Consider the following 55,402-nt stretch of genomic DNA (forward strand, 5'->3'; position numbering starts at 1 on the left):
CTATGAGCCGGGCGATTCGCTGGAGATCTTCCCCGAGAACGACCCGCTTCTGGTGGACGAGATCCTCAACGCTTCGGGGCTCTCGGGCGACGAGGCCCTGCGCCGGGCGCTGCTCGCCGAGCGGGACATCACCACGCTCTCGGCCGCCACGATCGAGCGGTTCGTGAAGGCCACCGGCCATACGGACGCCCAGACGCTCATCGACAGCGGCGAGGCCAAGGCCTGGATCGAGGGCCGGCACCTGATCGACCTGCTCGAGACCTTCCCGGCCAAGCTGACGGCCGAGCATATCGGCACGATCACCCGGCCGCTGCCACCCCGGGCCTACTCGATCGCCTCCTCGCGCAAGGAGGTGGGCGACGAGGTCCACCTCGCCATCGCGGCGGTGCGCTACGAGACCCACGGCCGCGCCCGCTCAGGGGTCGCCTCGGTCCACGTGGCCGACCGGATCCGCGACGGCGCCAAGCTGCGGGTGCGGCTGAAGCCGAACCGGCATTTCCGCCTGCCGCAGGATCCGGCCACCGACATCATCATGGTCGGGCCGGGCACCGGCGTCGCGCCGTTCCGCGCCTTCGTGCAGGAGCGCCGGGCGATCGAGGCGCCCGGACGGTCGTGGCTGTTCTTCGGCGACCGTCACTTCACCCACGACTTCCTGTACCAGCTCGAATGGCAGGAGGCCCTGGAGGACCGGTCGCTCACGCAGATCGATGTGGCCTTCTCGCGGGACCAGCCGGAGAAGATCTACGTCCAGGACCGGATCACCCATCACGCGCGGGAGGTGGTCTCCTGGCTGGACGGGGGCGCGTATTTCTACGTCTGCGGCGATGCCAAGAACATGGCCAAGGACGTGCGCAGCGCCCTGGTGAAGGCCTACGAGACCACCAAGGATCTGAGCGCCGTCGACGCCGAGGCGCAGGTCGCGGCGCTGGAGCGCAGCCACCGCTACCAGCAGGACGTTTACTGAGACACACGAACCCTCCCCCCTCCGCGGGGGAGGGTGCCTGCGGAGCAGGCGGGAGAGGGGAGCGCGACGGTTCAGGATGAATCGCCCGTCGCGACATCTCCGGTCCCGTCGCTCCCCTCTCCCGACCCTCGCTCACGCGCGGGCCACCCTCCCCCGCAGAGGGGGGCGGGAGGTCCAGCGGCAAGCGGTTTGATCATTCGAAGACGAACGGCCATGACTGACACCAAGCGCGTCTACGAGACCCCGCCGACCGAGCGGCCGATCACCGACGCCGAGGCCGCCCGCGCGGCCCAGCTCGCGGCGAACGAGCACATCAAGATCGCCAGCGGCTATCTCCGCGGCACCCTGGCGGACGGGCTCCTGAAGCACGCCACCGGGGCGATCTCGGAGGATGACGGGCAGCTCGTGAAGTTCCACGGGATGTACCTGCAGGACGACCGCGACCTGCGCCCCGAGCGGACCAAGAAGAAGCTCGACAAGGCCTACAGCTTCATGATCCGCCTGCGCATCGCGGGGGGCGTGATCAGCCCGAAGCAGTGGATGGCCCTCGACCACATCGCGGTCACCTATGCGGGCAGCGCCCTGCGCGCCACGACGCGCCAGACCTTCCAGTATCACGGCGTCATCAAGTCGAACCTGAAGCGTACGATGGCGGCCATCGACGCCACGCTGCTCGACACGATCGCGGCCTGCGGCGACGTCAACCGCAACGTCATGGCGGCGACGAACCCCGCCCAGGTCGGCGCCCACAGGGCCGCCTACCAGCTCGCCAAGGACATCTCCGATTCGCTGCTGCCCAAGACCAGCGCGTGGCGCGAGATCTGGCTCGACGGCGAGCGCGTGGCCGGCGGCGAGGAGGAGGCCGAGATCGAGCCGGTCTACGGCCGGACCTACCTGCCGCGGAAGTTCAAGACCGTGGTGGCGGTGCCGCCGTCCAACGAGGTCGACATCTTCGCCCACGACCTCGGCTTCATCGCGATCCTCGACAAGAAGAACCGGGTCACCGGCTGGAACGTCACGGTGGGCGGCGGCATGGGCATGACCCACGGCGAGCCCGACACCTTCCCGCGCACCGCCGACGTGATGGGCTTCGTGGAGCCTGAGGACGCCATCAAGGTCGCCGAGGCCGTGATGACGGTCCAGCGCGACTGGGGCAACCGGAAGAACCGCAAGAACGCCCGGCTCAAGTACACGATCGAGCGCTACGGGCTCGACGCGTTCCGGGCCGAGGTGGAGACGCGGATCGGCAAGACGCTCGGCGCGCCCAAGCCCTTCGCATTCACCGGCAACGGCGACCGCTTCGGCTGGACCGAGGGCGACGACGGCCGCCACCATCTCACGCTCTACGTCCCCTCCGGGCGGATCAAGGACATCGAGGGCGGCGCGCAGTTCCTCACCGGCCTGCGCCGGATCGCCGAGGTGCACCAGGGCGATTTCCGCCTGACCGCCAATCAGAACGTGATCATCGCCAACGTGCCGGCGGAGCAGCGCGCGGCGATCGAGGCGCTGGTCGACGAACACGGGCTCACCAAGGGCGCAGGCGCGCTCCGGCGCAATTCCATCGCCTGCGTGGCCCTGCCGACCTGCGGCCTCGCGCTCGCCGAGAGCGAGCGCTACCTGCCGGACCTGATGACCGAGCTGGAGCAGAGCCTCGCGTCCCATGGCCTCGCCGAGGAGGAGATCACGATCCGCTCCACCGGCTGCCCGAACGGCTGCGCCCGGCCGTTCATCGCCGAGATCGGCCTCGTGGGCCGCGGTCCCGAGCGCTACCACCTCTATCTCGGCGCCGCCTTCGACGGCTCACGGCTGAGCAAGCTCTACCGGGAGGACGTGGCGGCCTCCGAGATCCGCGACACCCTCGACCCGCTGTTTGCCGACTACGCGAAGGGCCGGCAGCCGGGCGAGCATTTCGGCGACTACCTGATCCGGGCCGGGCACGTGGCCCGCACCACCAACGGCCCGGACTTCCATGAGCGGACCGGGGCGCTCAAGCCGGCGGTACAGGGCTGATTCGCGCGGCGCGGGCGGCACGCGGCGCCGCCCGCTGACCGGGTCTTCGACCCCCTTGCACGTTTTGGGTGCAGATCCGGCGCATTCGTACGATTCCGGGCGGCCCCGATCTCAAAATTCTTAGTTATTCCAATGTGATAATGTGGCTGCCCCGCCACGTTCGGGAAGTTCTACCCGAAATCGCACGTCGCCTGACGCGCCCGCATTGAAAAACCAGCCCCGCTCGCCTCAAGGAACCGTGTGCCCGTACGGCTCACGTTTTCTTGAGAGTGATTATAAACAATGTCCTGGGACAGCGGCCGCACACGGCGCAGCATTTCGAACGATCGCAAGACCAGATTATCGCTCCGTACTGCACTGACGACGTCCCTGATTTTGGGATCGACGACTTTAACAAACGCGCAAATTACTGACTCATCCGATGAGGTGACTCTCTCGGAACTGAGCGTCACCGGCACCGGTCCTGCGGTGGAACGGGCCGGCGGTCCGGTGGTCGGCTACCGGGCCACCCGCTCGGCCACGGCGACCCGCACCGACACGCCCCTGCGCGACACGCCGCAATCGGTCCAGGTCGTGCCGCGGGACGTGCTGGTCGACCAGCAGGACATCCGCCTGAGCGACGCGCTGCAGAACGTCAGCAGCGTCCAGCCGGGGGGAACGATCCAGGGCCGCAGCGACACCTTCATCATCCGCGGTTTCAGGACCCAGACCTACGCCATCGACGGCGTGCTCCTGAATCAGGCCGGCACCTTCTCGACGGTCACCCGGGATCTCGCCGACGTGGAGCGGATCGAGGTGCTGAAAGGTCCGGCCTCGGTGCTGTACGGGCGCGGCGATCCTGGCGGCCTGATCAACATCGTCACGCGTCAGCCGACACTTGTCCCCTCCGGCGACATCAACCTGCAGGGCGGCAGCTTCGGCTTCCGGCGGGTTCAGGGCTCGGTGTCGAGTGCGATCGAGGGGGTGGACGGCTTGGCCGCGCGCCTCAGCTTCGCCGGCCAGTCGGACCCGACATTCCGCAACTTCTACGGCCGGGACAATTCCCGGACCTTCGTGGCTCCGGCCTTCACGTGGAACCCGAGCCCGGACACGCGGGTGACGTTCCTCGGCGAGTTCACCCGGCTGGATTCGCAGTATGACGAGGGGCTGGTCGCCCGGAACGGCGGCGTCCCGCTCGACAATATTTCGCGCTACTATGGCGAGCCGTTCTCCCGCTACAACGGCACGGCGAATTTCGGCCTGCTGAAAGTCGAGCACGACCTCACCGAGAACATCACGCTCCGCGAAGTCCTCAACGCCCAGTGGGGCGGCTTCAACTTCCTGGCGACACGCGCGACCGGACTCGCCAGCCGCAACACGCTGGTGAGCCGGCGCGAGACCGCGGGCTACTCGACCTACGCCTCCGTCGACAGCCAGACCGAGATCGTGGCGAAGTTCGACCTGCTGGGCTTGCGGCACACCGTGCTGGCCGGCGTCGAATACAGCAACGGCTACCGGCATTCCTACACGACGCAGAGCACCAACTACCCGTCGGTCAGCTTCCTGAACCCGGTTCCCGGATCCGCCATCGTCGGCCTGCAATTCCAATCGGATCTCAAGCAGAAGAACGAGCTGAACGGCCTCTACGTGCAGGATCAGATCGATCTCGGCCTCGGCCTGCAACTACTGGTCGGCGTCCGTTACGATACCGGCACGCAGTATTATTTCAGCCGCATCCCGACCTCGCGTACGATCCCACCCGATCAGCAGCTGTCCGGCACCTCGCCGCGCGTCGGCCTCGTCTATCGGCCGGTGGAGCCGCTGACGCTCTATGCGAGCTACACGACCTCGTTCAAGCCGCAGACCGACAACGTCTACGGAGCCGTCAATCCGCACCCTGAGACCGGCGAACAATACGAGATCGGCAGCCGGCTCGACCTCAACCCCGATCTGACCCTGTCCACGGCGGCGTTCCGCATCACCCGCAACAACGTCTCGGCCCCTGACCCGGTCAACACCGGCTTCTCGGTGATCACCGGTCAGCAGCGCTCCGAGGGCGTCGAGGCCGATCTCGCCGGACAGATCCTGCCGGGCTGGAAGGTCATCGGCGCGGTCAGCTTCCTCGATGCGCGGATCACGCGGGACACGACCTACGCGGTCGGCAACCGCCTGGTGGGAGCTCCGTCCTTCAGCGGCAGCCTCTGGTCGACCTACGCGTTCCAGGAGGGCTTCCTGCGCGGCTGGAACGTCGGCGCCGGGATCACCTATGTCGGACGGCGCACCGGCGATCTCAACAACAGCTACACGGTGGGCGGCTACGCCCGGCTCGACGCAGCCGTGTTCTACGACTTCAACGAGCACGCCCGGTTCTCGATCAACCTGCGCAACCTGACCGATCGGCGCTACATCGAGCAGCCGTTCAACCAGTTCAACAACCTCCCCGGCGCGCCGTTCTCGGTGCTGGCGACGATCACGGCGCGGCTGTGAGCCGGTCGTGGATCCGCAGCCTGCTCGGCGGAGCCGTCCTGGCAGCACTGACGCTGCCTGCTCCCGCGGCCGGGCGGCCCCGAACGGTGCTGATCGTGGTCAAGCCGGACAACCCGCGGATCGCCACCGACCGGGCGGTCGCGGCCCACCTCGAAGGCCGCGGATACCGGGTCACCCTCGGCAGCCAGTACGATCCGGTGGCCCGGGGCTACGACCTCGTGATCCTGTCCTCGAACATCCGCAGCCGCGACCTGCTCGGAGCCTATCGCGACGTTCCCGTGCCGGTTCTGACCTGGGAGAGCGACCTGCTCGACGACCTGGGCATGGCCGGCAAGAAGCACGACCGCGACTTCGGCAAGGCGCCGGCCGAGCACTTCGTCTGGCTGGTCAACGCCCCCCACACGCTGGCGGCGGGCCTCGCCGCGGGGATCCACGCGGTCTACGCGAAGGATGCGCCGATGAACTGGGGCAAGCCCGGCCTCGGCGCCGCGATCATCGCCACCGTGCCGGGGGAGCCGGACCACGCCGTCATCTTCGGCTACGAGAAGGGCGCGACGATGGATTACGAGGCGATCGCCCCGGCCCGGCGGACCATGTTCCTGCTCGACAACGAGACCTTCGGCAACCTGACGGGTTCGGGGCTCGCCCTGTTCGACGCCGCCGTCGACTGGACTGCCGGGGCGCCACGCCCGCCCGACTAGGACCCGTCCGGTCGCCGGTTCAGGGATTGGCCTCGCGTAGGGTCGCCGGCACGGCCTCCGGCCGGCGCCGGGCGGCCGCGCGGCGGCGCAGGACGTAGAGGGTCAGGCCGGTCGCCGCGAAGCCCGGCAGGGCGAGCGCCGCGAGGCAGAACAGCAGGGCGAACAGGTCGCCGAAGAAGCGGCCGCGATGGACCTCCAGGATGTTGTCCATGAGGCGCTTGCCCAGAGGCCTGTCGGCGGCGTGCTCGGCGGCCAGCAGCGCGCCGGTGGCGGCGTCGTAGCGGGCCTCGTTGCGGGCGCTCGGGTCGTCGACGCCCTTCGGCAGCCAGCGGATCCGGATCGCCTTCGCGTCGGGGCTCGGCAGGGTCAGGATCGCGGTGCCCGCCGCGCGTCCCTCGCCGGCCCGGAAAGCGGCCCAGGCCTGATCGAGGGCCGCCGGGCCGGATGCGTCGGCCTGCATCGCGGGGGCGGCCTTGCGGCCGGCGGCGCGCATCGGCTTCGACGCCGCGCGCTCGCCCACCAGCAGCCCCAGGGCGGCGTCCTTGAAGGACGGGTAGGACCACGTCAGCCCCGTCAGCGCCATGACGAGGTAGACCGGCATCAGCCACGTCCCCGCCACGGCGTGGAGCGACCACCACCGCGCCCGGCCCGGGCGGGACAGGCTCGGCTTCAGCCAGATCCGCCAGCGGTGGACCTTGGGCCAGCGCAGGCAGAGGCCGGTCCCCAGGAAGATCAGCAGCGCGACCACGCAGGCGCCCGTGATCGTGCGCCCCCAGCCCTTGGAGCCGCCGGGCAGAAGCAGCCAGCGGTGCAGATCCCGCACCGTCGTGAACGCCCCCTCCAGCCGCACGGGGCCGAGCACCGCGCCGTCATAGGGGTCGGCGTAGACCGCGGGCGGGCGCTCGCGGGTCGCGGGATCCCGGGCGAAGCGGACAGGGGCGCTCGCCGCCGGGTCGTCCGACAGGGTGAGGCTGCTCACCGGAACCCCGGCCTGCGCCTCGATCCGTGCCGCGAGCGCAGAGGGCGAAAGCGCCTGCCGGTCGCCGGCCGTCACAACGAGCCGGTCGCGGTTCGCGAAGGCGGTGACCGCCTCCTCGTAGCTCATCAGCGCCCCGGTCAGGCCCATCAGCGCGAGCACGAAGCCGGCGGTGAGGCCCAGCACCCAGTGCAGGCGGAAGAGGATGGTCCGGAGGGAGGGAATCACGCATGGCATGGCAGTCGTGGCTGCCTAGCAGAGCGCGGCCAAGCTGACGACGCCGCGGCGCGCATACCCCGTTCCCGTCAGGTGATCGGCGCCGGGTTGAACAGGGTCAGGTCGTTGAACAGCCCCCACTGGTCGGACCAGGGTCGCTTGCGCCCGCTCGCCACGTCGAGGATCAGGTGGAACAGCTCCCAGCCGACCTGCTCGATCGTCGCCGCGCCGGTGGCGATCCGGCCGGCATCGAGGTCGATCAGGTCGGACCAGCGCTCGGCCAGCTCGGTCCGGGTGGCGACCTTGATCACCGGCGCCTGGGCGAGACCGTAGGGCGTGCCGCGGCCGGTGGAGAACACCTGTAGGGTGATGCCCGAGGCGAGCTGCAGCGTGCCGCAGACGAAGTCGCTCGCCGGGGTCGCGGCGAAGATCAGGCCTTTTTCGCGCACGCGCTCGCCCGGGGCCAGCACGCCGGAAATCGCGCTCGTCCCGGACTTGGCCACCGACCCAAGCGCCTTCTCGACGATGTTGTTGAGGCCGCCCTTCTTGTTGCCGGGCGAGGGGTTGGCCCGGCGGTCGGCCTCGCCCTTGGCGAGGTAGGCATCGTACCACGCCATCTCGCGGATCAGGGCCTCGGCGACCTCCGGGGTTTTGGCGCGCGGGGTGAGGAGGTGGATGGCGTCGCGCACCTCGGTCACCTCCGAGAACAGTACGGTGGCGCCGCAGCGGACCAGCAGGTCGGCCGCGAAGCCGAGCGCCGGGTTGGCGGTCACCCCCGAGAAGGCGTCGCTGCCGCCGCATTGCAGGCCGACCACCAGGTCGGAGGCCGGGCAGGTCTCGCGGGTGCGCCGGTTCAGCACCTCCAGGCGGGCCTCGGCCATCGCCAGGATGCTGTCGATCATCGCCGAGAAGCCGCGGTGGCGCTCGTCCTGCAGGCGCACCACCCCGTCGCCGGCCGCGCCGGCATCCGGCAGCAGGCGCTCCGAAACCAGCTTCTCGCAGCCGAGCCCCACCACCATCACTTCGCCGCCGAAATTCGGGTTCTGCGCGAGGCTCTGGAGCGTCCGGATCGGCACCACCGCCTCGGGGGCGTTGATGGCGACGCCGCAACCGTAGGCGTGGGTCAGGCCGACCACGTCGTCGACATTGGGGTAGCGCGGCAGCAGTTCCTGCTTGATCCGGCGGATCGCCACGTCGAGGGTGCCGGCGACGCATTGCACGCTGATCGAGATCGCCAGGATGTTCTTGGTGCCGACCGACCCGTCCGCGTTGCGGTAGCCCGCGAAGGTGTAGCCCTCCAGCGGGGGCAGGGGGGCCGGCACCCTTGTGGCCAGCTCCAGGGCATCGAGGGCGGGGGCCAGCGGTGTCGCGACCCGGGATTCCTCCACCCAGGCGCCCCGGGGGATCGCCTGGGTGGCGATGCCCACCACCTCGCCGTAGCGGCGCACCGCGCCGCCCTCCGGGATGTCGCTGAGCGCGACCTTGTGGCCCTCCGGCACGAACTCGACGAGTTCCAGCCCGTCCGGAAAAACCGTGCCGGCCGGCAGCCCGAAGGCGTTGACCACGATGGCGACGTTGTCGTGCGCGCTCAGGCGGATCGTGCGCGGCACGTCGCCGGCGGCTTGGGGGCGGGGCGGGGCTTCAATGGCGGCCTGCATCGCAAAATCCTTTCGACACAATGCAGTGGAGTCCAAGGGGAGCATCCCTTTGGCGGGGTCTCGGGGGCAGAGCCCCGAGTTTTCTGGCCCCGAGAATCTTGCAGGGCGCTGCCCTGCACCCGCGAAAGGTCTCGACCTTTCGAAACCAGGATTGGGCCGTTCTTCGGGCTAGCTTGCCGTCCGAAAACGCCCGGCCAGCGCCTCGGCGTTGCGGGCGAGCAGGCCCAGATCCGAGCCCACGGCGGTGAACCGGGTGCCGGCCGCGATGTAGCGCTTGGCCAGCTCCTCGCTCGGCGTGAGGATGCCGGCGTGCTTGCCGGCCTTCGCGATCCGGCCGACGGCCTCCTCGATGGTGCGGACCACCTCGGGGTGTCCCTGCTGGCCCAAATAGCCGAGGCTGGTCGACAGGTCGCCGGGCCCGATGAACACGCCGTCGACGCCCGCGACGGCGGTGATCGCGTCCAGATTGTCCAAGGCGCGGCGCGACTCGACCTGGACGATCACGCAGATCTCGGCCTCGCAGCGCGTGTGGTAGTCCGGGATCCGGCCGAACCGGGCGGCCCGGGGGGCCTGCGAGAAGCCGCGGATGCCCCGGGGGGCGTAGCGGGTCGCCGCGACCACGCGCTCGGCCTGCGCGGCATCGTCGATGTTGGGGATCATCAGCGACTGCGCGCCGGCATCCAGGATGCGCTTGATGGCGATGGGATCGTCGCTCGGGACCCGCACCACCGGGTTGGTGGCGTTCTCCATCATCGCCTGGAGCTGGACGTAGATGTCCCGCAGGTCGTTGGCCGAGTGCTCCATGTCGAGCAGCAGCCAGTCGAACCCGGCCCCGGCGACGATCTCGGTCGAGATCGGGCTCGCGAGGCTGCACCACAGGCCGACCTGCTGGCGCCCCTCGGCGAGGGCGGCCTTGAAGCGGTTGGTGAGGCTGTCCATCGCGAAGTTCATCCCTGCAGCTCCGGGCGTCTGCGCGCCGTCCGCGCCGTCCGCGCCGTCCGCGCCATCAGGCGCCCCTTCCGCGCGAAGGTCAAAGCCAAAGGCTGGATCGATCGATGCGCCGGCGGCATCAACCGGCGCGCCCGGACCCGTCCGCCAGCCCGTCCGACAGGATCGCGATCAGGCGGGCGATCAGGGGATCGTCCGCGTCGCGCCGCCACGCCAGGACCAGCTCGACCGGCCGCGGGACCGGCAGGGCGAGGGGACGGAAGACGACACCCTCGAAGCGCAGGCACTCGGCCGCGGCCGGGACCAGCGCGATCCCCAGGGCGGCCCGCACGAGGGCCAGGATCGAGTGGATCTGCGTGAGCTGCTGCACGATCCGGGGCTGGATACCCGCCTCGGTGAGCAGGCCGAGGACGAGGTCGTGGAAGTAGCGGGATTCGTTCGGCGCGTAGGCGATGAGGGCTTCGCCGCCGAGGTCGCCGGGTGCGAGCCGGGCGCGCCGGGCCAGGGGGTTTTCGGCGGGCAGCGCGACCACGAGGGGTTCGGCGAGGGCCCGGACGGAACGCAGATCCGGATGCGTCACGGGCGGCCGCACCAGGGCGGCGTCGAGGCTGCCGGCGCGGAGCGCCTCGACCTGATCCTGGCTGACCATCTCCCGCAGCGCGAGGGTGACCTCCGGCAGCGCCCGCCGGAGCACGATGACGAGGCGCGGCAGGAAATCGTAGGCCGAGGCCGCCGTGAAGCCGAGCTTCAGGATGCCGGCGCGTCCCGCCGCGACCTGCCGGGTGACGTGAGCCGCGCCCTCGGCGAGCCGCAGGATCCGCTGCGCCTCGGGCAAGAAGCTGCGCCCGGCCGCGGTCAGCCGGACGGAGCGGCTGGTGCGCTCCAGGAGCCGCACGTCGAGGACACGCTCCAGCACCTGGATCTGCCGCGACAGGGGCGGCTGCGTCATGTTCAGACGGGCGGCCGCGCGTCCGAAATGCAGCTCCTCCGCGACCGCCGCGAAGCACCGGAGCTGGCTGAAGTCGAACATGGGGACTCCGTGGCATGCCGGGGTCGGACCTGAGAAGGCCGGAAGCGACCGCGCACGCTCAGGGCGTGCCGCACCCCGACGGGGGCGGCACGATCCCGACAGAGCCGATCAGCAGGTCAGCCGACGGCCTTCCTTGCGCCCGAACACCCGCCAATGCGCGGCGCCGGATTCCATCTGGCCGTTGGCGATGGCGCGGCGGACATCCGGGTTGCAGCGCAGATACTCGCGCTCGTCGAACCCGTAGGTGGCGCGCCCGCGATAGTCGTCGTCCCGGTCGCGGTAGCCCCGATCGCGGGACTCGTAATCGCCGCGATCCCGGTAACCCCGGTCGCGATAGCCGTAATCGTCGTCGTAGGGGCGGGGCTGCGCCATGACCGGGCCGACCACACCCAGAATGCCGATGCTCAAAGCGGCCGCCGTCAGAAGCGCCTTCATGATTCCAGTTCTCCTATCGGTGGGCTGAAACGCACCGCGCCGGGATTGGTTCGATCGGCTTGACCGTGCGGAGGCATCTCGATGCGCGGCGTGTCCACGCTCGACAGCGATTCGGCAGCGTTGCCGGTGGCCATCGACCGTGCCCCGTCGCAGCGGGGGCCCTCCGGATTCACGCCGCCCCGGGTACCCACGACAATCCAGTGGTGAAACTCGAAAGTCTGAATCCGACCGGACTCCGCAGACGAACCGATGAGTTCCGACCGATCGGTCGTACAGAAAATCAGAACTGTTCGAATTCTTAAAGACATATGTTGACTCGATCCATTCATTTTTCATAGCGGTCGGCCATATCAGCAAAGCAAGCCGGTAGGTCGATGCGTTCGAACCCATGTGGCGGCACCCGTTTCCTTCGTCACGTCTTGCGAAAGCTTGGGGGAGGTCGCCCCAGGTCGCGGGCGGCACTCGCCGCCATGGCGATCACGGCGACGGGCGCCCCTGCGACGGGACAGGTCCTGGCCGCACAACCGGAGGCGGCCCCGTCCGAGCGGATGCATCACACGGCGCCGGGCCGGACCCACCTCGCCGACGTCCCCCGGACCGCAAATCCGGTCGCGTCCCGAACCGGAGGCTCCCCGTCACCGGGCCATGTGATGCTCGACGCGTTGTCGGTGGAAACCCAAGGCGGCGCAGCGCGGCCGGAATTTCCGCCGCCCACCGGCACGATCGGGCAGCCGCCGGAGGCTTTCGCCGGCGGCCAGGTCGCGAGCGGCGGCCGGGTCGGGTTCCTCGGCAATCGCGGCCTGTTCGACACACCGTTCACGCAGGCGAACTACACCGCGGCGCTGATCCGCGATCAGCAGGCTCGGACGCTCGGCGACGTGCTGGCGAACAACGCCGCCGTCCTTCCGGCGCAGCCGCCCTTCACCACGCAGCAGAACATCCAGGTCCGCGGCTTCTGGGTGAACGCCCGGGACTTCGCGTTCGACGGCCTGTACGGACTCGCCTCCCCGTACCAGCCCGCGGTCGAGGGGCTCGAGCGGGTCGAAGTCCTGACCGGCCCGGGGGCCTTCCTGTACGGCTTCCCACCCTCCGGGAGCGCGGTGGGCGTCATCAACCTCGTCCCCAAGCGGGCCGCCGAAACGCCGCTGACGCGCATCACGGCGCAGGTCCTGGCGCGCGGCACCGTCGGCGCGGCCTTCGATCTCGGCCGGCGCTTCGGGGACGGCAACGCCGTGGGCGTCCGGATCAACGGTGCCTCTCGGGACGGAGCGACCCCGCTCGACCACCAGCGCCAGGGATTCGGGGTCCTGACGCTCGGCCTGGACTATCGCGGGGCGGACCTCCGGCTGAGCCTGGATGCCGGGTACCAGCACATCGACATGGACGCGAGCAGCTACGGCTTGGTGGTTCTGCCGGGCGTGCCGATCCCGAGGGCGCCCAAGCTCACCCGCAACGTGCAGCAGCCGTGGGAGCGCAGCGACATCGATCAGGGTTTCGGCGTCCTGCGCGCGGAGTACGATCTCACGCCGGACGTCACGCTGTTCGGCGCCCTCGGCGGCTCGCGGTCGCAGCGCGATTTCTTCGCGACGAATCCCACGATCACGGGCCGATCGGGGGCGGTCGTGCAGGCGCTGGGAACCATCTCCGCCGAGAACCTGCAGTGGACCGGGGAGGTCGGCCTGCGCGGCCGTCTCCAGACAGGGCCGGTCGATCACGCAGTCGCCCTCGTCGTCACGCATTACGGCGCCGACGAGCCGTTCTCCAGGTCCATCACCGCGCAGATCCGGACACGGCTCGACGCGCCGGTCTTCGTGCCGCGACCGGCCCGGCCGACGGCGCGCCCGGAGGTGACGACCCAGTCGCGCTACGACGGCGTCGCGGTGACCGACACCCTCTCCGTCCTCGACGGGGCCATCCAGCTCATCGCCGGCGGCCGTCTCCAGGAGGTTCAGCGGGATTACGCGCGGCCGGGTGGCGGATTCCAGTCACGCTACGACAAGGCGGCAGCGACCCCGCTCGCGGCGCTGATCGTCAAGCCCTGGGATCACCTGTCCTTCTATGTCAGCTACGCGGAAGGCTTCGGATTCGGGCCGAACCCGCCCACCAACGCGCGCAACGCCGGTGCGGCGTTGCCGCCGGTCAGGACCAGTCAGGTGGAGACCGGCGCCAAGCTCGATCTCGGTCCTGTCGGGCTGACCCTCGCGGCGTTCGAGATCCGGCAACCCTTCGGCGTTCTCGATCCCAGGACGCTCACCTTCGCCCTGGACGGCGAGCAGCGCAATCAGGGCCTCGACCTGAACGTCTTCGGCGCGCCGGTCGAGGGGCTGCGGGTGCTGGCAGGCCTGACGCTGCTCGACGGACGCCTCGCCAGGACCGCGGGCGGCCTCTCCGATGGCCACGTCGCCCCCGGCGCACCCGCCGCGCAGCTCAGCCTCGGCGGCGAGGTGGATCTGCCCGCCTGGCTCCTGAAGGACCTCACCCTGACGGGACGCGTGATCTACGCGTCGGCCCAATCCTACGATCAGGCGAACACGCAGAGGATTCCGGATTGGGCGCGCCTCGATCTCGGTATCCGCTACAGCGTCACGGCGAACGGAACGCCGCTGACGGCGCGCTTCAACGTCGAGAACGCGGGCGGCGCGCGGTACTGGGCGTCGGTGGGGTCGTCCGTCCTGAGTTACGGATCGCCCCGGACGTTCCTGGCCTCCCTCACCGCCGATTTCTGAGCGCCCGGCGCGTGGGGCGTTGCGGCAGGCCTCCGACGGTCACGGCGTACGCGATACCCTCCGGTCGGGCCGCCGCGAATCCGGCCCTCGGCCGGCCCGCGGCGGGTCGGACTTACATGCGGTGCATCATGCGGTGATGCATCTCGCGACGCATCATGTGACGCTCCATCCGGTGGCGCATCATCCGACGCTCCATGCGGCGGCGCATCATGTGGCGCTCCATCCGGTCCATCTGGACGGTCGAGACCAGGCCGGCGGGCGCGGCGACGGCGGCGGGCGCGATCGGGGCGGCGGAGGCCGGAAGCGCCAGGGTCCCGCCGAGGGCGGCGAGCAGCGCGGCGGTGATGATCGAATGACGCACGGGGAAAATCCTCTCTCGCCGCCCCGGTGGGGACGGACATGCTCCACGAGCCCGCGATGGAAGGAAAACCATCCGCGGCCCGCCCAGGAAGCCCCAGGCTGCCGGGATGGTTCCCAGGGTTGAACCCCCGATGTCGATATCGCTTCCGGGCGATCGATGATGCCGATTTGCATCAGCGGTCACCGGTGCCACGCAGCGCCGTCGTTCATCATGACGCCTCAGCAGACAGCTCTGGGCAGCATGACATTCACGCGTGCCTGGTACGTCACAGAGTGCAACCCACCGCGGGTTCCGGACTTCGTCCCGTCCGCGTATCGCAGCCAGCGCTGGCCGCCGATCTCCCGTCTTCGGCCAAGCCGAACCGCGACAAGCCGAACCGCGTCAAGCCGAACCGCGTGCTGCCGGGCCCCTTCACGTGGTCGGGCGCCTACAGCGGCCTGTCCGCCGGCGGCGGCGCCCTCGGGGAACGGTCGGTGTTCACCTTCGTGACCGGCAAGATCGACGGGAGCGGCCCGCCAGCGATGCCCGGCCCGCCAGTCGAGAGCGTCCATGCCGCAGGCGGTCGGCAAGGAATCCGCAACCATCGGGTGAGAAAGCTGCAGCCGACCAGCACCGTCGGTGCTTTCGGGGCGCGGTCTGCGCCGATCGAACGGATCCGCCCGCGCTGATGCAGACAGACGCAGACGCGCTTCCCCCGGCCGCACCACCGAGCCCCGCCTCCGGGCGCGATCCGGAGCGCTGGGACGGCGCGGCCGGCTTCGGCCAGTGGCGCCTCGATCCGACGACCCGCCGCGTCACCCGCTCGGCCGGGCTCGCACGCCTCCTCGGGGCGCCGGACGCGCGCGACCTCGCCTTCGACGACCATTTCGCCTGCTATCATCCGGACGACCGCCCGGCCGTGATCGCGCGCGTGGAGGGGATCCTGTCCGGAGTCCGGCCGGCGGCCCCCTATCAGGTCCGCGCCCGCATCGTGCGGCCGGACGGCACCGGCCTCGACACGATCATCCAGGGCGTGCCCGAATACGCGCCCGACGGCGCGCTCGTCGCCCTGCACGGCATGCTCCTCGACGTGAGCGACCTCGTCCGGTCCGAGCGGCGCGCCCACGAGACCGACCTGCTCCTGCGCGGAACGCTGGAGAGCATGAACCAGGGCCTCGTGGTGCTCGACGCCGCGCAGCGGGTCCGCGTGTTCAACCGCAGCGCCGCGGAGCTGCTCGACCTGCCGGGCGACGTGCTGCGCGCAGGCGTCGCCTTCCCGGACATCCACGCCTACCAGCGCGCCCGGGGCGACTTCGCGGCCGCCGAAGCCAAGCTGCGGCTCGGGAGCGCCGGGCGCGATCTGGGGGCGCTGCCGCCCCTGTTCGACTGGCGCCTGCCCACCGGGATCACCCTGGAGGTCCGCCGCTCGGCCCTCGGGGATGGCGGCGCGATCCTGACCTTCACCGACGTGACGCAGCACCGGATCGCCGAGCAGGCGATGGAGGAGAGCGAGCGCCGCTACCGGCTGCTCACCGAGAACAGCACCGACATCGTCATCTGGTCCGACCTGACGACCTGCCGCCGCTACGTCTCGCCCGCCGTGCGCGCCGTCCTGGGCTACGATCCGGAGGACCTGATCGGGACGCAGCCCCTCGACTTCGTCCATCCCGAGGACGTGGCGGCCTACCGTGCCGTCCTCGATGCGCTGACCAGCAGTCGCACCACGCAGGCCCTGACCTGCCAGCGCTACCGGCACCGGGACGGCCAGTGGGTCTGGCTGGAGATCTCCTTCAGCCTGACCCGCGATCGGGCGACCGGCGCGGCCGACGGCTACGTCGCCACCCTGCGCGACGTGAGCGCCCGCAAGGCCGCCGAGGACGCCCTGCGCCTGAGCGAGGCACGCTACCGGGCCCTCGCCGACGCGCTGCCGCAGCTCGTCTGGATCGCCTCCGTGGAGACCGGGGAGGCGACCTACGTCAACCGGCGCTTCGGGGATTATTACGGTCCGATCGGCCCGTCCCGGGCCGCGCGCCTCGCCCGCAACCACCCGGAGGATGCGGAGCGGATGGAGCAGCTGTGGCGCACGGCGCGCGACCGGCGGACCGGCTACGAGGTCGAGGGCCGGCTGCGGCGGCACGACGGCACCTATCGCTGGCACAAGGTCGTGGTCCTGCCGATCTGGCAGGGCGAGGCGATGGTCGGGATGCTCGGCACCGCCCTCGACATCGACGAGATCGTGACGGCCCGGCGCGCCGTCGAGGAGGCGAGCGGGCTGCTGCTCCTCGCCCAGCAGGCCGCCAAGGCGGGCACGTGGCACCTCGACCTCGACAGCGGCCGGATCACGTGGTCGGCGGAGAGCGCGCGCCTGCACGGGATCGAGACCGATCGGGAGTATGGGCTCGACGCGCAGACCTGGCTCACCCTGATCGACCGCCAGGATGGCGAGCGCGCCCTGCAGGCCGCCGCGGCGGCCGCCGAGACGGGGGAGACGTTCTCGATCGAGTTCCGGGTCCCTGATCCGGCGGGCGGCGTGCGCTGGATCAACGGCGTCGGACGCGCCGCCCCCGGGCCGGACGGGCGGGCGCAGCGGGTCATCGGCCTCAACATCGACATCACCGCCCGCAAGGCCGCCGAGGCCGACCTCCTCGCCGCCAAGGCCGTGGCGGACGCGGCGCGGCTGGAGGCGGAGCGGGCGAGCGCGGCCAAGAGCGAGTTCCTGGCCGCCATGAGCCACGAGATCCGCACGCCGCTCAACGGGGTGATCGGCTACGCCGACCTGCTCCTCGACGAGCCCGACCTCGGGCCGGCGGCGCACCGGCACGCCGACCGCATCCGCACCGCCGGGGCGGCGCTCCTGACGGTGGTCAACGACGTCCTCGACTTCTCGAAGGTCGAGGCCGGGCAGATCGAGATCGTGCCCCGGCCCTTCGCCCTCGAAGCCCTCATCGACAACGCGGTCTCGATCGTGCGCCCCTCGGCCGAGCGCAAGGGCCTCGCGCTCGCCGTCACCCGCGACCCGAACCTGCCGGTCTGGGTCGAGGGCGACGAGGACCGGCTCCGCCAGGTCCTGCTCAACCTGCTCAACAACGCGGTGAAGTTCACCCCGGCGGGGCGCATCGGCCTGACGGTCGCGGCCGGCCCGGGCCGCCTGCGCTTCGAGATCCACGATACCGGGATCGGCATCCCGGCGGACAAGTGCGACCGCCTGTTCCGGCGCTTCTCGCAGGTCGACGGCTCGATCAGCCGCGAATACGGCGGGACGGGCCTCGGACTCGCCATCTCGAAATCCCTCGTCGAGCTGATGGGCGGCACGATCGGCGTCGCGAGCGCGGTCGGGTGCGGCTCGATCTTCTGGTTCGAGGCCGCCCTCCCGGAGGTTGCGCCGGTGGCGCCCGTCGCAGCCCCGTCCGCCGCGGTCGTCCGCGCGACCGGCAAGCGCCTGCTGCTGGCCGAGGACGTGCCGCTGAACCAGGACCTCGCCCGGACGATCCTCGAACGGGCCGGGCACGCGGTCGACGTGGTGGGCGACGGGGTCGACGCGGTGGCGGCGGTCCAGGCCCGGCCCTACGACCTCGTGCTGATGGACGTGCAGATGCCCGTGATGGACGGCATCGCGGCGACACGGCGGATCCGCGCGCTCGGCGACCGGCGGGGCCGGCTGCCGATCGTGGCGATGACGGCGAACGTCCTGCCGGAGCAGGTGGCCGAGCTGCGTGCGGCCGGGCTCGACGACCATGTCGGCAAGCCGTTCCGCGCGCAGGCCCTGCTCGCCGTGATCGACCGCTGGACCGGCGCGTCCGCGGCGGTACCCCCGGCCGGCACGGTCGACCGCGCCGTCCTCGACGAGATGACCGAGATGGTCGGCCGCGCCCGGATGAACGACCTGCTGGCGATGCTGGCGAAGGAACTCACCCAACGGTTCGGTACCGCCGCCCCCGAGACGAGCCGCGACCGGCTCATGCTGGACGCCCACGCGATGGTGTCGGCGGCCAGCATGGTGGGCTTCGCCGGGCTCGCCGAGTCCTGCCGGGCGGTCGAGGCCGCCTGCCGGGCGGGGGAGGACGTCGCGCCGATGCTCGGCACGCTCCAGGCCCGCACGGCGGTCACGCTCGCCGAGATCGAGGCCCTGCGGGCGGCCTGACGCCGTCTGGACCGGCGCCCTACGCGGGCGATGCCGCACCGTGCTGGACGGCGCGGATCCGGCGGCGGTGGTGAGCGTGGTGCCGGCGCCATTTCAGCACGGCGTAGCGCAGCCGGCTGTAATACGCGAAGAGGCGCGACCGGTTCGGACGCCGATGGGCGAGCTGGACACGGGCGGACCGCGCCGGGGCGGCCACGCGGCGCGCCACGACCGTCTCCGCGATGCGGGCGGGCTTCGCGTTCAGGACGGCGACCGGATCCACGAAGTTGACCTGGCGCACGGCGGAGGCCCCGCCGCAACCCACGCACAGGGAGCCGTTGAGCCGGCTCCAGAGGCGCTGCTCGCGCGCGTGGACACGCCGGTCGTTCGGATCCGACAACTCGATCGGGGCTCTCAGCATCAACGCGCGATTGGCGAGATTGGGCCTCTCGGGTACGACACCGAGGTCGTCGGGCACCTCCAGCATGGGCAGCCGGACCTGCTTCGGCTTCGCGTAGCCCGTGACCGGGAAGACGACCGTGGATGCCAGCAGAGACAGCACTGCGGATTCGAGTGCTAGGCGGCGCATCCTGGTCTCCGATTTGCGTGCTCGTCCCCCATAGCGCCGAATCGGGAGGTTCCCTACAACTAATTTTCCGTCCGAATATCCGAAAACATGCTCCGATCTCGCGAACTCGCCGCCAGGACTAATAATATGGCCCCGCCTCAGTAGCGATTGCGGAGAACAGACAGGCACAGTCTGCGCCGGCGGGCGCTCCACGTCCGTTCGAACCGGGGCGGCGGCTTCAATCAACGCGCGAAGAACGGAGCCTCTGCCAAGCTTTGCCGCATCACGCGCGCCCGGTGATTGCCGTGGCGTTGCCGGCCGGGCTGGTGACGCGGCGTTGTCCAGCCTCGACGTCGACGCCGCACAAGACGCGGCGGTTCGGCACGCGCCGCGGGGGATCGGCGCTGGGCGCACAGGCCGGATGCAGGCGCGGCATACACCTGCTGTAGACACGATATGCGTGATCATCGATCTCCGGTTGAGGAAGCCGATGAGGCGGATCGGCGACACGGCGCGGAATGCCGGTCGGGCGGGGGACAGTTCAGATGGACCAAGCGGCGGACGACGTCGTATCCGAGGCCGCGCTCGCCGCGGCCCTCGAGACCTCCGGCGGCGTCGGCTTCTGGATGTGGGACATCCGCGCCGACATGGCCCGCGCCGACTCGGTCAGCGCCCTGCTGTTCAACATCAGCCCCGCCCGGTCGCGGGACGGGGTCAGCCTGTCGGAGATCCTGGAGGCGATCCATCCGGACGATCAGGCGCATATCGCGCAGGTCATCCTGGACTGCGTTCAATCCGGCAGTTCGTACACGGCCGAGTACCGCGTGTGCTCGCCGGCGGGCCGGCTGCGCTGGGTGTTCACCCGCGGGCATTTCTACCTCGACGAGCACGGACGCCCGACCACGGGCCGGGGGGTGATCGTCGAGATCTCCGACAGCAAATCCGCCGGCCCGGCCTTCGCGCAGCGCGATGGCAGCCTGATCGATGCCCTCAACCGGGCCGCGGACCTGTGCCTGTCCCTGCACAACGCGGTCTCGCAGGTCGAGGATGCGCCCATCCTGGCGCTGACCGAGACCCTGCTGCTCGAGATCGGCCGGCACTTGGCGCAGCAGCAGCGGATCGCGCACGGCCCCGCGATGCATTGATGGGCCCCGACCGGCCCTGCAGGTCCCGGATCTTCCGCGCGATGCGCGCGGCCACGGCCTGGTCGACCGCCACCGCCCGCCCGGTGTCGTCGGGCCGGCCGCGCCCCGTCTGCAGTTCGAAGCGCGCTACGCCTGGATCGACCGGCCCCGCGCCGACCGTGCCTTCCCGATGGGCCCGGACTTCACGGTGGCCGACGCCTACCGCGACGCGCTCACGGGCTGGGGTCAGGCGTCCCGGCTGACCGCGTCCGACAGGGCCGACATCCACGTCGACGCCCTGGGCCATCTCCAGGCGTGGTACGGCCGCGCGCGTTCCCGTGAGACCGTGCGGCGCGCGTTGCGGGCGGAGGGGCTGGAGACCGCGGATGCCGGCGCTCGGACCGGCTCGTAGCGCCGGGAGGTTCGCGGGAGGCCGGCTCGGCGCGGCACCCGCGACCTCCTGTCCGGGCTGCGCGACCCGGAACTTGGCCGCGCGACGCCTGCGTTTCTTGGTTGAATGGGCGGCAGCGCCCACAACTCAAAAGAGGTATCGCCATGACAACAGACGCGCGCGAGATCTACGTCACGGCCCTCAAGAACACCCATGCCGTCGAGATGCAGGCGCTGCAGATCATGGAGCGGCAGGTCGAGCGCCTGGAGCGCTACCCGGAGATGGAGCAGGCCCTGCGCCGCCACATCGAGGAGACGCACGGCCAGCGCCAGCGTCTGGAGGAGGCGCTCCAGAGCCTGGGCGACACCCCCTCGGCGCTCAAGGAGGGGTTTCTGGGCTTCGTCGGCAACATGATGGCTTTGGGCCACGCCCCGGCCCAGGACGAGATCCTGAAGAACACCTACGCCAACCACGCCTTCGAAAACTTCGAGATCGCGGCCTACGAGTCGCTGCTCGTCATCGGCGATGCCGCGGGCCAGCAGGGGCACCGGACGGCGTTCCAGCAGTCGCTGAAGGAGGAGCAGGGCATGGCGGAGGCGGTGCGCAAGCTGATCGGGCCGACCACCGAGCGCTACATGGCGCTGACCACGTCCGGCGCGAAGGCCGACCGGTAGGAGACCCTGCGACGCGCAGGCCGATCCGGGGCACCGGCATCCCGGGCCGGGCTGCGCCTCTCCCGCCCCGCTCGTCGGGGGACGGGAGGGGCGGGGCCGTTCCGGCCCGAGTTCGACCGAAACCCGTGAAGCCGGCAGCCCGCGGGAACGAGGCCCCACGCCCCTTCGGCCGCCGAGCTCTTCTCGCCGCGGGAACGACCGGAGGCCAGTCACGGCTAAGCTCCGGCGAGACCAGCTCCGGTCAGTCCGGCGACCTCCGGCTTCCGAATACGCTGGACCGCCGGAACCGGGCACGAAAAACAGTCGCACCGCGCGAACCTGCGGCCGGCATGACCGTTGTGTCTCCAAACACCGACCCGGAGGACAGGTTATGGCCAAGCACGAGATCCTCGGCTACTTCGAGCACCGCCGCGACGGCGCCTGGGTCTGCGTCCGCCCGTTCACGCTGACGACGCGGGATGCCAGCGTCGATATCCGCCAGGGCATGCGGTTCGACTACGGCAAGCGGGTCGGCGGCGTCGACCTTGCCGAATACCTCGAGCGGCTGGGCTCGCAGTTCGGCTCGTGAGCTGAACGTCCATACGCGTTCCCAAGGAAGGCGCCGGACCGGGTCCGGCGCCTTCCTTCGTTCAGGCCCCGCCCCACTGCATCGTCAGCCCGCCATCCACCACCAGGGTATGGCCGGTCACGTAGGCGGAGGCGGCCGAGGCGAGGTAGAGGATCGCCCGGGCAATCTCCTCCGGCTGGCCGGCCCGGTGGAACGGAATCCGCTCCAGGGACCGGTCGAGCACCTCCGGCTTCTCGAACCGGTCGGCGGTCATCGGGGTCTCGATCAGGCCCGGGGCGACACTGTTGACGTTGATCCGGTCCTCGGCCATCTCCCGCGACAGCGAACGGCACAAGGAGCCGAGCCCGGCCTTGGACATGCCGTAGGGCGCGCTCTCCGGCGTCGGCAGGTGCTGGGCCACGGAGGAGACGAACACGATCTTGCCGTTGCCCCCGTGCGCCTTGCGCATCCTGATGAACGGCCGGGCGCAGAACAGCGGGCCCATCAGGTTCACCCGCAGGATCCGCTCCAAAAGCGCGTCGTCCATCTCGGCCACCGGCACGCCGCTCATCGCCTGCCCGGCATTGGCCACCAGGATGTCGAGGGTGCCGAACTCGCTGCCGATCCGGTCGAAGGCCGCGTTCACAGCCGCCGGATCGCCGACATCGAGCTGGAGCACGAGCGCCCGGCGCCCGGCCGCCTCGACCCGGGCGGCGGTCTCGCGGATGCCGGCCTCGTCGGTGTGGTAGGTGATCGCCACGTCGGCCCCCTCCCGGGCGAACAGCTCGGCGGTCGCCTGCCCAATGCCGGAATCGGCCCCGGTGATCAGGGCCCGGGTGTCGGTCAACGTCATCGCTCATCCCTCGCAGGTGCCGCGGTCGCGGCCGGATGCCGGGGCAATGGGTGCCGCCGGGCCCGGTTCCGCGCGGCGCGCACCGGCCGCAGGGGAACCTTCGGCCGGACCAGCGTCTTTGACGCTCCGCGCCCGCATGCCCTAGTGAGGACGCATGTCCCTCGACGACACGATCCCCTGCCTGAGCGAGGACAGCGCGCCCGACACGCGCAGCCGCATCCTCGCGACGGCGGACGCGTATTTCCGCGAGATCGGCTATCAGAAGACGACGGTCGCCGACATCGCCCGGGCGCTGAAGATGAGTCCGGCCAACGTCTACCGCTTCTTCGACTCGAAGAAGGCGATCAACGAGGCGGTGCTGGAGCGCCTGATCGGCGAGGTCGAGGCGCTGATCTCGGAGATCGCCGACCGGCCGGGCCTCGATCCGACCGGTCGGTTCGTGGCGGCGATCGAGACCCTGCACCGCGACTGCACCCGGCGCTGCGAGGCCTTTCCGCGGCTGCACGAGATGATCGAGGCCGCGATGGCGGAGAGCTGGGAGGTCTGCCGCCACCACGTCGCCCGGATCACCGCCGGGATCGAGCGGATCATCCGCGACGGCGTAGCCCGCGGCGTCTTCGAGGCCGCGGATCCCGCCGAGGCGGCGGCCTGCGTCCACGCCGCGATCGCCCGCTACACGCACCCGGTGCTGGTCGGGAAGTCGCCGCTCCAGCCGGCGCCGTCCGTGGAGGCCATGACGGCGTTCCTGCTGCGGAGCCTGGCACCGGCGCGGCGCTGAGGCTCGGCCGGTTGCGGTCTTCGCCGCCTGGCCAAACCTCTACTCGGAAGCCGCCCCCGCCTCCGGCGCCGGCTCGGAGGTGCTGGGCTGCGGGCCGTCATAGCCCTCGATCACCAGGATCTCGGCCTCGACTCCGCCGCGCTGCTTGGCCTTGGCGGCCTGATAGAGGTCGGAATTCCAGCAGGCGAGGGCGTCTTCGTAGCTCGGGAACTCGATCACCACGTTGCGCGACCGGGCCAGGCCCATCACCGCCTCGTGGGCGCCGCCGCGCACGAGGAAGCGCCCGCCGAACTTGGCGAAGGCGGCGCCGTTGGCCGCCACGTAGTCCTTGTAGGCCTCCGCGTCGCGGACATCGACCCGCGCGATCCAATAGCCCTTCGTCATGCTCGTTCTCCTGCCCTGCGCGAAGTGGATCCGGGCCGCGCGAAAACAATGCTTTCCGGTCAGGCCATCTCGGCCACGATCGCCCGGGCCATCGCGCGGGGGTCGGCGGCGCCGGTGATCGGGCGCCCGACCACGACGTGGTCGATCCCGGCCTTGCGGGCCTCGCCGGGGGTCATCACCCGCTTCTGGTCGCCGGCCTCCGCGCCCGCCGGGCGGATCCCCGGGGTGACGATCAGGCGGTCCGGCCCGACGATGCGCCGGACCGCGGCCGCCTCGGCCGCCGAGCAGACGAGGCCGTCGATGCCGATCCCGGCGGCCTGGGCGGCGCGCCGGGCGACGAGGTCCGCCACCGGCAGGCCGTAGCCGGCCTCGGCGGCGTCGGCATCGTCGTAGGAGGTCAGCACCGTGACGGCGAGGATCCTCAGGCTCGCGCCCCGGCCGCGGACAGCCGCCCGCATGGTCTGGGGATAGGCGTGGACGGTGAGGAAGGTGGCGCCCGAGCCGGAGGCCGAGCGGACGCCCTCCTCGACGGTGTTGCCGATGTCGTGGAGCTTCAGGTCGAGGAAGACCTTGAGGCCGCGTCCCGCCAGGCGCTCGGCGAGCGCGAGACCGCCCGCGTATCCGAGCTGGTAGCCGATCTTGTAGAAGGTGGCGGCGTCGCCGATCCGGTCGATCAGCGCCTCGGCCTCGGGGACGCCCGGCAGGTCGAGGGCGACGATCAGGCGGTCGCGGGGGTCGGCAATCTCGGGCATCGGGCGTCCTTCCGGGTCGCGGCAGGGATCACGGCCCGGCGAAGCGTGTCAATGCGCGACCGAGGCCCAGCCAGTCCGGGCAGGACGACGATGGGCCCATATCTCTCTCGGAGAAGAGGCGCAGCGGTTGAAGCCACGCGCCTCTCCCTCCCCCCTTTGCGGGGGAGGGTGACGCGCGGTGCCGGCTCGCGATGCGTGAACATCGGAGCCCCCACGGGGGAGGGAACGCGCGCGCCATTCGGAGACGGTGGCATCCCTGCCATGGGCCGTACGCAGCGCGATCGGCTACGGCTTCGAGACTCTGCATCCACAAACTTTTTGCGCCTAACCGGGGGCCGCATTCAGTGAAGCAGGAAGTCGCCCGACACGGCGCGCAGCTCGGCCGGCTTCAGGAGCTGGCAATGCATGACCTTCACGGAATGCAAAGGCCCGTCGAGCCTGCTCTGCCAGAAAGCCAAAAATTTTCGCAATTCCGGCAGTTGCGGGAAGAGATCGTGCTGCTGCCAGACGAAGGTCTGCAGCAGATGCGGGTAATCCGGCACGTGATAGAGAATTTCGGCGGTCGTCAGGCTGTAGCCTTCGAGCCACGTGCGGCGGCGTTGCGCATCTGACATTGATCAACCCACTCCGAAGGTTCGGCTGATGCAATATCCTGTCTCAATGAGCCGGCTCACTCAAGGGAATGCTTCGCCATAATCCATCGCCCCGGCAAATGCTTCTGCCCTGTGGCGCCGCTGCCGCCGTGGCGCTTCTTGCCCGACGCATCACCGTGATCCGAGGAACCGGGCTCATCTTGCAGCACCCGCGCAACTTCCGCCTTCAGCACCGGCAGCAGCTCCGCCTCGAACCAGGGCTCGCGCTTGAGCCAGCCGTCGTTGCGCGAGGCCGGGTGTGGCAGGGACAAGCCGGGACGGACCTGCGCCTGTTCATGACGCCCGAGCACCCTGACACGCTGCATCACCGCCGGGCGTGTGGCGCGGCGCTTCTGTGCTGTCAGCCTGACTTCGCTGCCTTGGCCCGCGCTGGCACGCGCGGCGCCCCCTTCGCCAGCGCCGCATTCATGCGCGCCTGCCAGCCAGGACCGTCCGCCTTGTAGGCGGCCAGCACGTCGGGATCGACGCGCAGCGTCAGGGACACGCGCTTGATCTCGGCCTTCGGACGTCCCCGCGCGGTGAGGGCGGCGTAGAGGGCAGGCGGCAGAACGTCCTGCGCGGGGCGCAGGTTTGCCAATTCCAGATCGGTCAGTTCCGCTGCATCGGGATCCCCGGCGATGGAGGCCTGCAGGCGCGCTTCCTCGGCCTCGCCGAGAGCGGGCGCTTTGCGCCGCGGCCGTTCACGCGTGGTCATAGGCTTTCCGCTCCTTCCGGCTCGCAGGTCGCAGGCTGATCGCCGAGACAGCTTCCGTCCCAAGCATCGAGAACGTGAGGGTCACAAGCTCGGAATCAAGAAATCCAACCGCCTTGAAGCGGCGCCCGCCGCGCGTGCTGGCGTAGGATTCGGTGACGAGCGCCGTCTCCCACGCGAAGCGTGCTTGAGCATCGGCAAAGTCCAGGCCATGACCTTCGGGAGGATCCTTCAGGTTCTTCTGACGCTTCGACTCGTCCCAGACCATCCGCACGCAGGTTTGTAATGCGCGAAACGCGGCACCGTCGAGTCCGCCTTCGGCGCGTGAAGCCCCGGCGCGACGCTGCGGGGTTCAGGACGCCACGCCGGGGTTCACCTCACCCAGCCAGCACCCGCGCCACCTCCGCCTTCAGCACCGGCAGCAGCTCCGCCTCGAACCAGGGCTCGCGCTTGAGCCAGCCGTTGTTGCGCCAGGACGGGTGGGGCAGGGGCAGGATCCGGGGGCGGCGCGGCTCGGCGAGGATCTCCCGCCAGCGCCGCACCGTGCCGGTGAGCCCGTCCTCCAGCCTACCCAGGTGCCAGGCCTGCGCGTACTGGCCGATCACCAGAATCAGCGCGAGGTCCGGAAGCCCGGCGAACAGCTCCGCCCGCCAGCGCTCCGCGCATTCCCGGCGGGGCGGCCGGTCGCCGCCCTTGGCGTCGAGGCCGGGGAAGCACGCGCCCATCGGCACGATGGCGACCCGGGCGGGGTCGTAGAACCGCGCCTCGTCGAGGCCGAGCCAGGATCGCAGGCGCGCGCCCGAGGGATCCATGAAGGGCAGGCCGGTCCGGTGCGCCCGGGTGCCGGGGGCCTGGCTGGCGATGCAGAGGCGCGCGCCCGTGCTCCCCTGGACGATCGGCCTCGGCTCCTGCGGCAGGGGCGCGCCGTAGAGCGGGCTGTCCCGGCAGAGGCGGCAGGCGCGCAGGCGGGCGGCGGTGTCGTCGAACGGCATGCCTTGGAGATGGCGCCGGGCGGCCCAAAAAAGAAACGGCGCGGTGTCGCGCCGCGCCGTTGTCAGTCGTGTCTCTTGCCTTGGGGGGAAGACCCGCTCGTCCTACGCCGATGCCCGGTGGCGGGACGTGCGATTCCTCACGCGCCCTTCACGCCGGAGAGGTCGAGCGGCAGGGACCGCAGGCGCCGGCCGGTGGCGGCGAAGACCGCGTTGGCGATCGACGGCCCCAGCACGGGGACGCCTGGCTCGCCGATCCCGGTGGGCGCCACCTGGCTCGGCACGATGTGCACCTCCACCTTCGGCATCTCGCTCATGCGGGTGGGCTCGTAGGCGTCGAAATTGTGCTCCTGCACCTGTCCATCCTTGAGGGTGATGCGGTTGCGCAGCACCGCCGACAGGGCGAAGCCGACCGCCCCCTCGACCTGCGCGCGGATCACGTCCGGGTTGACCGGCACGCCGACATCCACCGCCGCCACGATCCGGTTCACCCGGATCGCCGCATCCTGCGCGGTCACGTCGGCCACCATGGCGACGTAGGAGCCGAAGGATTCGTGGACCGCCACCCCGAGGCCGCGGCCCTTCTCCTGCGGCTTGGCGCTCCAGCCGGCCTTCTCGGCGGCGAGCCGCAGCACCCCGGCGAGGCGCGGGGCCTGGGCCAGGAGCGACAACCGGTAGGCCACCGGATCGACGTCGGCGGCGTGCGCCAGCTCGTCGATCATCACCTCCATCACGTGGGCGGTGTGGGTATGGCCGACCGAGCGCCACCACAGGACCGGCACGCCCTCGCGGCCATTGTGGACGCCGAACCGGTAGGCCGGCAGTGCGTAGGGCGTGTCGGAGGCGCCCTCCACGGTGGTGGAATCGATCCCGTTCTTGACGATCATCGCCTCGAACGGCGAGCCGATCATGATCGACTTTCCGACGATGACGTGGTCCCAGCCCACCACCGCGCCCTTGGCGTCGATGCCGGCCCGGACCTTGTGGAGCACGGTCGGGCGGTAATAGCCGCCGGCCATGTCGTCCTCGCGGGTCCAGACGAGGTGGAGCGGAGCCTTCTCGCCGGAGGCCTTGAAGACGGTGGCGGCTTCCGCGAGGTAATCGGCCGTGGGTGTCGCCCGGCGCCCGAAGGAGCCGCCGGCCCAGTTGCTGTGGAGCCGCACCCGGTCGGGCGTCACCCCGAGGATCGCCGCCATGGTGGCCTGCTCGATCGTCTGGAACTGGAAGCCGGCGTAGACGTCGTAGCCGCCGTCGGCCGCCTTCTCGATCGTGGCGTTCAAGGGCTCCATCGCCGCGTGGGCGAGGTAGGGGAAGGTGAACTCGGCCTCGATCACCTTGGCGGCGCCCTTCAGCGCCGCCTGCGGGTCGCCGCGCTCGGAGGCCGTGAGGCCGGGGCCCTTGGCGCGCTCCCGGTACTCGGCGAGGATCGCGTCCGACGAGCGGGTCTCGGCGGTGCCGTCGTCCCAGGAGACCGTGAGCGCCGCGCGGCCCTTCATGGCCGCCCAGGTGTCGCGGGCGATCAGCGCCACGCCGGTCGGCACCTGCACCACGTCGAGGACGCCCGCGACCTTGCGGGCGGCGGTCGCGTCGAAGCTTTTCACGGTGGCGCCGAAGCGCGGCGCCCGGGCCACAACGGCGGTGACCTGGTTCGGGCGGCGGATGTCGAGGGAATAGACCGCCGTGCCGTTGGTCTTGGCGACCGAATCGAGCCGCGGCACTTTCTGGCCGATCAGCCGCCACTCGCTCGGGTCCTTGAGACGCGGCTCGGACGGGACCGGCAGGGAGGCGGCGGACGCTGCCAGTTCCCCGAACCGGGCCTGCCGGCCGGACGGGCCGTGGCGCACGATGCCGTCCGTCACCGTGATCTCGGAGACCGGGACCTTCCAGCGGAAGGCGGCCTCGGCCATCAGCATCTCGCGGGCGGCCGCACCCGCCTTGCGCAGCTGGAACCACGAATTGGCCACCGCGGTGGAGCCGCCGGTGCCCTGGATCGGGCCCATCAGGCTGTTGTTGTAGAGCGTGGCGTCCGCGGGGGCGAACTCGGTGCGGACTTGTCCCCAGTCGGCGCCGAGCTCGTCGGCCAGGATCGTGGCGAGCCCGGTCGTGTTCCCCTGGCCCATGTCGAGGTGCTTGATGATCACCGTCACGGTATCGTCTGCGCCGATCCGCACGAAGGCGTTGGGCTGCGCCTTGACGTCGGCGAGGTTCGGGCCGGCGGCGGCGCGGGCGGGTTTCGGGTCGAGCCGGAACGCCACCACGAGGGCGCCGGCGCCCGCCAGCAGGCCGCGGCGGCTCGGACGGGCGGGGAGGGGACTCGGTCGACGGGCGTTCAGCATGGCGGCGAGGCTCCGGTCAGGACCGCGGGGGAAGATGGGTACCGGGACGGATCAGGCGAGGCTGCGCGCGGCTTCGTGAATCGCGGCGCGGATGCGCTGGTAGGTGCCGCAGCGGCAGATGTTGCCGTCCATGGCGCCGTCGATATCGGCATCGCTGGGCTTGGTGTTGCCCGACAGCAGGCCGATCGCCGACATGATCTGGCCGGACTGGCAGTAGCCGCACTGAACCACGTCGAGCTTGCGCCATGCCGCCTGGACGGCCTCGGCCACCCGGCCCGACACGCCCTCGATGGTGGTCACCTGGGCGGTGCCGACATCGCCGACCTTCGTCTGGCAGGACCGGACCGGCTGCCCGTCGAGGTGGACCGTGCAGGCGCCGCACTGCGCGATGCCGCAGCCATACTTGGTGCCGGTGGCGTCGAGCCGGTCGCGGAGAACCCAGAGCAGCGGCATGTCGGGATCGGCGTCGATCTCGTGCGCGACGCCGTTGACGGTGAGCTTCGGCATGGTCGGCGACCCCTGATCGACACGTGAGCCCAGGCGCTCCGGATGGCGGCGCGTCGCGCGGTGAGGGCCTGACCGTCAGCTTAAACCCTAACGAGCCGGGCCACACGTGTGCTGTGCGCGATCGCACATCCAGCCGGCCGGCCGATCAGCCTCGCCACAGCCAGAATGCTTAAGATCCGAGCGATTCCGACAGCCCCTTCTTAACGTATCCGTCTCATCCTCAGGGAGCGATTCCCGGCCGACACCGCCTTCCTTCGAGTTTCAGTGCGCGTATGCCCGATCTCACCGTCGAGATGGTCCAGCGCGGTCGCGGCCCCTCGACGGAGGAGGCCGCCCGCCGCCTCGGGGTCGCCCGCCAGATCCGCTCGGCGCGCGAGAAGCTGACCTCGCAGACCGGCCTGGAGCGGGCCTTCGACTACGAATTGCTACGCCACTACGCGCAGTACCGGGCCGGGGCCGGCATCCCGCTGGCGGGCTTCGCGGCGGCGCTCGCCGCGGCGGCGACGTTCTGGATCGCGCCGCCGGTGGCGGTCGCCTGGGCGCTCGGCGTGTTCCTGATGATCACGCTCAACACGACGCTGAGCCGGCGCTTCCTGACCGCCGACCCCGAGACGAGTCCCCTCGGGCGCTGGCGCCGCCGCTTCCTGATCGGCGAGGTGCTGCAGAGCCTGTCGTGGGCGGCGATGATCGGGCTCGGCGCCACGGGCGGCTGGACCTTCGCACTGATCGGCCTCGTGATCGCCTCCGCGGTCACCACCATGCTGGCCGCGACGGTGCCGCTCGCGGCCGTCGCGGCGCTGGTGCCGCTGGCGCTGGCCACCGCCGCGCTCGCCACCTTCTCCCGCGCGGCGGACGCGCTCCTGCTCGTGACGATGGCGGGCGGCGCGCAGCTTTTCTTCCTCGGCCTGTCCCGCCGCCTCTACGCCGCCACGATGGGCGCCCTGCGCTCGCGCGCCGAGAAGGACGCGGTGTTCGGCGAACTGGAGCAGGCCAAGGCCAATTCCGACGAGGCCCGCCGCCGGGCCGAGGAGGCGAACCTCGCCAAGTCGCGGTTCCTGGCCACGATGAGCCACGAGCTGCGCACGCCGCTCAACGCGATCCTCGGCTTCTCGGAGGTGATGAAGAACGAGGTGTTCGGCACCCACACCGCGCCGTCCTACCGGGAATACTCCCACGACATCCACGACAGCGGGCTGCACCTGCTCAACCTGATCAACGAGATTCTCGACCTGTCGCGGATCGAGGCGGGGCGCTACGAGCTCAACGAGGAGCCGGTGCAGCTCGCCCACGTGGTCGAGGAGTGCCGCCACATGATGGGCCTGCGCGCCAAGGCCAAGAACCAGACCTTCCACGATCTCGTGGACGATGCCCTGCCGCGGCTCTGGGCGGACGAGCGGGCCCTGCGCCAGATCGTACTGAACCTGCTCTCGAATGCCGTGAAGTTCACGCCGCCGGGCGGCGAGATCTGGCTGAAGGTCGGCTGGACCGCCTCGGGCGGGCAGTACGTCTCGGTCAAGGACAGCGGCCCGGGCATCCCCGAGGACGAGCTCGGCACCGTCCTGTCCTCGTTCGGGCGCGGGTCGCTGGCGATCAAGACCGCCGAGCAGGGCTCAGGGCTCGGCCTGCCGATCGTGAAGGGGCTGGTGGAGCTGCATGGCGGCCAGTTCCAGCTCACCTCGAAGCCCCGGGAGGGCACCGAGGTGGTGGTGACCCTGCCGGCCTCCCGGGTGATGGACACGCTGCCGCCGGTCGCGATCGGCACGGAGCCCGGGGCGCCGGCCCGGGGCGCCCTCAACCGGGCGGCGTGAGGCGCACCGGCTGCCACGTCGCGGTCGGCATGGGTCGTCACTCCACCGTCCGCCGGGCCGCGATCCGGTAGACCTCGTTTCGCTCCCGCTTGCCCACCGCGACGACGAGCACGATGAGCTCCCGGTCGCGCACCGCGTAGACCAACCTGAATCCTGCGCCGCGCAGTTTAATTTCGTATCGCTCCTTCGCGCCGTGAAGTCGGGCCGAAGGAACCTTCGGGTCACGCAGGCGCTCGGAGAGCTTGGCCTTGAACTGATCCCGCACGGGCGCATCGAGGCGCCGCCATTCCTTCAGCGCTTCGTCGAGAAAGGCGCGTTCATCGCTCATCGAGCGTGACACGATGAATCGCTTGCCCTTCACGGGCATCCGCGAGGGCATTCAATTCAAGGTCTTCGATCCGCGCCAGCAAATCTTCGTAGGCCTTGGCGGGGATGCAATAGAAAGCCGGTTCGTTGCGGTTCAGGATCGCCACGGGGAACCCTTCGCCAGCGGCGACGGTGCCCATCGGATTCGTCTTCAGATCGGAGATGCTGGCCACGGTGGCGGCGTGCAGGGCACGGGCCTAGGGAGTGCTCCTTATCGTGCTCTTCATAATACGCGCATCAGGTCTTCGGTACGGCGCCCAGCGCGCAGACCCGGGCCCATTCGGCCTCGGTCACCGGCTGCACCGACAGGCGGGAATTGGTCACCAGCACCATGTCGGCGAGCGCCGGATCGGCCTTGATGGCGTCGAGCGTCACGGGGCGGGGCAGCGCCGCCACGGCACCCACGTCGACCATGCCGAAGCGGCCGGTCGCGTCGGTATGGTCCGGGTAGTAGGGCCGGATCACCGCCACGATGCCGACCACGGCCTTGCCCTCGTTCGAGTGGTAGAAGAATCCCTGCTCGCCGACTTGCATGGCCATCAGGTGCTTCTTGGCGAGGTGGTTGCGCACCCCGTTCCAGAACGTGCCGGCCGCGCCGGCCGCGACCTGCTGGTCCCACGACCAGGTCGCGGGCTCGGATTTGAACAGCCAGTACGCCATCGCCGCATCCCCACCGGCCGCCCGGTTCGGCGGCGCGCCCCGCCTTAGCGGTTCCCGGTCGCGTTGCCACGACCCGCGACGGCGATGCCGCATCGGTCGGACGAGGCTGAAACGTTCACACGTCTCCATCGGAACGGCGATGAACGGCGCCGCGCCCCTCCCGCCCCCTCTGCGGGGCAGGGCGCGGGGGAGATCTGAACCGCCAGACCCGTCGACCGGACGGGGGTCCCGAAGGCGAGGTGGGAATCCGCCAGCCCGCCCGGGGGAAAGGGCGGGGCGCTGGCTACAGCGACCTATGTCCCATCCAACGCGCCGTAGATCATGGCTGTTGTTCAAATATTAAACTCTAACCCTTAGTAAAGCGAGCAACAACGCCGCCTAACCACCGCTGATTGTTCATATGCTGACCGTGATCGGCTGCTTCGTCGGGGAACACAACCTGTGGCTGGTGGCCCTCGCGGCCCTGGTCTGCACCCTGGCGAGCACGACGGCGGTCGAGCTGCTCACCCATGCCGGGCGGGCCGGCGGGCGCGGGCGCTACACGTGGCTCGCGGTCGCCGCGATGGCGGGGGGCTCGGGGATCTGGGCCACGCATTTCCTGGCCATGCTCGCCTACGCGCCGGGGCTGCCCTCGGGCTATGGGATCGGCCTGACGCTCCTGTCCTACGCCGATGCCGTCGCGATCACCGGGCTCGGCTTCGCCCTGGCGACCACGGGAGGCCGGGCGCGGGCGGCGATCGGCGGCGCCGTCGTGGGCGGCGGCATCGCGGCGATGCACTACACCGGCATGGCCGCCTATCAGGTGCCGGGACATCTGATCTGGAGCCCGGCGGTGATCGCCGTCTCGGTGGCGGTCGGCGCCATCCTGGGGGCGACGGCGCTGGTCGCGGGCCTGTCGACCGGCAGCGTCCGGGGCCGGACGCTCGGGGCCGGGCTGCTGATCCTGGCGATCTGCGGCCATCACTTCACCGGGATGGGGGCGGTGACCATCCTGCCCGATCCCACGGTGGCGATCCCGGCGAGCGCGATCCGGACCGAATGGCTCGCCGCCGCGGTCACCCTGGCGAGTTCGCTGATCCTGCTGCTCGCCGGGGCCGCCCTCCTCCTCGACCTGCGGGAGCGGCGGCGGGCCGAGTCCGAGCGCGAGCGCCTGCGCAGCCTCGCCAACGCGGCCGTCGAAGGCCTTGTCGTGTGCCGCGGCGGCCAGATCGTCAGCGCCAACGAGGCCTTCGCCCAGCTCGCCGGCACCGAGGCCGCGGCGCTGGTGGGTGCGAGCCTGTCGGCCTACCTGCCGGGTCTCGCGGCGGCGGCCAGGATGACCGGTGAGTCCGTCGAGGCCGAACTCGTTCCGGCGGGCGGCGGGAGCATTCCCGTGGAGGTGATCATGCGCCCGGTGGCGGAGTACGGCCGCCAGCCGCACTACGCCGTGGCGGTGCGCGACCTGCGGGCCCGCCGCCGCGCCGAGAGCCAGATCCACTACCTCGCCCACCACGACGCCCTGACGGGGCTCGCCAACCGGACGAGCTTCCACGCGCGGCTGGAGCGGGAGATGCGCGCGGCGGACGGCCAGGGCACCCGCCTCGCGGTCCTCTGCCTCGACCTCGACCGCTTCAAGGAGGTCAACGACCTGTTCGGCCACGCCGCGGGCGACGCGATGCTGCGCGACCTCGCGCTGCGCGTCGGCGGCCTGCTCGACGGGACGCAACTGATGGCCCGGCTCGGCGGCGACGAGTTCGCGATCCTGACCCCGCAGACGGACCGCTCTGCCGAGCGGCTGGCCGAGCGGATCTTGACCATGCTCGCGGCGGTGCCGGCGGCCTCCGGCCCGGTGATCGCCACCAGCATCGGCATCGCGGTCTATCCGGACGACGCGCTGGACCAGCGGGCGCTCCTGAGCCACGCCGACGCCGCCCTGTACCGGGCCAAGGCCGAGGGGCGCGGCACCTGCCGCCGCTACGACGCCAGCATGGGCGCGCAGATCCGCGACCGGCGCATGCTGGAGCACGACCTGCGCCACGCGGTGTCCCGGGGCGAGCTGGAACTCGTCTACCAGCCGCAGACGCGGATCGAGACCGGCGCGGTGATGGGCTTCGAGGCGCTGCTGCGCTGGCACCATCCGGAGCGCGGCTCGGTCTCTCCGGCCCTGTTCGTGCCGATCGCCGAGGAGACCGGGGCGATCCTGGAGATCGGCGCCTTCGTGCTGCACGAGGCCTGCCGGACGGCGGCCCTCTGGCCGCAGCCGCTCGCGATCGCCGTCAACGTCTCGGCGGTGCAACTCCACAACCCACACTTCGTGCAGTTCGTCCACGGGGCGCTGTTCGAGAGCGGCCTGGCGCCCGAGCGCCTGGAGATCGAGATCACCGAGACGGCGCTGATCCGCGATCCGGCGCGGGCGCTGCTCACCCTGCGCCAGCTCAAGGCGCTCGGCGTGCGGATCGCGATGGACGATTTCGGCACCGGCTATTCCTCGCTGTCGAACCTGCGCTCCTTCCCGTTCGACCGGATCAAGATCGACAGCTCGTTCATCAAGGCGGTCCACAGCAACCCGCAGGGGGCCGCGATCGTGCGCTCCGTGCTGGGCCTGGGGCGCGGCCTCGGCCTCGCCGTGGTGGCGGAGGGCGTGGAGACCGACGAGGAGCTGTCCTTCCTGGCCGCGGAGCACTGCACCATCGCGCAGGGCTACCTGCTCGGGCGGCCCTCGCCGATCGCGCACTTCGCCGAATACACCCACGGCGGCGCGCCGGAGCCGGTCACCGCCGCGGCGTGAGCGCCCCGCGGCGTCAGCCTGCCGCCCCCCGCCGGCCGAAGGCGAGCCGGCTCAACGCCGCGAAGCTGCAGGCGCCGAGCGCACCGTAGGGCATCACCCAGCCGAACCCTTGAGCCAGGGCCTGCCGGCTCAGCGCCAGGACGGTTCCCTCGGCGGGCTGGTTGCCCGCCGCGACGGCCTCCGCCAGGACGTCGCGGGATCCGGCGCCCCCGGGCAGCCGCCCGCTCGAGGCCCGCCCGGACGCCCCGGAGCAGGATGAATCCCATCACCGCGATGGTGAGCGCCAGGGCGGTCATGCGCGCACTCATGTCCATGCCGGAGGCCATTAAGGCCCGCCCCCTGCTCGACGGCTTCGAGGCGGGTACCCTCGACGCGGTGATCGTGCGCAGCGACGACGACCGGCGCGCGGGCGCGGTTCCGGGGCCGGAGCCCTTCGGCTGGTTCGCGGCGCCCGGCTTCGTCCACCGGGCCGGCGAGCCCCGGCGCCCGGCGGCGCGCGCGCCCTGCTGCGCCGTGCGGGATGTGGCGCTCCGACAGCTCGACCGGGCCGCGATCCCCTGGACCGAGGTCTTCGCCGGCGGCACGGCGGCGATCGGGGCCGCGCTGTCGCTCGTGCCGCACGCGGCCCTGTCCGACCCGCGGACGCGGGCGTCGCTCCGGGCGGTCACGGCGGCGTTCCGCACCGCGCCCCGCGTCGGCTGCGCGGCGCGGATGGGCGTTCCGGAGGGCTGAACCCCGGGCGACGGCCGGGATCCGCCGCCGCGGCGGCGCGCCGAACCGATCTCGATAGAAGGAGCTCTAATGCCCCAGCGAACGCCCGCCGGCCTCGGAGGCGCGCTTCTTCTTGCGCTTGCCGACCTTCAGCACCGCGTCCGCGTTCTCCTCGGCGACACGCTCGGCCAGGGCGAAGGTGTGCAGCTCGGCGGTCGCTTCCTGCCCGGCCGACGGCCCTTCCGCCACCGCGTAGAAGGCAGCGCGGACGATCTCCTTCTTGCTCGCCTCCGGGTGCCGTTCCTTCACGGCGATCCGGATCGCCTTCGGCTTCATTCCCGGCGCGGCGATGCTGCGCAAGGTCGCCGCGATCTCCTGGATCGATGCCATCCGTCCCGCTCTCTCGTTCAGACGCGCTGCCCGCGCTCCCTCGGGTCTTAACCGATGTTACACTTCGATGACACAGCCCCGCGCGGCGTCCTGCCGGACCCGAGTCGCTCCGGTCTCGGGCGTGGCTCTCAGCCTTCGTTTCGACGCGCGCTCTCACGCCGAACCGGTATCCATTTCGGCGGAGCGCGCTCTAATCCGTCTCCCCGCGCAGCGGTCGCGCCAGCAACCCGGCGACCACATCATCAACCCCGGCGGCGCCCGCCACGATGGCCGCGACGGCCTGCGCCACCGGCATCTCGACGCCCTGCGCCGCGGCAAGGCCCGCCAAGGCCGCGGCCGTGAAGGCGCCCTCGGCGAGCTTGCCGCCCGCGGCCGCCTCGGGGCTCGCCCCGGCGCCGAGCCGCTGTCCGAAGGCGAAGTTGCGCGATTGCGGCGAGGAGGCGGTGAGCACGAGGTCGCCCAGCCCCGAGAGGCCCATCAACGTCTCGGGCCGGCCCCCGAAGGCCCGGGCGAAGCGCATCAGCTCGGCAAAGGCGCGGGCGATCAGCGCCGCCCGGGCGCTCTCGCCGAGGCCGCGCCCGGCCACGATCCCGCAGGCGATGGCCAGCACGTTCTTGCCGGCCCCGCCGATCTCGACGCCGCGCACGTCGTCGGTGTGATAGAGGCGCAGGCTCGGCCCGGAGAGCAGTGCGCTCAAGGACGCGGCGAGGCCGGCATCGGCCGCCGCCAGGGTCACGGCGGTGGGTAGGCCGCGGGCGACGTCGGCCGCGAAGCTCGGGCCCGACAGGACCGCGACGGGCGTGCCCGGCGGCAGGACCTCCCCCGCCACGGCGCTCATGAAGCTGTCGCTGCCGCGCTCGATCCCCTTCGCGCAGAGGATCACCGGCCCGGCCTCGCCCAAGGGCGCGCGCAGGGTTTCCAGCACGCCGCGCACGGTCTGGGCCGGCACCACCAGGAGGGTCGCCCGGGCGCCGGCGAGTCCGTCCGACTCTGCCGTCGCCCGGATGCGGTCGTGCAGCGGCACGCCCGGCAGGTAGCGCGGATTCTCGCGCCCGGCCTGGAGCCTGGCAGCGGCCTCCGGGTCGCGCAGCCAGAGCGACACCGGATGCCCGGCGGCGGCGGCGGCGTTGGCGAGCGCCGTGCCCCAGGCGCCCCCGCCGACGACGTTGATCGGCGCGCTCATGCCGTGACCTCCGCGCGTTCGAGCCGATAGAGCCGATGGGTCCGCAACGGCCCGTCCGGTACCGCCGGATGCGGGAAGGTTCCCGACGGGACCATGCCGAGGCGCTCCATCACCGCCCGGGAGCGGTCGTTTCCGGCGGCCGTGTAGGCCACGACGGCGCGGATGCCGCAGCGGCCGGCGAGGTCGGCGAGCGTCAGCCGCGCGGCCCGGGTGGCGATGCCGCGGCCCCAGGCGTCCCGCGCCAGGCGCCAGCCCAGCTCGATCGTCGCGCCGATCTGCTCGCCCCCCGGGAACGGCATGGCCCGCATGATCCGAAAGGCGCCGACGAAGCCGAGGAACCGCCCGCCCTGCTCGACCGCCCAGGGTCCGAAACCGTCGGCCACGAAGCGCAGGTCGCAGCTGCGCGCTTCGGCGGCGCTCTCCGCCTCCGTCCGGGGGCGGGGGAAGTGGGCCATCACCCTCGGGTCGGCGTTGAGCGCCGCGAAGGGAGCCGTATCGTCCGGGCGCCAGCGCCGCAGGATCAGGCCGCCGTCCCGGAGGGCGTCGGGCACCGCGGCGGGCGCGATCTTGCCCCGCCACGCGAGGGAGCGGCGGTTCAGGAATGCGAGATCCGCATGGCCCGTGAGCACGGCCTCGCCCAGCGCGATCGCCGCGTCCAGTCGATCGAGCGGCATGTTGGCGTGGGCCGGCGGGCGGATCTGGTCGCGCCAGGGCCCGCCGCAGGTATTGTCGAGGAGGATCCGGGCGAAGCAATGGTCGAGGCGCACCGGCCAGCCCGGGCGGGCGGCCTCGGGCAGGCGGCCCTCGACCAGATCGCGCCAGTGCGCGCGGCGCGCCGCCTCGCTCATCCGGCTTGAACCGCCGCGGCGGCCGGATCGGCCGAGAGCGGCCAGCGCGGCCGGGCCGGGGCGGTGAGGTCGTCCACGAGGCCGAGGCGCAGGCGCTCCAGGCCGGCCCAGGCGATCATCGCGCCGTTGTCGCCGCAGAGCCGGAGGGGCGGGGCGACGAAGCCCAACCCCGCCTCGCCGGCCAAAGCCGCGAGCGCCCGGCGGACCGCGCCGTTGGCCGCCACGCCCCCCGCCGCCACCAGGGCGGTGGGCCGTCCGGCCACGCCCGAGAAGGCGCGGAGCGCGACCCGGGCGCGGTCCACAACGACATCGACCACCGCGGCCTGGAAACTCGCGCAGAGATCGGCCACGTCGCGCTCGGCGAGCGGGGCGATCTTCTCCGCCTCGATCCGCAGGGCGGTCTTGAGCCCGGAGAGCGAGAAGTCGGCCTCGCGCCGGCCGAGCATCGGCCGGGGCAGGGCGAAGCGCTCGGGATCGCCGGCCGCGGCCATGCGCTCGACCTCGGGGCCGCCGGGATAGCCGAGGCCGAGGAGCTTGGCGACCTTGTCGAAGGCCTCGCCGATGGCGTCGTCGATGGTGGAGCCGAGCCGCACGTAGTCGCCGACGCCGCGCACCGCCAGGAGCTGGGTGTGGCCGCCCGAAACCAGCAGCAGCAGGTACGGGAAGGCGATCCCGTCGGTCAGCCGAGCGGTGAGGGCGTGGGCCTCCAGGTGATTCACGGCGAGCAGCGGCTTGCGGGTCACCAGCGCCAGGGTCTTGGCGGTAACGAGGCCGACTAGCACGCCACCGATCAATCCGGGCCCGGCCGCCACCGCGATCCCGTCGAGATCGGCCAAGCCGATCCCCGCAGTCCTGAGGGCGCGGTCGATCAGCCGGTCGAGCACCTCCACATGGGCGCGGGCGGCGATCTCGGGCACGACGCCGCCATAGGCCGCGTGCTCGGCGATCTGGCTCAGCACCTCGTCGGCGCGGATCTGCCCGACGCCCTCCGCGTCGATCGAGACCACGGCGGCGGCGGTCTCGTCGCAGGTGGTCTCGATGCCGAGCACCGTCTTCTGCACGGGCGGATCTCCTCGTTCGGGCGGCATCCTAGCCACCGGCGGGCCCGGCGCGAAGGCGGGGCCGGGTCTGAGCTGCGTCGCGCGAAGGGCTCAAGTCGTGGTCTCGAAAGGTCGAGACCTTTCGCGGGTCCAGGGCGGAGCCCTGGTCAAGAACTCAGGGCTCCGCCCTGAGAACCCGCCCAAGGGCTCGCCCTTGGGAAACCCGGATCCCGGATCAAACCGACCCTCACCCGGGCGGCGCCGCGTCCTGCCGACTCAGTCGACCGCCACCATCACGTCGGAGGCCTTGATCACCGCGTAGGCGGAGCCGCCGGCGACGAGCTTGAGCGCATCCACCGCTTCGTTGGTGATCGAGGCCGTGACCACCTGCCCGGGGCTGATCTCGATCTTCACGTGCGACGTGGTCGCGCCCTTGTCGACCGAGACGACCGTGCCCTTGATGACGTTGCGCGCGCTGATCTTCATGAGTCCGATATCCCTGCCGCACCGGGCGGCCCCGGCCGGTCTCCTACAGCATGGCGGGCCCGCGCGCGACCGCCTCAGCGTGAATCCGGGGTGGGATCGCCGTCCGGCTCCTCCTCCCGATCGGCCTCTTCGGGGATCGGCGCGGCCCCCCAGGTGACGAGCGCCGCGTTGAGGTCGTCGAGGACGAAGTGCCGGGCGCTGGCCCGGTCATACCCGTCGGCCAGGAGATCATCGTAATCGGTGAAGACGTGGCGGGCATAGGTCACGAGGGCGAGGCGCGCCGCGGTCTCGGGGGCGGCCCGGCGCAGGCCGGGGCTCGCCAGCGCCCGGTCGAGGGCGGCCTCGGCCTCGAAGGCCGGCAGGCGCGGGGCGATCCGCGCCAGCGCCGACGCCACCGCCTCGCGCCGGTTCCGGGGGGGCATTGCGTCGCTCACCGGGTCGTCTCCGGCGATGTGATTTCATCGCCGGGATCCGCTAGGGTCGCGGCCGGAGGAGGCGGGGCAGGCAAACGAGACCCCGCCGGGGAGATCAGGTCCATGGCAACCATCCGTCACGCGGTGATCCTGGGCGTCCTGCTCGGGGCGGCTCCGGCCCTGGCCCAGGGACCGGGCCAGGCTCCAGGCACCGCCTCCGGCGCGACCCCGGCCGGCCGGGGCGGGCGGCAGATCACCGCCACGGGCCAGACCAAGCCCCCCGTCGCCGGCGCGCCGGCCGCCGGGACGCCGCGCCCCGTGAACGAGGCCGAGATGATCAAGGCCCAGAAGGCTGCGGAAGCCCGCTCGAAGGCCTGGGACAGCAAGATGCGCAACACGATGGGCTCGATCTGCCACGGTTGCTGAGGCCGGACAAACGCGAAGGGGCCGCCCGATGGGCAGCCCCTCCGTCGAGACCGTCGCCGGCCGGATCTTAGCGGGAGTAGAACTCGATGACGAGGTTCGGCTCCATCTGCACCGGGTAGGGCACCTCGGACAGGCCTGGGATACGGGTGACGCGGGCGGTCATCTTGGCGTGGTCCGCCTCGATGTAGTCCGGAACGTCGCGCTCGGAGAGCTGGGTCGCCACGATGACGATCTCGAGCTGGCGGGAGGACTCCTTGACCTCGATGAGGTCGCCGGCCTTCACCTGATAGCTCGGGATGTTGACGCGCACGCCGTTCACCTTGACGTGCCCGTGGTTGACGAACTGGCGCGCGGCGAACGGGGTCGCGACGAACTTCGCCCGGTAGACCACGGCGTCGAGGCGGCGCTCGAGCAGGCCGACGAGGTTCTCGCCCGAGTCGCCGCGCAGGCGGATCGCCTCGGCGTAGTAGCGGCGGAACTGCTTCTCGGTGATGTTGCCGTAATAGCCCTTGAGCTTCTGCTTGGCGCGCAGCTGCGTGCCGAAGTCGCTCATCTTGCCCTTGCGGCGCTGGCCGTGCTGGCCGGGGCCGTACTCGCGGCGGTTGACGGGGCTCTTCGGGCGGCCCCAGATGTTCTGGCCCATGCGGCGGTCGAGCTTGTGCTTCGCCTGAATCCGCTTCGACATGTTTCGCGTCCTCTCGGGATCGAGATTGAGGAACGCGCCCTCCTCTTCCCGGGCGAAGGCCCGGGACGACAGGGCGGGAGGATCCCGCCCACGGGTGCGCGTGAAAACGCCAAGGGGCCCCGTGCGGAGCCCCATCGACGGGCTGCGTCTTAGGGGAAGGCGGCTGTGGGGTCAACCACCGGGGGTTTTGCGATGGACGAAACGGTTGCGATCCGGCGCGCCGGGCCGGCGGACGCGGAGGCGATCCGGGCACTGGTCGAGGCGGCCTACACCAAGTGGATCCCGCTGATCGGCCGCCTGCCGACGCCGATGCGGGCGGACTACGCCGAGGCCCTGCTGGCCCACCGCTTCGACCTGCTGCAGGCCGGCCCAAATCTCGCCGCGCTGATCGAGACGCAGGCCGAAGCCGACCATCTGCTGATCGTCAACGTGGCGGTGCATCCGGCCTTCCAGGGGCATGGCCTCGGCACCCGGCTGCTGGGTCTCGCCGAAGCGATCGCCGCGGAGGCGGGTCTGGCGCAGCTGCGCCTCTACACCAACAAGAAGTACGTCGCGAACCTGCGCCTCTACGGTGCCCTCGGCTACCAGGTAGAGCGGGAGGAACCCTATGACGGGCCGGGCCGGACGCGGGATGACGACATCACCGTGCATATGGTGAAGGGGATGCCGGGACCCGATCGTCCGTGATGCGTCGGGGCTCCGCCCCGACACCCCGCCAAAGGGCGTAGCCCTTTGGCAACCCCGCTCAGGTCACCACGCTCGGCTCGGCCCGGCCGGTGCGGTGCTCGATCTCGGCGATCGTGCGGGCCGCCGCCGCCACGGAGGCGAGGACCTCGGCTACGGGCAGGTCGAGCCGGTCCGGGGCGTTCTCGTAGCGCTCCAGATAGACCCGCAGCGTCGCCCCGGCGGTGCCGGTGCCCGAGAGCCGGAACACGGCGCGCGCATCCTCGGCGAAGCCGATGCGGATGCCCTGGCGCTCGGTGAGCGAGCCGTCCACCGGATCGCGATAGGCGAACTCGTCGGCCGTCGACACCGTGAGGTCACCGATCCGCGTGCCCGGCAGCCCGGCGAGTTTCTCGCGGAGCGCGTCCATCAGGCCGTTGGCGGCGTCCGAATCCACCTCCTCGTAGTCGTGTCGGGCGTAGTAGTCGCGCCCATAGGTCCGCCAATGGGCCCGCACCAGCGCATCGGCGCGCTCCCCCGTGGCCGCCAGGATGTTGAGCCAGAGCAGCACCGCCCAGAGCCCGTCCTTCTCGCGCACGTGGTTCGAGCCGGTGCCGGCGCTCTCCTCGCCGCACAGGGTGATGAGGCCCGCATCGAGGAGATTCCCGAAGAACTTCCAGCCGGTGGGGGTCTCGTAGGCCCGGATGCCGAGGGCCGCCGCGACCCGGTCGGCGGCGCGGCTGGTCGGCATGGAGCGCGCGACCCCCGCCAGCCCGCCCGCGTAGCCCGGCGCCCGGTGGGCATGGGCGGCGAGCAGCGCGAGGCTGTCGCTCGGCGTCACGAACAGGCCCGGGGCCACGATCATGTTGCGGTCGCCGTCGCCGTCCGAGGCGGCACCGAAATCCGGCGCGTCCGGCCCCTGCATCAGGTCGAACAGGTCGTGGCAATGGACCGGGTTCGGATCCGGGTGATGGCCGCCGAAATCTTCCTTCGGAATGGCGTTGACGACCGTCCCCTGGGGGGCGCCGAGCATGCCTTCCAGGATCGCGGTCGCGTAGGGGCCGGTCACCGCGCTCATGGCGTCGAAGCGCATGCGGAAGCCGGAGGCGAACAGGCGCGACACCGCGTCGAAATCGATGAGCGTGCGCATCAGTTCGGCATAGTCGGCCACCGGGTCGATCACCGTGACCGTCATGGCGCCGAGCTTGGTCTCGCCGAGCCGGTCGAGGTCGAGATCCGGGGCCTCGACGAGGCGGTACTCGGTCAGCGCCTTGGCCCGCTCGAAGATGGCGTTGGTGAGGGATTCAGGCGCCGGTCCGCCATTGGCCGCATTGAACTTGATGCCGAAATCGCCCTCCGGCCCACCCGGGTTGTGGCTCGCCGACAGGACGATGCCGCCGAGCGCCTTGGCCTTGCGGATCACGCAGGAGGCGGCGGGCGTCGAGAGCAGGCCGCCTTGCCCGACCAGCACCCGGCCGAACCCGTTGCCGGCGGCGAGGCGCAGCGTCTTCTGCACCACCTCGCGGTTGAGAAACCGGCCGTCGCCGCCGAGCACCAGCGTCGCGCCCGCCTTGTCGGGCAGGGTGTCGAAGATCGCCTGGACGAAGTTCTCGACGTAGTTCGGCTGCCGGAACACCGGTACCTTCTTGCGCAGGCCGGAGGTGCCCGGTTTCTGGTCGGGGAAGGGGGTGGTGGCGACGGTGGTCGGAGTCGTCATGCGTGGGCGTCTCCCGGGATCTTGCGCTTCAATGCCTGTCCAGCGGCGCGGCGTCATCAGCTGTGGCGACAACGGCGACCTTTATTTCACGGTGTTTCGCCGGATCGGGCGACGGAATCCGCACTTCTCGGCAGCCCAGGGATGCTGGGACGTTGCGCCGGCCGAGAGCCCTTGGTTGAATCCCCCAAGCTGCCAGACAAGGCGAGGGAAGAACACCATGGCGGGCGGACCAGCACAGACCGATCCGAACGGAACGTGGCTAAAGCCCTTCGAACCGGCTGCACCACTCTCCGGGCATCAATTTTCCCGCGTAAAATGACGGGCTTCAATGTCGTTGACGGGGGTTCCGCCGCGGTGCCATTTACAAGATGGCTGATTGCATATCTGCTATTTAGACGCGGCGATCAAGACATCTTGTGGTAAAATTAAATCATTGACTTTTGCTCACACGCCACTTTGAATTGGAGGATGTGCGATAGCTCCGCCCCTACGTTTCCTTATGAGTACGTCGCTTATATAGATGAAGCAGGGGATCCGGGCCTCAGCCGGGTGAAACCCAATTTCACAAATGGCGCAAGCGAATGGCTGATCGTGTCTGCCGTCGTAGTAGCGCGTCCACGTGAGAATGAAGTCGGTCAGTGGGTCCGGTCAATGATCGGGCGACTGAAAAATCATCAGCGGAAGAGCATCCACTTCGCGGATCTTAATGCGGCAAAAAGGTCTTTCGTTTGTGCTGATTTGGCAAACCGTCCGGTGCGCTGTTTCGTAGTCGCCTCTAACAAAAAGAACATGCAGGGCTACAAGAATCCATTTGCTGAAAAAATATCAATGGATGTCAACTGGTTTTATTGCTGGTTAACACGACTACTTCTAGAACGAGTAACTTATTGGGTCGAGAAACAATCCATTTCAAAATTTGGCGCGCCTAAGAAACTGAGACTTGAATATAGCGCTCGAGGCGGTCTTTCCTATTCTCAGCTGAGTGCATATTTTGAATTACTGAGAGTAAAAAGCGGCGATCTCAAATTGCCATTAGGAAATTTACGCTGGTCCACAATAGACAGAGATCAAGTATTTATATATCCCCATGAACAGCGTGCCGGCCTACAAATGGCCGATATAGTAGCAAGCGCGTTCTTCAAAGCTTGCGATGTCTATGATACAGGAGCATGCGATCCGCAATTTGCAAAATTGTTGTCGCCGCGCATGGCACGTGACCCTGATAAAATGTCCGGCAGGATCTGCGGCTTTGGGGTTAAATTAATGCCAAAATGGAACTTGGCAAAATTGCTACCCGAACAGCAAGTGATATTTAACGAATACGGGTATCCTGGATCTCAGTGGTGGGACCCGGACTCGTCTATTCCATGAGCGGCTAAGCCCAGCTTCGGCATTTTGCTGAGCGTCTCACGAATGCCACGGGACTACAAATACCCGCAGCCGAGGGATACCCGGCGCCCCACCACAATCATGTTAAGCGAAAAGACTAAGAAAGTCAACCCGATTATTTGAACTTTGACATTAGGCTAATAACTTGTTCGCATTAGGATTTCGATTTTGCGTCGATCTCGCCGATGTCAGCCCGACGGCAAGCAGGACCATCAACTGCGTGTCGAGGAGAACAACTCGCGTCATCCTTCGGCCAGTTCACGGATCTTCACCGAAGGCAGCTCGGTCTCGTCGTTGGGGATGCGGACGACCTTGTAGGTCCGCCTCGGCTGGCTCGCACCGGCGAAGGCACCCCATTGAGCCGTCGTCTCATCGCTCGGCCGCAGAAGACCGAAGGTGATCAGCCACGCAGCGTCCTGCTTATCGAACACGACTTCCTCGAGGCGCAAGTCGGAGATCGGCTCATCCGAGAAAACGGCCCTGAGATAATCCCTCGCCTTCGCGATCGCCTGCTTCACGTCCACGATCGACTCCGCGTGCATCCGTCCGCCTCTTCCGTAATCTATCCGGCGGACGGTTCGGGGCGCAAACGCCCCGATCAAGCTGCGCGAGCCGCGCCTACTCCGCCGCCTGCCGCGCCCCGTAGCCCAGCCGCTCGTTCAGCGCCCGGATCAGGTTGACGGCGGCCTCGGCGATCACCGTGCCGGGCGGGAAGATCGCCGCCGCGCCCGCCGCCCGCAGGGCCTCGTAGTCGCCCGGCGGGATCACGCCGCCGATGGCGATCATCACGTCGTCCCGGCCCTGCTCGGCGAGCGCCGCCTTCAGCTCCGGCACCAGGGTCAGGTGGCCGGCCGCCAGCGACGAGACGCCGACGATGTGCACGTCGTTCTCCACCGCCTGCCGGGCGGCCTCCGCCGGGGTGGCGAAGAGCGGCCCGATATCCACGTCGAAGCCGAGATCGGCGAAGGCCGAGGCGATCACCTTCTGGCCGCGGTCGTGCCCGTCCTGGCCCATCTTGGCGACCAGGATGCGCGGCCGGCGGCCATCGTTCTCCTCGAACGCCTCCACCAGCGCCCGGACTTCCTCGACCACAGGCGACATGCCCCCCACCTCGCGCTTGTAGACGCCGGAGATCGAGCGGATCTCGGCGCGGTGCCGGCCCCAGGCCTTCTCCAGGGCCTCGGAAATCTCGCCCACCGTCGCCTTGGCCCGGGCGGCCTCGACGGCGAGTTCCAGCAGGTTCTCGGACCCGTCGGCGGCCCGGGTAAGCGCGTCGAGCCGGGCCGACACCGCGGCCTCGTCGCGCTCGGCGCGCAGGCGCTTGAGCTTGTCGATCTGCAAGCGGCGGACATTGCCGTTATCGACCCGCAGGAGGTCGATGGCCATGTCGTCGTCGGCCCGGAACTTGTTCACGCCGACGATCGTCTGGCGGCCGGAATCGATCCGCGCCTGCGCCCGGGCGGCGGCCTCCTCGATCCGCAGCTTGGGGATGCCGGCCTCGATCGCCTTGGCCATGCCGCCGAGCTGATCCACCTCGCGGATATGCTCCCAGGCGCGCGCCACCATGTCGGCGGTGAGCTTCTCCACGTAGTAGGAGCCGCCCCAGGGATCGACGATCCGGGTGGTGCCGCTCTCCTGCTGCAGGAACAGCTGGGTGTTGCGGGCGATCCGGGCCGAGAAATCGGTCGGCAGGGCCAGGGCCTCGTCGAGGGCGTTGGTGTGGAGCGACTGCGTGCCCCCTTGCGTCGCCGCCATCGCCTCGATGGTGGTGCGGGTGACGTTGTTGAACACGTCCTGCGCGGTGAGCGACCAGCCCGAGGTCTGCGAGTGGGTCCGCAGCGCCAGGGATTTCTCGGACTTCGGATCGAACCCCTTGACCAGCTTCGCCCAGATGAGGCGCGCGGCCCGCATCTTGGCGATCTCCATGAAGAAGTTGGTCGAGATCGCCCAGAAGAACGACAGGCGCGGGGCGAACTGGTCGATGGTCAGCCCGGCCGCCAGCCCCGCCTTGATGTACTCGACGCCGTCGGCGAGCGTGTAGGCGAGTTCCAGGTCGTTCGTGGCGCCTGCCTCCTGCATGTGGTAGCCGGAGATCGAGATCGAATTGAACTTCGGCATGTTCTTCGACGTGTAGGCGAAGATGTCCGAGATGATCCGCATCGATCCCTTCGGGGGATAGATGTAGGTGTTGCGGACCATGAATTCCTTGAGGATGTCGTTCTGGATCGTGCCGGCGAGCTTCTGCGGCGGCACGCCCTGCTCCTCGGCGGCGACGATGTAGAGGGCGAGGATCGGCAGCACCGCGCCGTTCATCGTCATCGACACGGTCATCTCGTCGAGGGGAATCCCCGAGAACAGGGTACGCATGTCGTAGATCGAGTCGATCGCGACACCCGCCATGCCGACATCGCCCGAGACGCGGGGATGGTCGGAATCGTAGCCCCGGTGGGTGGCGAGGTCGAAGGCCACCGACAGGCCCTTCTGCCCGGCCGCGAGGTTGCGGCGGTAGAAGGCGTTCGAATCCTCGGCCGTGGAGAAGCCGGCATATTGCCGGATCGTCCAGGGCTGGGTGACGTACATGGTCGGGTAGGGGCCGCGCAGGAACGGCGCGAGGCCGGGATAGGTGTCGAGGAACTCGATGCCCGCCCGGTCCTCGGGCCCGTAGCGGCCCTTCACCGGGATCCCCTCCGGCGTCATCCAGGGCTCGCCCAGAACAGGCGCCGCGACCGCGAGCGATTCGCCGGCGAGCGGGATGTCGGCGAAGTTCGGGATGCGGGAGGTCATGGCGTTGACTCGTTGTGGCGTTTGTCACGCCATTATAGAGACGCGCTTGAAGCGGGCTACTCCCCTGAGGTCGAGCCTGCACCCGCGCGAAGCCGCCCCTGACATCAGGGCTCCGCCCTGATCACCCGCCAAAGGGCTCACGCCCTTTGGAAACCCGGTTTTCCCCTGCGCCCGCCCCGCAGGACGTAGATCACCGCCCCCGCCAGCATCAGCGCCATCCCGTACCACGTGATCGCGTAGACGAGGTGGCTGTTGGGGAAGGCGATCACCGTGAGGCCGCCCACCGGCAGGCCCCCGGGATTGGGCGTCGCATCCGCATCGACGAAGTAGGGAGCCACTTCGCTCAGGCCGCGGGCGGCTGCGATGGCCGCGACGTCCCGGGAGTACCAGCGGCCGTCCTTGGGGTCGTTGGAGCGCAGGAACGCGCCCTTCGGCTCCGTCAGCCGGAGCAGGCCGATGACATGGGTCTCGCCCGCGAGCTGCCCGGCCGCCCGGCTCGCCGGATCCCGCCGGTCGCCGGGCACGAAGCCGCGGTTGATCAGCACGAGGCTGCCGTCCGGGCGGCGCAGCGGCGTCAGCACCCAGAAGCCGCCGCCGCGCTCGGTGACGGCCTGAACCAGCGTCTCGCGGTCGTTGAGGAACAGCCCCGAGAGGGACACGTGCCGGTAGGCATCATCGGGGCCGACGCGGGGCCATTCGGCGGGGCCGGGGGCCGGCACGGGGGCCGCGTGGACGCGGGCATCGACTCGGGCGATGAGGTCGAGCTTCCAGGCCCGGCGCTCGACCTGCCACGTCCCGAGCCCGACGAGGACGACGAACACCAGCGCCGCGGCGATTCCGAACACGACCCGCCGCAGCAGCGACGGGCGGCCGGGGGAGGGGTCCGGGCCGCCGCCGCCCGCCGGCCCCATCGGCGCGCGATCCGGGGGCCGGATCAGCGGGCGTTGTTCATGACGTCGTGGGCATCCATCGGCATCATGTTGTGGTTGAGGTGGTACATCACCCACACCGAGCCCGCGAGCATGATCACCACGAGCGTGATGGTGAAGATCAGCGCCATGAAGGTCCAGCCGCCCTCCGACTTCGTGCTCATGTGCAGGAAGTAGACGACGTGCACGACCATCTGGACGCCGCCGAGCGCCAGGATGACCAGGGTGGTGACAAGGCTGTTGTCGAGCACGTTGCCCATCACCAGCCAGAATGGGATCACCGTCAGGATCACCGACAGGGCGAAGCCCGTCATGTAGCTCTGGAAGGAGCCGTGCCCGCCGCCGCTATGGGCGTGGGAATCGTGCGTGTCCTGGCCGTGACCGGTGAGGTGGTGTGCGTCGGCGCTCATTCGAGCACTCCCATCAGGTAGACGACGGTGAAGACGCCGATCCAGATCAGGTCGAGGAAGTGCCAGAACATCGACAGGCACATCAGCCGGCGCTTGTTCTCGACGATCAGGCCGTGCTTGCGCACCTGCACCATCAGCACGATCAGCCACAGGATGCCCATGGAGACGTGCAGGCCGTGGGTCGACACCAGGGTGTAGAACGACGACAGGAAGGCGCTGCGCCAGGGCGGTGCGCCCTCATGGAACAGGTGGACGAATTCCCGGATCTCCAGGAACACGAAGGCCGCGCCGAACAACCCGGTCACCGCGAGCCACACCTGCGTCTGCTTCACCCGGTCCCGGTCCATCTCCAGCATGGCAAAGCCGTAGGTGATGGACGAGAACAGCAGCATGGCGGTGTTCACCGCGATGCCCGGCAGGTCGAACAGCTCCTTCGGGGTGGGGCCGGCCGCGTAGCTGCGCCCCAGCACCCCGTAGGTCGCGAACAGCGTCGCGAAGATGAGGCAGTCGCTCATCAGGTAGAGCCAGAACCCGAGCATGGTCGAGCCCTCGGAGTGATGGCCCTCCTCGTCGGTTTGGTAGAAGACCGGCGCCGCGGCGCCGGGGGGTGCGGTCTCTGCGTGCATCATCGGATCACGCCATCTCCAGTTCGCGCGCCCGCTGACCTTCCGTCCGACTGACCGTGTCGGCGGGGATGTAGTAGTCGCGCTTGTAGTTGAAGGTATGGGCGATCGTCACGACGAAGATCGCCAGGAAGCTGAGCGCCGCCAGCCACCACACGTACCAGATCATGGCGATGCCGAACGCAAAGCTCAGGCCCGCCAGGATCGCGCCGGTGGCGGTGTTCTTGGGCATGTGGATCGGCTTGTAGCCCGTCATCGGCCGGGTGAACCCGCGGTTCTTCATGTCCCACCACGCATCGGAATCGTGGACCACCGGGGTGAAGGCGAAGTTGTAGTCCGGCGGTGGCGAGGAGGTGGACCATTCCAGCGTCCGGCCGCCCCACGGGTCGCCGGTGAGATCCCGCAGCTTGTCGCGGTTGCGGATCGAGACCACGAACATCACGATCTGCGAGCCGATGCCGCAGGCGATCAGCGCCGCGCCGATGGCCGCGATCACGAACCAGATCTGCAGCGACGGGTCGTCGAAGTGCTGCATGCGCCGGGTCACGCCCATCAGGCCGAGCACGTAGAGTGGCATGAAGGCGACGTAGAACCCGGTCACCCAGAACCCGAGCGCGACCTTGCCCCAGAACTCGTCGAGCTTGAACCCGAAGGCCTTGGGGAACCAGAAGGTCACGCCGGCGAACATGCCGAACAGCACGCCGCCGATGATCACGTTGTGGAAGTGCGCGATCAGGAACAGCGAGTTGTGCAGCACGAAGTCGGCCGGGGGCACCGCGAGCAGCACGCCGGTCATGCCGCCGATCACGAAGGTGACGATGAACGCCACCACCCACATCATCGGCACCTCGAACCGGATCCGGCCGCGGTACATGGTGAACATCCAGTTGAAGATCTTCGCGCCCGTCGGGATCGAGATGATCATGGTCGTGATCCCGAAGAACGAGTTCACGTCCGCGCCCGAGCCCATCGTGAAGAAGTGGTGCAGCCACACGAGGTAGGCGAGGATGGTGATCACCACCAGCGCGTAGACCATCGAGGTATAGCCGAACAGGCGCTTGCCGCAGAAGGTCGAGGTGATCTCCGAGAACACGCCGAAGGCCGGCAGGATCAGGATGTAGACCTCCGGGTGACCCCAGATCCAGATCAGGTTGAAGTACAGCATGGCGTTGCCGCCGAGGTCGTTCGTGAAGAAATGCGTGCCGACGTAGCGGTCGAGCGACAGCATCGCGAGAACGGCCGTGAGGATCGGGAAGGCGGCCACGATCAGGATGTTGGTGCACAGCGACGACCAGACGAAGATCGGCAGCTTCATCATGGTCATGCCGGGCGCCCGCATCTTCACGATGGTGGCGACCAGGTTGATGCCCGACAGCAGCGTCCCGATGCCCGCGATCTGCAGCGCCCAGATGTAGTAGTCGACGCCGACGCCGGGGCTCATGGAGGCCTCCGAGAGCGGCGGGTAGGCGAGCCAGGTCGCGCGGGAGAACTCGCCGACGAACAGCGAGACCATCACCAGCATGCCACCCGACACCGTCATCCAGAAGCTGAAGTTGTTCAGGAACGGGAAGGCCACGTCGCGGGCGCCGATCTGCAGCGGCACGGCGAAGTTCATGAGCCCCGTGACGAATGGCATCGCCACGAAGAAGATCATGATCATGCCGTGGGCGGTGAAGATCTGGTCGTAGTGGTGCGGCGGCAGAAAGCCCTGCTCGTTGCCAAACGCCACGGCCTGCTGCGAGCGCATCAGGATCGCGTCGGCGAAGCCGCGCAGCAGCATCACGGACGCGAAGATGCAGTACATGATGCCGATCTTCTTGTGGTCGATCGACGTGATCCAGTCACGCCACATCGGCCCCCAGAAGCGGTAGTAGGTGATGACACCGAGCACCGCGAGGCCGACCACGGCGACGCCCGCGAAGGTCGCCTGCAGGATCGGCTCGTGGTAGGGGATCTGCTCGATCGTAAATCGACCGAAGAGCAACTGCTGGAGGTCCATGTTTGCGAACATTGGGATCGGCCCGTTCAATGGGTTCGACGGCGACCGCCGGTTTACGGTGTGGGGCTCGCGCTGACGGCGAGCGGTCTCATTCGTTCAGCTGCTTGGGCGCGATCTGCCCGCCCTCGCTCTGGCCCTTGCTGTCGGGCCCCTTGACCTCCCGGCCCTTGTCCCCTTGGCCCTTGTCGTCTTGCGCTTTGTCCTGGCCCGGCAGCGCGGACTCGCCCTTCCCCCGCGAATCCGGGTTGCCCATATCCGGCCTGGGCCTCATGCCCTGAGGCTGCGTCTGCCCGTGCGGCCCGGTACCGGAGGCCGGCCCGGTGGCGCCGGGGGCCTCGTTGCCGCGATCGGCCATGCGGTTGTCGTATTGCAGCCGGTCGTAGTTGGCCGCGGCCTCCGCCCCGGACGCGCCGCCCCGGGCGTCGATCTTCATCATCTCGCCGACGCACATCTGCTCCGGCCGGGGGCACATGCCGATGATCCGGTCGTAGAGGCCCTGCATGTAGGACTTGTAGTAGCGGGCCGGCTCGGCCTCGCTCGGCTCCTCGAGCTTCAGGTAGGCCTCCTGGCTGAGGTCTCCGCCCGAGGCCTTGGCCTTGGCGACCCACTGGTCGAAGCCGTCGTTGGTCAGGCCGTGGAACTTGAAGAACATGTTCGAGAAGCCGGCGCCGCTGTAATGGGCCGAGCGGCCCTCCCAGGCGCCCTCGCGGTTGATCACCGCGTGGAGCTGCGTCTGCATGCCCGGCATCGCGTAGACCATGCCGGCGAGCGTGGGCACGTAGAACGTGTTCATCACGTCGGTGGCGGTGATCTTGAAGCGGATCGGCCGGTCCACCGGCGCGGCGACCTCGTTGACCGTGGCGATCCCGTATTGCGGGTAGAGGAACAGCCACTTCCAATCCATGGCGATCGCCTCGACCTCCAGCGGCACGGTGCCGGCGGCAACGTCGCGCTTCGTGTCGATCTTGCTCAGGGGGCGGAACGGATCGAGCGTGTGGGTCCCGATCCAGGTGAGGGCGCCCAGGGCGATGATGATCATCAGCGGCGCCGTCCAGATCAGCACCTCGAGCTGCGTCGAGTGGTGCCACTCGGGATCGTAGACCGCGTTCTCGTTGGTGGCGCGGTAGCGCCACGCGAAGATCAGCGTGAAGGCGATCACCGGCACGATGATCAGGAGCATCAGCCCGGTGGCGGCCAGGACGAGGTTGCGCTGCTGCTCGGCCACGTAGCCCGCCGGATGCAGGACCACGAAGTTGCAGCCGCCCAGCATCGTCAGGAGCGGCAGGGCGAGGAGCGGCAGCAGGCGCCGCCCCCGGGCGCGCACAGTGCCGGTCCTGTCCGTTCGATGGGTCGTCACGATCACAGCACGCGTCTCGTCTTCCCAAGGCCGCGAATGCGGCGTTTCTGCCAAGCCGCGAATGCGGCACTTCTGCCAGGCCGCGCGAGGCGGCGTTTCTGCCATGCCGCGCGAGGCGGCGTTCCCGTCCGCGATCGGAGGGCCGCGCGGCCTGCGCCGCGGGCCGCATCCGCTACATCTGGCGCAGTTCCGAGCGATCGAAGAACAGGGCCACGAGGCTGCAGACGGCACCGGAGAGGAGATAGACCCCGATCATCGCCAGCCCGTAGCGCTGCGACAGGAACAGCGCGACGAGCGGGGCGAAGCCCGCCCCGAGCAGCCACGCGAAGTCGGAGGTCAGCGCGGCACCGGTGTAGCGGTAGCGGTTGCCGAGGCGCGCCGTCACGGCGCCCGCGGTCTGCCCGTAGGCGAGCCCGAGCAGCATGAAGCCGATCGTGACGTAGATGGTCTGGCCGATCGCGCTCTCGCCGAACAGGAGCGGCGCGACGATGCTGCCGAGGGCGAAGAAGGCGATCAGCGACGCACTCATGATCAGGGAATTGCGGCGGCCGATCTGGTCGGCGATCAGCCCGGAGGCGGCGACCGCGCCGGCGCACACGATGGCGCCCGAGAACTGCACGATCAGGAACTCGCCCGGCGAGCGGCTGGTGTTGGTCTGCGTCAGCGCCAGCCACGCGATCGGGAAGATCGTCACGAGGTGGAACAGCGCGAAGGCGGCCAGCGGCACGAAGGCGCCGCGGATCACGTCGCCCGCGTGGTGGCGGAACAGCTCCAGCGCCGGGACCGGGCGCAGCCGGTCGAGGTCCATCATCCGGGCGAACTCGTCGGTGGCGACGAGGCGCAGCCGGGCGAACAGGGCGACCACGTTGATGGTGAAGGCGCAGTAGAACGGGAAGCGCCAGCCCCAATCGATGAAGTCCGCCTCGTCGAGGTTGACGATGAAGAACGCGAACAGGGCGCTCGCCACCATGAAGCCGAGCGGCGCACCGAGCTGCGGGATCATCGCGTACCAGCCGCGCCGCTCCCGGGGGGCGTTCATGGCGAGCAGCGAGGCGAGACCGTCCCAGGCGCCGCCCAGCGCCAGGCCCTGCAGCACCCGCAGGCCGGCCAGGAGGTAGACCGCCGTGATGCCGATGCTGTCGTAGCGCGGCAGGAAGCTCACCGCCGCGGTCGATCCGCCGAGCAGGAACAGGGCGGTCGTCAGCTTGACGCTGCGGCCGTGGCGCCGGTCGATCGCCATGAAGATCACGGTGCCGATCGGCCGGGCGATGAAGGCGAGGGCGAAGATCGCGAAGGCGTAGAGCGTGCCTTTGAGCGGATCGACGAAGGGGAAGAACACCTTCGGGAAGACCAGCACGCAGGCGATGCCGAAGACGAAGAAGTCGAAGTATTCGGAAGCGCGCCCGATCACCACGCCGATGGCGATCTCGTTGGGATGGACCTTGTGGTCCCCCATCGCCTGTTGGGCATCGCGCTCGAGGCCTGTGACCGTCGGGGTGTTCGCGCTCATCTCTGGTTGTCGCCCTCGCCGCGCGCCAGTCGAGGCGCCTTGGCCGGAACCGCCTCTTGCGGCATGTCCAGAGGTATCGCAACCGGCTCCGGACGCAAGTTCACCCACTGACGCATGCATGGCACCGCGCGCGATCCGTCGAGTCGGCCCAGACGGTCAGACGCGGTAGTGCGCGGAATTCCGTGACAGGTTGATGTTGTAATACGGGTCGGCGCGCAGCTCCGGACCCCAGCGGTCGAGCATGGTCAGCACCTCGCCCTCGAAGCGCTTCTGCTTCTCGGGGGTGTCCTCGGCCCCGCGGCTCTTCGACTCGTGGTGGATCAGCTTGGCAAACGGCGTCCAGACGATCCGGTAGCCGGCCCGGCGGATCTTCAGGCAGAGGTCCACGTCGTTGAACGCGA

55 protein-coding genes and 1 pseudogene (2 of these 56 only partly in view) are annotated in these 55,402 nt (G+C 69.9%); 18 read left to right on the forward strand and 38 right to left on the reverse strand.

The genetic code is table 11. The features are described 5' to 3' along the window. The 4 genes from MKK75_RS29195 to MKK75_RS29210 all read left to right on the forward strand — a co-directional run. On the forward strand, positions 1-964 hold the 3' portion of the coding sequence (locus tag MKK75_RS29195; RefSeq protein ID WP_244045984.1) for a sulfite reductase flavoprotein subunit alpha. It extends 806 nt beyond the left edge of the window; only the last 964 of its 1,770 coding nucleotides appear in the window; its start codon lies off the left edge, out of view; its stop codon occupies positions 962-964. 213 nt (positions 965-1,177) lie between these two features. Next, positions 1,178-2,974: an NADPH-dependent assimilatory sulfite reductase hemoprotein subunit gene (locus MKK75_RS29200; protein WP_244045985.1), complete on the forward strand. Its 1,797-nt coding sequence runs from the start codon at positions 1,178-1,180 to the stop codon at positions 2,972-2,974. 282 nt (positions 2,975-3,256) lie between these two features. Then, complete coding sequence (locus MKK75_RS29205) at positions 3,257-5,440, forward strand: TonB-dependent siderophore receptor (RefSeq protein WP_244045986.1); 2,184 nt, start codon at positions 3,257-3,259, stop codon at positions 5,438-5,440. Next, positions 5,437-6,141, forward strand: coding sequence for a hypothetical protein (locus MKK75_RS29210; RefSeq protein ID WP_244045987.1), 705 nt, complete (start codon positions 5,437-5,439; stop codon positions 6,139-6,141). The genes MKK75_RS29205 and MKK75_RS29210 overlap by 4 nt, the downstream gene beginning before the upstream one ends. Positions 6,142-6,160: 19 nt before the next feature. Here the strand turns inward: MKK75_RS29210 and MKK75_RS29215 are convergent, their stop codons facing one another. From MKK75_RS29215 to MKK75_RS29240, 6 genes are all read right to left on the reverse strand, one after another. Continuing rightward, positions 6,161-7,354 (reverse strand): PepSY-associated TM helix domain-containing protein, encoded by a 1,194-nt coding sequence (locus MKK75_RS29215; protein WP_244045988.1) that lies wholly within the window; start codon positions 7,352-7,354, stop codon positions 6,161-6,163. 68 nt (positions 7,355-7,422) lie between these two features. Then, positions 7,423-8,991, reverse strand: a complete 1,569-nt coding sequence (garD, locus tag MKK75_RS29220; protein ID WP_244045989.1) for a galactarate dehydratase — start codon at positions 8,989-8,991, stop codon at positions 7,423-7,425. Positions 8,992-9,159: 168 nt separating this feature from the next. After that, positions 9,160-9,930: an HpcH/HpaI aldolase family protein gene (locus tag MKK75_RS29225; protein WP_244046083.1), complete on the reverse strand. Its 771-nt coding sequence runs from the start codon at positions 9,928-9,930 to the stop codon at positions 9,160-9,162. 130 nt (positions 9,931-10,060) lie between these two features. After that, positions 10,061-10,969 carry a LysR family transcriptional regulator gene (locus tag MKK75_RS29230; protein WP_244045990.1) on the reverse strand — a complete coding sequence of 303 codons (909 nt, stop codon included), beginning with the start codon at positions 10,967-10,969 and terminating at the stop codon, positions 10,061-10,063. 108 nt (positions 10,970-11,077) lie between these two features. After that, on the reverse strand, positions 11,078-11,404 hold the full coding sequence (locus MKK75_RS29235) for a hypothetical protein (protein ID WP_244045991.1): 327 nt from the start codon (positions 11,402-11,404) through the stop codon (positions 11,078-11,080). Next, the gene (locus MKK75_RS29240) at positions 11,401-11,538 is read right to left on the reverse strand and encodes a hypothetical protein (protein WP_244045992.1); all 138 of its coding nucleotides are present in this window, start codon (positions 11,536-11,538) and stop codon (positions 11,401-11,403) included. Before MKK75_RS29240 ends, MKK75_RS29235 begins: the two co-directional genes overlap by 4 nt. A 336-nt stretch (positions 11,539-11,874) precedes the next feature. On the opposite strand from MKK75_RS29240, the gene MKK75_RS29245 reads away from it, so the two are divergent. Next, positions 11,875-14,130: a TonB-dependent receptor gene (locus tag MKK75_RS29245; protein ID WP_244045993.1), complete on the forward strand. Its 2,256-nt coding sequence runs from the start codon at positions 11,875-11,877 to the stop codon at positions 14,128-14,130. Between the two features lie 112 nt (positions 14,131-14,242). On the opposite strand, the gene MKK75_RS29250 is transcribed toward MKK75_RS29245, so the two are convergent. Beyond that, positions 14,243-14,491 (reverse strand): hypothetical protein, encoded by a 249-nt coding sequence (locus MKK75_RS29250; RefSeq protein ID WP_244045994.1) that lies wholly within the window; start codon positions 14,489-14,491, stop codon positions 14,243-14,245. Between the two features lie 272 nt (positions 14,492-14,763). On the opposite strand from MKK75_RS29250, the gene MKK75_RS29255 reads away from it, so the two are divergent. After that, entirely contained in the window at positions 14,764-15,159 is a 396-nt protein-coding gene (locus MKK75_RS29255; protein ID WP_244045995.1) for a hypothetical protein, read from the forward strand. Then, positions 15,159-18,611, forward strand: coding sequence for a PAS domain S-box protein (locus MKK75_RS29260; protein ID WP_244045996.1), 3,453 nt, complete (start codon positions 15,159-15,161; stop codon positions 18,609-18,611). The genes MKK75_RS29255 and MKK75_RS29260 overlap by 1 nt, the downstream gene beginning before the upstream one ends. A 19-nt stretch (positions 18,612-18,630) precedes the next feature. Here MKK75_RS29260 and MKK75_RS29265 read toward each other — a convergent pair whose 3' ends face one another. After that, positions 18,631-19,179 (reverse strand): hypothetical protein, encoded by a 549-nt coding sequence (locus MKK75_RS29265; RefSeq protein ID WP_244045997.1) that lies wholly within the window; start codon positions 19,177-19,179, stop codon positions 18,631-18,633. A gap of 524 nt (positions 19,180-19,703) precedes the next feature. On the opposite strand from MKK75_RS29265, the gene MKK75_RS29270 reads away from it, so the two are divergent. From MKK75_RS29270 to MKK75_RS29285, 4 genes are all read left to right on the forward strand, one after another. Further along, positions 19,704-20,303 (forward strand): PAS domain-containing protein, encoded by a 600-nt coding sequence (locus MKK75_RS29270; RefSeq protein ID WP_244045998.1) that lies wholly within the window; start codon positions 19,704-19,706, stop codon positions 20,301-20,303. A gap of 169 nt (positions 20,304-20,472) precedes the next feature. Continuing rightward, on the forward strand, positions 20,473-20,694 hold the full coding sequence (locus MKK75_RS29275) for a hypothetical protein (RefSeq protein WP_244045999.1): 222 nt from the start codon (positions 20,473-20,475) through the stop codon (positions 20,692-20,694). A gap of 143 nt (positions 20,695-20,837) precedes the next feature. Continuing rightward, the gene (locus tag MKK75_RS29280) at positions 20,838-21,347 is read left to right on the forward strand and encodes a ferritin-like domain-containing protein (RefSeq protein WP_244046000.1); all 510 of its coding nucleotides are present in this window, start codon (positions 20,838-20,840) and stop codon (positions 21,345-21,347) included. A gap of 370 nt (positions 21,348-21,717) precedes the next feature. Continuing rightward, complete coding sequence (locus MKK75_RS29285) at positions 21,718-21,915, forward strand: hypothetical protein (protein ID WP_012318739.1); 198 nt, start codon at positions 21,718-21,720, stop codon at positions 21,913-21,915. Between the two features lie 61 nt (positions 21,916-21,976). Here MKK75_RS29285 and MKK75_RS29290 read toward each other — a convergent pair whose 3' ends face one another. After that, the gene (locus MKK75_RS29290) at positions 21,977-22,747 is read right to left on the reverse strand and encodes an SDR family NAD(P)-dependent oxidoreductase (protein ID WP_244046001.1); all 771 of its coding nucleotides are present in this window, start codon (positions 22,745-22,747) and stop codon (positions 21,977-21,979) included. Positions 22,748-22,901: 154 nt separating this feature from the next. On the opposite strand from MKK75_RS29290, the gene MKK75_RS29295 reads away from it, so the two are divergent. After that, a complete protein-coding gene (locus MKK75_RS29295; RefSeq protein ID WP_244046002.1) occupies positions 22,902-23,525 on the forward strand; it encodes a TetR/AcrR family transcriptional regulator in 624 nt (207 codons plus the stop codon). A gap of 39 nt (positions 23,526-23,564) precedes the next feature. On the opposite strand, the gene MKK75_RS29300 is transcribed toward MKK75_RS29295, so the two are convergent. The 9 genes and pseudogenes from MKK75_RS29300 to MKK75_RS29340 form a co-directional block, all read right to left on the reverse strand. Continuing rightward, positions 23,565-23,909, reverse strand: a complete 345-nt coding sequence (locus MKK75_RS29300; RefSeq protein ID WP_244046003.1) for a DUF1330 domain-containing protein — start codon at positions 23,907-23,909, stop codon at positions 23,565-23,567. A gap of 59 nt (positions 23,910-23,968) precedes the next feature. Continuing rightward, positions 23,969-24,661 (reverse strand): orotidine-5'-phosphate decarboxylase, encoded by a 693-nt coding sequence (gene pyrF, locus MKK75_RS29305; RefSeq protein ID WP_244046004.1) that lies wholly within the window; start codon positions 24,659-24,661, stop codon positions 23,969-23,971. Positions 24,662-25,002: 341 nt separating this feature from the next. Next, the gene (locus MKK75_RS29310) at positions 25,003-25,275 is read right to left on the reverse strand and encodes an usg protein (protein WP_244046005.1); all 273 of its coding nucleotides are present in this window, start codon (positions 25,273-25,275) and stop codon (positions 25,003-25,005) included. 182 nt (positions 25,276-25,457) lie between these two features. Further along, positions 25,458-25,565, reverse strand: a pseudogene (locus MKK75_RS36465) (uracil-DNA glycosylase family protein); the annotation flags it as partial. 89 nt (positions 25,566-25,654) lie between these two features. Next, positions 25,655-26,008 carry a BrnA antitoxin family protein gene (locus MKK75_RS29320; protein WP_244046006.1) on the reverse strand — a complete coding sequence of 118 codons (354 nt, stop codon included), beginning with the start codon at positions 26,006-26,008 and terminating at the stop codon, positions 25,655-25,657. Beyond that, positions 25,995-26,273, reverse strand: a complete 279-nt coding sequence (locus MKK75_RS29325; RefSeq protein WP_244046007.1) for a BrnT family toxin — start codon at positions 26,271-26,273, stop codon at positions 25,995-25,997. The genes MKK75_RS29320 and MKK75_RS29325 overlap by 14 nt, the downstream gene beginning before the upstream one ends. Positions 26,274-26,382: 109 nt before the next feature. Next, positions 26,383-26,997, reverse strand: coding sequence for a uracil-DNA glycosylase family protein (locus MKK75_RS29330; RefSeq protein ID WP_244046008.1), 615 nt, complete (start codon positions 26,995-26,997; stop codon positions 26,383-26,385). A gap of 137 nt (positions 26,998-27,134) precedes the next feature. Further along, positions 27,135-29,330, reverse strand: a complete 2,196-nt coding sequence (locus tag MKK75_RS29335; protein ID WP_244046009.1) for a xanthine dehydrogenase family protein molybdopterin-binding subunit — start codon at positions 29,328-29,330, stop codon at positions 27,135-27,137. A gap of 51 nt (positions 29,331-29,381) precedes the next feature. Then, a complete protein-coding gene (locus MKK75_RS29340; protein ID WP_244046010.1) occupies positions 29,382-29,837 on the reverse strand; it encodes a (2Fe-2S)-binding protein in 456 nt (151 codons plus the stop codon). A gap of 272 nt (positions 29,838-30,109) precedes the next feature. On the opposite strand from MKK75_RS29340, the gene MKK75_RS29345 reads away from it, so the two are divergent. Next, positions 30,110-31,645: a sensor histidine kinase gene (locus MKK75_RS29345; protein ID WP_244046011.1), complete on the forward strand. Its 1,536-nt coding sequence runs from the start codon at positions 30,110-30,112 to the stop codon at positions 31,643-31,645. Between the two features lie 37 nt (positions 31,646-31,682). Here the strand turns inward: MKK75_RS29345 and MKK75_RS29350 are convergent, their stop codons facing one another. From MKK75_RS29350 to MKK75_RS29360, 3 genes are all read right to left on the reverse strand, one after another. After that, positions 31,683-31,973: a type II toxin-antitoxin system RelE family toxin gene (locus MKK75_RS29350; protein ID WP_244046012.1), complete on the reverse strand. Its 291-nt coding sequence runs from the start codon at positions 31,971-31,973 to the stop codon at positions 31,683-31,685. Then, on the reverse strand, positions 31,963-32,151 hold the full coding sequence (locus MKK75_RS29355) for a plasmid stabilization protein (RefSeq protein WP_244046084.1): 189 nt from the start codon (positions 32,149-32,151) through the stop codon (positions 31,963-31,965). The genes MKK75_RS29350 and MKK75_RS29355 overlap by 11 nt, the downstream gene beginning before the upstream one ends. A 97-nt stretch (positions 32,152-32,248) precedes the next feature. After that, positions 32,249-32,671 (reverse strand): EVE domain-containing protein, encoded by a 423-nt coding sequence (locus MKK75_RS29360; protein WP_244046013.1) that lies wholly within the window; start codon positions 32,669-32,671, stop codon positions 32,249-32,251. 400 nt (positions 32,672-33,071) lie between these two features. Between MKK75_RS29360 and MKK75_RS29365 the strand changes: the two genes are divergently transcribed. Then, the gene (locus MKK75_RS29365; protein ID WP_244046014.1) at positions 33,072-35,438 is read left to right on the forward strand and encodes an EAL domain-containing protein; all 2,367 of its coding nucleotides are present in this window, start codon (positions 33,072-33,074) and stop codon (positions 35,436-35,438) included. 255 nt (positions 35,439-35,693) lie between these two features. Next, on the forward strand, positions 35,694-36,170 hold the full coding sequence (locus tag MKK75_RS29370) for a hypothetical protein (RefSeq protein WP_244046015.1): 477 nt from the start codon (positions 35,694-35,696) through the stop codon (positions 36,168-36,170). 66 nt (positions 36,171-36,236) lie between these two features. Here the strand turns inward: MKK75_RS29370 and MKK75_RS29375 are convergent, their stop codons facing one another. From MKK75_RS29375 to MKK75_RS29400, 6 genes are all read right to left on the reverse strand, one after another. Then, positions 36,237-36,539: a hypothetical protein gene (locus MKK75_RS29375; RefSeq protein ID WP_244046016.1), complete on the reverse strand. Its 303-nt coding sequence runs from the start codon at positions 36,537-36,539 to the stop codon at positions 36,237-36,239. A gap of 190 nt (positions 36,540-36,729) precedes the next feature. After that, the gene (locus MKK75_RS29380) at positions 36,730-37,722 is read right to left on the reverse strand and encodes an NAD(P)H-dependent glycerol-3-phosphate dehydrogenase (RefSeq protein ID WP_244046017.1); all 993 of its coding nucleotides are present in this window, start codon (positions 37,720-37,722) and stop codon (positions 36,730-36,732) included. Then, the gene (locus MKK75_RS29385; RefSeq protein WP_244046018.1) at positions 37,719-38,570 is read right to left on the reverse strand and encodes a GNAT family N-acetyltransferase; all 852 of its coding nucleotides are present in this window, start codon (positions 38,568-38,570) and stop codon (positions 37,719-37,721) included. The genes MKK75_RS29380 and MKK75_RS29385 overlap by 4 nt, the downstream gene beginning before the upstream one ends. Continuing rightward, positions 38,567-39,631, reverse strand: coding sequence for a tRNA (adenosine(37)-N6)-threonylcarbamoyltransferase complex transferase subunit TsaD (gene tsaD, locus MKK75_RS29390; protein ID WP_244046019.1), 1,065 nt, complete (start codon positions 39,629-39,631; stop codon positions 38,567-38,569). Before tsaD ends, MKK75_RS29385 begins: the two co-directional genes overlap by 4 nt. Before the next feature lie 255 nt (positions 39,632-39,886). Continuing rightward, positions 39,887-40,096: a molybdopterin-binding protein gene (locus MKK75_RS29395; RefSeq protein ID WP_244046020.1), complete on the reverse strand. Its 210-nt coding sequence runs from the start codon at positions 40,094-40,096 to the stop codon at positions 39,887-39,889. 74 nt (positions 40,097-40,170) lie between these two features. Beyond that, the gene (locus MKK75_RS29400; RefSeq protein ID WP_244046085.1) at positions 40,171-40,518 is read right to left on the reverse strand and encodes a DUF2293 domain-containing protein; all 348 of its coding nucleotides are present in this window, start codon (positions 40,516-40,518) and stop codon (positions 40,171-40,173) included. A gap of 114 nt (positions 40,519-40,632) precedes the next feature. Between MKK75_RS29400 and MKK75_RS29405 the strand changes: the two genes are divergently transcribed. Next, on the forward strand, positions 40,633-40,935 hold the full coding sequence (locus tag MKK75_RS29405) for a hypothetical protein (RefSeq protein ID WP_244046021.1): 303 nt from the start codon (positions 40,633-40,635) through the stop codon (positions 40,933-40,935). 67 nt (positions 40,936-41,002) lie between these two features. Here MKK75_RS29405 and rpsD read toward each other — a convergent pair whose 3' ends face one another. Then, a complete protein-coding gene (rpsD, locus tag MKK75_RS29410) occupies positions 41,003-41,620 on the reverse strand; it encodes a 30S ribosomal protein S4 (RefSeq protein ID WP_244046022.1) in 618 nt (205 codons plus the stop codon). A gap of 192 nt (positions 41,621-41,812) precedes the next feature. Here rpsD and MKK75_RS29415 point away from each other — a divergent pair, with 192 nt between their 5' ends. Then, the gene (locus MKK75_RS29415; protein ID WP_244046023.1) at positions 41,813-42,307 is read left to right on the forward strand and encodes a GNAT family N-acetyltransferase; all 495 of its coding nucleotides are present in this window, start codon (positions 41,813-41,815) and stop codon (positions 42,305-42,307) included. A 58-nt stretch (positions 42,308-42,365) separates the two neighbouring features. Here MKK75_RS29415 and MKK75_RS29420 read toward each other — a convergent pair whose 3' ends face one another. Continuing rightward, the gene (locus MKK75_RS29420) at positions 42,366-44,000 is read right to left on the reverse strand and encodes an alpha-D-glucose phosphate-specific phosphoglucomutase (protein WP_244046024.1); all 1,635 of its coding nucleotides are present in this window, start codon (positions 43,998-44,000) and stop codon (positions 42,366-42,368) included. A 468-nt stretch (positions 44,001-44,468) separates the two neighbouring features. On the opposite strand from MKK75_RS29420, the gene MKK75_RS29425 reads away from it, so the two are divergent. Next, complete coding sequence (locus MKK75_RS29425; RefSeq protein WP_244046025.1) at positions 44,469-45,371, forward strand: DUF3800 domain-containing protein; 903 nt, start codon at positions 44,469-44,471, stop codon at positions 45,369-45,371. A gap of 260 nt (positions 45,372-45,631) precedes the next feature. Here the strand turns inward: MKK75_RS29425 and MKK75_RS29430 are convergent, their stop codons facing one another. From MKK75_RS29430 to MKK75_RS29470, 9 genes are all read right to left on the reverse strand, one after another. Then, on the reverse strand, positions 45,632-45,913 hold the full coding sequence (locus tag MKK75_RS29430) for a hypothetical protein (protein WP_244046026.1): 282 nt from the start codon (positions 45,911-45,913) through the stop codon (positions 45,632-45,634). A gap of 94 nt (positions 45,914-46,007) precedes the next feature. Then, positions 46,008-48,173, reverse strand: a complete 2,166-nt coding sequence (gene scpA / locus MKK75_RS29435) for a methylmalonyl-CoA mutase (RefSeq protein ID WP_244046027.1) — start codon at positions 48,171-48,173, stop codon at positions 46,008-46,010. Positions 48,174-48,310: 137 nt separating this feature from the next. After that, positions 48,311-49,084, reverse strand: a complete 774-nt coding sequence (locus tag MKK75_RS29440) for an SURF1 family protein (RefSeq protein WP_244046028.1) — start codon at positions 49,082-49,084, stop codon at positions 48,311-48,313. A gap of 23 nt (positions 49,085-49,107) precedes the next feature. Next, positions 49,108-49,512: a cytochrome o ubiquinol oxidase subunit IV gene (gene cyoD / locus MKK75_RS29445; protein WP_244046029.1), complete on the reverse strand. Its 405-nt coding sequence runs from the start codon at positions 49,510-49,512 to the stop codon at positions 49,108-49,110. Next, positions 49,509-50,141, reverse strand: a complete 633-nt coding sequence (gene cyoC, locus MKK75_RS29450; protein WP_244046030.1) for a cytochrome o ubiquinol oxidase subunit III — start codon at positions 50,139-50,141, stop codon at positions 49,509-49,511. Before cyoC ends, cyoD begins: the two co-directional genes overlap by 4 nt. A 4-nt stretch (positions 50,142-50,145) precedes the next feature. After that, positions 50,146-52,146 (reverse strand): cytochrome o ubiquinol oxidase subunit I, encoded by a 2,001-nt coding sequence (gene cyoB / locus MKK75_RS29455; RefSeq protein WP_244046031.1) that lies wholly within the window; start codon positions 52,144-52,146, stop codon positions 50,146-50,148. A gap of 76 nt (positions 52,147-52,222) precedes the next feature. Then, entirely contained in the window at positions 52,223-53,497 is a 1,275-nt protein-coding gene (cyoA, locus tag MKK75_RS29460) for a ubiquinol oxidase subunit II (protein ID WP_409567624.1), read from the reverse strand. A 166-nt stretch (positions 53,498-53,663) separates the two neighbouring features. After that, a complete protein-coding gene (locus tag MKK75_RS29465) occupies positions 53,664-55,001 on the reverse strand; it encodes an MFS transporter (protein ID WP_244046032.1) in 1,338 nt (445 codons plus the stop codon). A gap of 156 nt (positions 55,002-55,157) precedes the next feature. Further along, on the reverse strand, positions 55,158-55,402 hold the end of the coding sequence (locus MKK75_RS29470) for a glycosyltransferase family 2 protein (protein WP_244046033.1). 1,918 nt of this gene lie beyond the right edge of the window; 245 of the gene's 2,163 nt are visible here — the last part of the coding sequence; its start codon lies off the right edge, out of view — the gene reads right to left on this strand; it ends in the stop codon at positions 55,158-55,160.

The sequence above is a fragment of the Methylobacterium sp. J-030 genome (genome assembly GCF_022829545.1).
GTDB lineage: Bacteria > Pseudomonadota > Alphaproteobacteria > Rhizobiales > Beijerinckiaceae > Methylobacterium.

Bases quoted from the DNA above. Each gene is read 5' to 3' on its own strand.
- MKK75_RS29440 (WP_244046028.1), bottom strand. From the start codon at position 49,084: ATGGGGCCGGCGGGCGGCGGCGGCCCGGACCCCTCCCCCGGCCGCCCG.
- MKK75_RS29320 (WP_244046006.1), bottom strand. From the start codon at position 26,008: ATGACCACGCGTGAACGGCCGCGGCGCAAAGCGCCCGCTCTCGGCGAG.
- MKK75_RS29270 (WP_244045998.1), top strand. From the start codon at position 19,704: ATGGACCAAGCGGCGGACGACGTCGTATCCGAGGCCGCGCTCGCCGCG.
- MKK75_RS29385 (WP_244046018.1), bottom strand. From the start codon at position 38,570: ATGAGCGAGGCGGCGCGCCGCGCGCACTGGCGCGATCTGGTCGAGGGC.
- MKK75_RS29275 (WP_244045999.1), top strand. From the start codon at position 20,473: ATGGGCCCGGACTTCACGGTGGCCGACGCCTACCGCGACGCGCTCACG.
- MKK75_RS29245 (WP_244045993.1), top strand. From the start codon at position 11,875: ATGGCGATCACGGCGACGGGCGCCCCTGCGACGGGACAGGTCCTGGCC.
- MKK75_RS29215 (WP_244045988.1), bottom strand. From the start codon at position 7,354: ATGCCATGCGTGATTCCCTCCCTCCGGACCATCCTCTTCCGCCTGCAC.
- MKK75_RS29300 (WP_244046003.1), bottom strand. From the start codon at position 23,909: ATGACGAAGGGCTATTGGATCGCGCGGGTCGATGTCCGCGACGCGGAG.
- MKK75_RS29465 (WP_244046032.1), bottom strand. From the start codon at position 55,001: ATGAGCGCGAACACCCCGACGGTCACAGGCCTCGAGCGCGATGCCCAA.
- cyoB (WP_244046031.1), bottom strand. From the start codon at position 52,146: ATGTTCGCAAACATGGACCTCCAGCAGTTGCTCTTCGGTCGATTTACG.
- MKK75_RS29295 (WP_244046002.1), top strand. From the start codon at position 22,902: ATGTCCCTCGACGACACGATCCCCTGCCTGAGCGAGGACAGCGCGCCC.
- MKK75_RS29345 (WP_244046011.1), top strand. From the start codon at position 30,110: ATGCCCGATCTCACCGTCGAGATGGTCCAGCGCGGTCGCGGCCCCTCG.
- pyrF (WP_244046004.1), bottom strand. From the start codon at position 24,661: ATGCCCGAGATTGCCGACCCCCGCGACCGCCTGATCGTCGCCCTCGAC.
- MKK75_RS29405 (WP_244046021.1), top strand. From the start codon at position 40,633: ATGGCAACCATCCGTCACGCGGTGATCCTGGGCGTCCTGCTCGGGGCG.
- MKK75_RS29360 (WP_244046013.1), bottom strand. From the start codon at position 32,671: ATGGCGTACTGGCTGTTCAAATCCGAGCCCGCGACCTGGTCGTGGGAC.
- MKK75_RS29290 (WP_244046001.1), bottom strand. From the start codon at position 22,747: ATGACGTTGACCGACACCCGGGCCCTGATCACCGGGGCCGATTCCGGC.
- cyoD (WP_244046029.1), bottom strand. From the start codon at position 49,512: ATGAGCGCCGACGCACACCACCTCACCGGTCACGGCCAGGACACGCAC.
- MKK75_RS29365 (WP_244046014.1), top strand. From the start codon at position 33,072: ATGCTGACCGTGATCGGCTGCTTCGTCGGGGAACACAACCTGTGGCTG.
- MKK75_RS29425 (WP_244046025.1), top strand. From the start codon at position 44,469: ATGTGCGATAGCTCCGCCCCTACGTTTCCTTATGAGTACGTCGCTTAT.
- MKK75_RS29420 (WP_244046024.1), bottom strand. From the start codon at position 44,000: ATGACGACTCCGACCACCGTCGCCACCACCCCCTTCCCCGACCAGAAA.
- MKK75_RS29415 (WP_244046023.1), top strand. From the start codon at position 41,813: ATGGACGAAACGGTTGCGATCCGGCGCGCCGGGCCGGCGGACGCGGAG.
- MKK75_RS29230 (WP_244045990.1), bottom strand. From the start codon at position 10,969: ATGTTCGACTTCAGCCAGCTCCGGTGCTTCGCGGCGGTCGCGGAGGAG.
- MKK75_RS29330 (WP_244046008.1), bottom strand. From the start codon at position 26,997: ATGCCGTTCGACGACACCGCCGCCCGCCTGCGCGCCTGCCGCCTCTGC.
- MKK75_RS29260 (WP_244045996.1), top strand. From the start codon at position 15,159: ATGCAGACAGACGCAGACGCGCTTCCCCCGGCCGCACCACCGAGCCCC.
- MKK75_RS29380 (WP_244046017.1), bottom strand. From the start codon at position 37,722: ATGAGCGCGCCGATCAACGTCGTCGGCGGGGGCGCCTGGGGCACGGCG.
- MKK75_RS29335 (WP_244046009.1), bottom strand. From the start codon at position 29,330: ATGCTGAACGCCCGTCGACCGAGTCCCCTCCCCGCCCGTCCGAGCCGC.
- MKK75_RS29285 (WP_012318739.1), top strand. From the start codon at position 21,718: ATGGCCAAGCACGAGATCCTCGGCTACTTCGAGCACCGCCGCGACGGC.
- MKK75_RS29350 (WP_244046012.1), bottom strand. From the start codon at position 31,973: ATGAGCGATGAACGCGCCTTTCTCGACGAAGCGCTGAAGGAATGGCGG.
- MKK75_RS29205 (WP_244045986.1), top strand. From the start codon at position 3,257: ATGTCCTGGGACAGCGGCCGCACACGGCGCAGCATTTCGAACGATCGC.
- MKK75_RS29200 (WP_244045985.1), top strand. From the start codon at position 1,178: ATGACTGACACCAAGCGCGTCTACGAGACCCCGCCGACCGAGCGGCCG.
- MKK75_RS29355 (WP_244046084.1), bottom strand. From the start codon at position 32,151: ATGGGCACCGTCGCCGCTGGCGAAGGGTTCCCCGTGGCGATCCTGAAC.
- garD (WP_244045989.1), bottom strand. From the start codon at position 8,991: ATGCAGGCCGCCATTGAAGCCCCGCCCCGCCCCCAAGCCGCCGGCGAC.
- MKK75_RS29370 (WP_244046015.1), top strand. From the start codon at position 35,694: ATGAATCCCATCACCGCGATGGTGAGCGCCAGGGCGGTCATGCGCGCA.
- MKK75_RS29325 (WP_244046007.1), bottom strand. From the start codon at position 26,273: ATGGTCTGGGACGAGTCGAAGCGTCAGAAGAACCTGAAGGATCCTCCC.
- MKK75_RS29240 (WP_244045992.1), bottom strand. From the start codon at position 11,538: ATGGCCACCGGCAACGCTGCCGAATCGCTGTCGAGCGTGGACACGCCG.
- MKK75_RS29235 (WP_244045991.1), bottom strand. From the start codon at position 11,404: ATGAAGGCGCTTCTGACGGCGGCCGCTTTGAGCATCGGCATTCTGGGT.
- MKK75_RS29310 (WP_244046005.1), bottom strand. From the start codon at position 25,275: ATGTCAGATGCGCAACGCCGCCGCACGTGGCTCGAAGGCTACAGCCTG.
- cyoC (WP_244046030.1), bottom strand. From the start codon at position 50,141: ATGATGCACGCAGAGACCGCACCCCCCGGCGCCGCGGCGCCGGTCTTC.
- MKK75_RS29375 (WP_244046016.1), bottom strand. From the start codon at position 36,539: ATGGCATCGATCCAGGAGATCGCGGCGACCTTGCGCAGCATCGCCGCG.
- rpsD (WP_244046022.1), bottom strand. From the start codon at position 41,620: ATGTCGAAGCGGATTCAGGCGAAGCACAAGCTCGACCGCCGCATGGGC.
- MKK75_RS29400 (WP_244046085.1), bottom strand. From the start codon at position 40,518: ATGCCCCCCCGGAACCGGCGCGAGGCGGTGGCGTCGGCGCTGGCGCGG.
- MKK75_RS29265 (WP_244045997.1), bottom strand. From the start codon at position 19,179: ATGCGCCGCCTAGCACTCGAATCCGCAGTGCTGTCTCTGCTGGCATCC.
- MKK75_RS29340 (WP_244046010.1), bottom strand. From the start codon at position 29,837: ATGCCGAAGCTCACCGTCAACGGCGTCGCGCACGAGATCGACGCCGAT.
- MKK75_RS29395 (WP_244046020.1), bottom strand. From the start codon at position 40,096: ATGAAGATCAGCGCGCGCAACGTCATCAAGGGCACGGTCGTCTCGGTC.
- scpA (WP_244046027.1), bottom strand. From the start codon at position 48,173: ATGACCTCCCGCATCCCGAACTTCGCCGACATCCCGCTCGCCGGCGAA.
- MKK75_RS29280 (WP_244046000.1), top strand. From the start codon at position 20,838: ATGACAACAGACGCGCGCGAGATCTACGTCACGGCCCTCAAGAACACC.
- MKK75_RS29225 (WP_244046083.1), bottom strand. From the start codon at position 9,930: ATGGACAGCCTCACCAACCGCTTCAAGGCCGCCCTCGCCGAGGGGCGC.